At 44.4% G+C, this 57671-nt stretch carries 46 protein-coding genes and 5 tRNA genes (1 of these 51 running past the window's edge); 20 read left to right on the forward strand and 31 right to left on the reverse strand.

Annotation, left to right across the window (positions count from 1 at the left end):
• Window positions 1-235 precede the first annotated feature (235 nt).
• The 8 genes from VXQ11_RS12210 to secA all read right to left on the reverse strand — a co-directional run bounded on the left by VXQ11_RS12210 (window position 236) and on the right by secA (window position 6603).
• Window positions 236-312 (reverse strand) — tRNA-Pro (locus VXQ11_RS12210).
• 17 nt (window positions 313-329) lie between these two features.
• Window positions 330-405 (reverse strand) — tRNA-His (locus VXQ11_RS12215).
• A gap of 37 nt (window positions 406-442) precedes the next feature.
• Window positions 443-519 (reverse strand) — tRNA-Arg (locus VXQ11_RS12220).
• 34 nt (window positions 520-553) lie between these two features.
• Window positions 554-630, reverse strand: a tRNA-Pro gene (locus VXQ11_RS12225).
• A 154-nt stretch (window positions 631-784) separates the two neighbouring features.
• The gene (nadA, locus tag VXQ11_RS12230; RefSeq protein ID WP_416706144.1) at window positions 785-1852 is read right to left on the reverse strand and encodes a quinolinate synthase NadA; all 1068 of its coding nucleotides are present in this window, start codon (window positions 1850-1852) and stop codon (window positions 785-787) included.
• 153 nt (window positions 1853-2005) lie between these two features.
• A complete protein-coding gene (argJ, locus tag VXQ11_RS12235) occupies window positions 2006-3226 on the reverse strand; it encodes a bifunctional glutamate N-acetyltransferase/amino-acid acetyltransferase ArgJ (RefSeq protein WP_416681924.1) in 1221 nt (406 codons plus the stop codon).
• Window positions 3227-3384: 158 nt separating this feature from the next.
• Window positions 3385-3738, reverse strand: coding sequence for a hypothetical protein (locus tag VXQ11_RS12240; protein WP_416706145.1), 354 nt, complete (start codon window positions 3736-3738; stop codon window positions 3385-3387).
• Between the two features lie 138 nt (window positions 3739-3876).
• On the reverse strand, window positions 3877-6603 hold the full coding sequence (gene secA / locus VXQ11_RS12245; protein ID WP_416706146.1) for a preprotein translocase subunit SecA: 2727 nt from the start codon (window positions 6601-6603) through the stop codon (window positions 3877-3879).
• Window positions 6604-6934: 331 nt separating this feature from the next.
• Here secA and VXQ11_RS12250 point away from each other — a divergent pair, with 331 nt between their 5' ends.
• Together VXQ11_RS12250 and VXQ11_RS12255 are read left to right on the forward strand one after the other, a co-directional pair.
• Window positions 6935-7576, forward strand: a complete 642-nt coding sequence (locus VXQ11_RS12250; protein WP_064095187.1) for a peroxiredoxin — start codon at window positions 6935-6937, stop codon at window positions 7574-7576.
• 124 nt (window positions 7577-7700) lie between these two features.
• Entirely contained in the window at window positions 7701-8300 is a 600-nt protein-coding gene (locus VXQ11_RS12255; RefSeq protein ID WP_416706147.1) for a dual specificity protein phosphatase family protein, read from the forward strand.
• Between the two features lie 5 nt (window positions 8301-8305).
• On the opposite strand, the gene VXQ11_RS12260 is transcribed toward VXQ11_RS12255, so the two are convergent.
• The 4 genes from VXQ11_RS12260 to trpA are packed head-to-tail and all read right to left on the reverse strand — an operon-like array spanning window position 8306 to window position 12295.
• Window positions 8306-9322 carry an SPOR domain-containing protein gene (locus VXQ11_RS12260; protein ID WP_416706148.1) on the reverse strand — a complete coding sequence of 339 codons (1017 nt, stop codon included), beginning with the start codon at window positions 9320-9322 and terminating at the stop codon, window positions 8306-8308.
• Window positions 9319-10602, reverse strand: coding sequence for a bifunctional tetrahydrofolate synthase/dihydrofolate synthase (gene folC, locus VXQ11_RS12265; RefSeq protein ID WP_416681914.1), 1284 nt, complete (start codon window positions 10600-10602; stop codon window positions 9319-9321). The genes VXQ11_RS12260 and folC overlap by 4 nt, the downstream gene beginning before the upstream one ends.
• A complete protein-coding gene (gene accD / locus VXQ11_RS12270) occupies window positions 10599-11495 on the reverse strand; it encodes an acetyl-CoA carboxylase, carboxyltransferase subunit beta (RefSeq protein WP_064095191.1) in 897 nt (298 codons plus the stop codon). The genes folC and accD overlap by 4 nt, the downstream gene beginning before the upstream one ends.
• A complete protein-coding gene (gene trpA, locus VXQ11_RS12275; protein WP_064095192.1) occupies window positions 11492-12295 on the reverse strand; it encodes a tryptophan synthase subunit alpha in 804 nt (267 codons plus the stop codon). Before trpA ends, accD begins: the two co-directional genes overlap by 4 nt.
• A 365-nt stretch (window positions 12296-12660) precedes the next feature.
• On the opposite strand from trpA, the gene VXQ11_RS12280 reads away from it, so the two are divergent.
• Window positions 12661-13995 carry a Na+/H+ antiporter NhaC family protein gene (locus VXQ11_RS12280; protein ID WP_064095193.1) on the forward strand — a complete coding sequence of 445 codons (1335 nt, stop codon included), beginning with the start codon at window positions 12661-12663 and terminating at the stop codon, window positions 13993-13995.
• Window positions 13996-14044: 49 nt separating this feature from the next.
• On the opposite strand, the gene VXQ11_RS12285 is transcribed toward VXQ11_RS12280, so the two are convergent.
• Complete coding sequence (locus VXQ11_RS12285) at window positions 14045-15082, reverse strand: helix-turn-helix transcriptional regulator (protein ID WP_064095194.1); 1038 nt, start codon at window positions 15080-15082, stop codon at window positions 14045-14047.
• A gap of 142 nt (window positions 15083-15224) precedes the next feature.
• Between VXQ11_RS12285 and VXQ11_RS12290 the strand changes: the two genes are divergently transcribed.
• The gene (locus tag VXQ11_RS12290) at window positions 15225-16103 is read left to right on the forward strand and encodes a metal-dependent hydrolase (RefSeq protein WP_064095195.1); all 879 of its coding nucleotides are present in this window, start codon (window positions 15225-15227) and stop codon (window positions 16101-16103) included.
• A gap of 58 nt (window positions 16104-16161) precedes the next feature.
• On the opposite strand, the gene VXQ11_RS12295 is transcribed toward VXQ11_RS12290, so the two are convergent.
• Window positions 16162-17154 carry a DUF2804 domain-containing protein gene (locus VXQ11_RS12295; protein ID WP_416706149.1) on the reverse strand — a complete coding sequence of 331 codons (993 nt, stop codon included), beginning with the start codon at window positions 17152-17154 and terminating at the stop codon, window positions 16162-16164.
• A 136-nt stretch (window positions 17155-17290) separates the two neighbouring features.
• Window positions 17291-17800, reverse strand: coding sequence for a DUF1543 domain-containing protein (locus VXQ11_RS12300; protein WP_416706150.1), 510 nt, complete (start codon window positions 17798-17800; stop codon window positions 17291-17293).
• 483 nt (window positions 17801-18283) lie between these two features.
• Between VXQ11_RS12300 and VXQ11_RS12305 the strand changes: the two genes are divergently transcribed.
• The gene (locus VXQ11_RS12305) at window positions 18284-20521 is read left to right on the forward strand and encodes an NADP-dependent isocitrate dehydrogenase (protein WP_064095198.1); all 2238 of its coding nucleotides are present in this window, start codon (window positions 18284-18286) and stop codon (window positions 20519-20521) included.
• A gap of 233 nt (window positions 20522-20754) precedes the next feature.
• Here the strand turns inward: VXQ11_RS12305 and VXQ11_RS12310 are convergent.
• Window positions 20755-20841, reverse strand: a tRNA-Leu gene (locus tag VXQ11_RS12310).
• A 167-nt stretch (window positions 20842-21008) separates the two neighbouring features.
• Between VXQ11_RS12310 and queA the strand changes: the two genes are divergently transcribed.
• The 7 genes from queA (at window position 21009) to secF (ending at window position 28393) form a co-directional block, all read left to right on the forward strand.
• A complete protein-coding gene (gene queA, locus VXQ11_RS12315; RefSeq protein ID WP_064095199.1) occupies window positions 21009-22043 on the forward strand; it encodes a tRNA preQ1(34) S-adenosylmethionine ribosyltransferase-isomerase QueA in 1035 nt (344 codons plus the stop codon).
• A gap of 16 nt (window positions 22044-22059) precedes the next feature.
• On the forward strand, window positions 22060-23088 hold the full coding sequence (locus tag VXQ11_RS12320; protein WP_064095200.1) for a hypothetical protein: 1029 nt from the start codon (window positions 22060-22062) through the stop codon (window positions 23086-23088).
• A 23-nt stretch (window positions 23089-23111) separates the two neighbouring features.
• Window positions 23112-23681, forward strand: a complete 570-nt coding sequence (locus VXQ11_RS12325; RefSeq protein WP_064095201.1) for a LemA family protein — start codon at window positions 23112-23114, stop codon at window positions 23679-23681.
• Between the two features lie 217 nt (window positions 23682-23898).
• Entirely contained in the window at window positions 23899-25029 is a 1131-nt protein-coding gene (tgt, locus tag VXQ11_RS12330) for a tRNA guanosine(34) transglycosylase Tgt (RefSeq protein ID WP_064101890.1), read from the forward strand.
• Window positions 25030-25130: 101 nt separating this feature from the next.
• The gene (gene yajC, locus VXQ11_RS12335; protein ID WP_064095203.1) at window positions 25131-25460 is read left to right on the forward strand and encodes a preprotein translocase subunit YajC; all 330 of its coding nucleotides are present in this window, start codon (window positions 25131-25133) and stop codon (window positions 25458-25460) included.
• Between the two features lie 51 nt (window positions 25461-25511).
• Window positions 25512-27410 (forward strand): protein translocase subunit SecD, encoded by a 1899-nt coding sequence (gene secD, locus VXQ11_RS12340; RefSeq protein ID WP_064095204.1) that lies wholly within the window; start codon window positions 25512-25514, stop codon window positions 27408-27410.
• A gap of 8 nt (window positions 27411-27418) precedes the next feature.
• Complete coding sequence (gene secF, locus VXQ11_RS12345; RefSeq protein WP_171254909.1) at window positions 27419-28393, forward strand: protein translocase subunit SecF; 975 nt, start codon at window positions 27419-27421, stop codon at window positions 28391-28393.
• 59 nt (window positions 28394-28452) lie between these two features.
• Here secF and VXQ11_RS12350 read toward each other — a convergent pair whose 3' ends face one another.
• The 5 genes from VXQ11_RS12350 to cysM all read right to left on the reverse strand — a co-directional run bounded on the left by VXQ11_RS12350 (window position 28453) and on the right by cysM (window position 34696).
• Window positions 28453-29103, reverse strand: coding sequence for a hypothetical protein (locus VXQ11_RS12350; RefSeq protein ID WP_416706151.1), 651 nt, complete (start codon window positions 29101-29103; stop codon window positions 28453-28455).
• Between the two features lie 100 nt (window positions 29104-29203).
• Window positions 29204-31513: a RelA/SpoT family protein gene (locus VXQ11_RS12355; protein ID WP_064095207.1), complete on the reverse strand. Its 2310-nt coding sequence runs from the start codon at window positions 31511-31513 to the stop codon at window positions 29204-29206.
• Window positions 31514-31545: 32 nt separating this feature from the next.
• A complete protein-coding gene (gene rlmD, locus VXQ11_RS12360) occupies window positions 31546-32934 on the reverse strand; it encodes a 23S rRNA (uracil(1939)-C(5))-methyltransferase RlmD (protein WP_064095208.1) in 1389 nt (462 codons plus the stop codon).
• Window positions 32935-32940: 6 nt separating this feature from the next.
• A complete protein-coding gene (locus VXQ11_RS12365) occupies window positions 32941-33759 on the reverse strand; it encodes a 3'-5' exonuclease (RefSeq protein WP_144725082.1) in 819 nt (272 codons plus the stop codon).
• A 16-nt stretch (window positions 33760-33775) separates the two neighbouring features.
• A complete protein-coding gene (gene cysM / locus VXQ11_RS12370; RefSeq protein ID WP_064101887.1) occupies window positions 33776-34696 on the reverse strand; it encodes a cysteine synthase CysM in 921 nt (306 codons plus the stop codon).
• A gap of 359 nt (window positions 34697-35055) precedes the next feature.
• Between cysM and VXQ11_RS12375 the strand changes: the two genes are divergently transcribed.
• The 5 genes from VXQ11_RS12375 to rsfS all read left to right on the forward strand — a co-directional run bounded on the left by VXQ11_RS12375 (window position 35056) and on the right by rsfS (window position 40981).
• Complete coding sequence (locus VXQ11_RS12375) at window positions 35056-37863, forward strand: ATP-binding protein (RefSeq protein WP_416706152.1); 2808 nt, start codon at window positions 35056-35058, stop codon at window positions 37861-37863.
• Between the two features lie 106 nt (window positions 37864-37969).
• Entirely contained in the window at window positions 37970-38758 is a 789-nt protein-coding gene (locus tag VXQ11_RS12380) for a crotonase/enoyl-CoA hydratase family protein (RefSeq protein ID WP_416706153.1), read from the forward strand.
• 36 nt (window positions 38759-38794) lie between these two features.
• On the forward strand, window positions 38795-39664 hold the full coding sequence (locus VXQ11_RS12385) for an NAD(P)-dependent oxidoreductase (RefSeq protein ID WP_416706154.1): 870 nt from the start codon (window positions 38795-38797) through the stop codon (window positions 39662-39664).
• Window positions 39665-39703: 39 nt separating this feature from the next.
• A complete protein-coding gene (locus VXQ11_RS12390) occupies window positions 39704-40492 on the forward strand; it encodes a hydroxypyruvate isomerase family protein (protein ID WP_064095214.1) in 789 nt (262 codons plus the stop codon).
• Window positions 40493-40573: 81 nt separating this feature from the next.
• Window positions 40574-40981: a ribosome silencing factor gene (gene rsfS, locus VXQ11_RS12395; protein ID WP_064095215.1), complete on the forward strand. Its 408-nt coding sequence runs from the start codon at window positions 40574-40576 to the stop codon at window positions 40979-40981.
• 260 nt (window positions 40982-41241) lie between these two features.
• Here the strand turns inward: rsfS and VXQ11_RS12400 are convergent, their stop codons facing one another.
• The 3 genes from VXQ11_RS12400 to VXQ11_RS12410 are packed head-to-tail and all read right to left on the reverse strand — an operon-like array spanning window position 41242 to window position 44153.
• Window positions 41242-42687 (reverse strand): NAD(P)(+) transhydrogenase (Re/Si-specific) subunit beta, encoded by a 1446-nt coding sequence (locus tag VXQ11_RS12400; RefSeq protein ID WP_416706155.1) that lies wholly within the window; start codon window positions 42685-42687, stop codon window positions 41242-41244.
• Window positions 42688-42690: 3 nt separating this feature from the next.
• Window positions 42691-43014: a proton-translocating transhydrogenase family protein gene (locus tag VXQ11_RS12405; RefSeq protein ID WP_004281642.1), complete on the reverse strand. Its 324-nt coding sequence runs from the start codon at window positions 43012-43014 to the stop codon at window positions 42691-42693.
• Window positions 43015-43025: 11 nt separating this feature from the next.
• Window positions 43026-44153 (reverse strand): Re/Si-specific NAD(P)(+) transhydrogenase subunit alpha, encoded by a 1128-nt coding sequence (locus VXQ11_RS12410; protein ID WP_416681896.1) that lies wholly within the window; start codon window positions 44151-44153, stop codon window positions 43026-43028.
• A 984-nt stretch (window positions 44154-45137) separates the two neighbouring features.
• On the opposite strand from VXQ11_RS12410, the gene VXQ11_RS12415 reads away from it, so the two are divergent.
• Complete coding sequence (locus tag VXQ11_RS12415; protein WP_064095219.1) at window positions 45138-46325, forward strand: MFS transporter; 1188 nt, start codon at window positions 45138-45140, stop codon at window positions 46323-46325.
• A gap of 15 nt (window positions 46326-46340) precedes the next feature.
• Here the strand turns inward: VXQ11_RS12415 and VXQ11_RS12420 are convergent, their stop codons facing one another.
• Window positions 46341-46985 (reverse strand): hypothetical protein, encoded by a 645-nt coding sequence (locus VXQ11_RS12420; protein WP_416706204.1) that lies wholly within the window; start codon window positions 46983-46985, stop codon window positions 46341-46343.
• Between the two features lie 954 nt (window positions 46986-47939).
• Here VXQ11_RS12420 and aspT point away from each other — a divergent pair.
• Window positions 47940-49625, forward strand: coding sequence for an aspartate-alanine antiporter (gene aspT / locus VXQ11_RS12425; RefSeq protein WP_416706156.1), 1686 nt, complete (start codon window positions 47940-47942; stop codon window positions 49623-49625).
• A 54-nt stretch (window positions 49626-49679) separates the two neighbouring features.
• The gene (locus VXQ11_RS12430) at window positions 49680-51281 is read left to right on the forward strand and encodes a bifunctional aspartate transaminase/aspartate 4-decarboxylase (protein WP_416706157.1); all 1602 of its coding nucleotides are present in this window, start codon (window positions 49680-49682) and stop codon (window positions 51279-51281) included.
• A gap of 676 nt (window positions 51282-51957) precedes the next feature.
• Here the strand turns inward: VXQ11_RS12430 and VXQ11_RS12435 are convergent.
• From VXQ11_RS12435 to VXQ11_RS12460, 6 genes are all read right to left on the reverse strand, one after another.
• Window positions 51958-52218, reverse strand: coding sequence for a hypothetical protein (locus tag VXQ11_RS12435; protein WP_086044518.1), 261 nt, complete (start codon window positions 52216-52218; stop codon window positions 51958-51960).
• On the reverse strand, window positions 52218-52967 hold the full coding sequence (locus tag VXQ11_RS12440) for an N-acetylmuramoyl-L-alanine amidase (protein ID WP_416706158.1): 750 nt from the start codon (window positions 52965-52967) through the stop codon (window positions 52218-52220). Before VXQ11_RS12440 ends, VXQ11_RS12435 begins: the two co-directional genes overlap by 1 nt.
• Window positions 52964-53524: a hypothetical protein gene (locus tag VXQ11_RS12445; RefSeq protein ID WP_416656359.1), complete on the reverse strand. Its 561-nt coding sequence runs from the start codon at window positions 53522-53524 to the stop codon at window positions 52964-52966. Before VXQ11_RS12445 ends, VXQ11_RS12440 begins: the two co-directional genes overlap by 4 nt.
• 60 nt (window positions 53525-53584) lie before the next feature.
• A complete protein-coding gene (locus tag VXQ11_RS12450) occupies window positions 53585-54442 on the reverse strand; it encodes a leucine-rich repeat domain-containing protein (RefSeq protein ID WP_416706159.1) in 858 nt (285 codons plus the stop codon).
• A 1-nt stretch (window position 54443) separates the two neighbouring features.
• Complete coding sequence (locus tag VXQ11_RS12455) at window positions 54444-57335, reverse strand: hypothetical protein (protein ID WP_416706160.1); 2892 nt, start codon at window positions 57333-57335, stop codon at window positions 54444-54446.
• Between the two features lie 171 nt (window positions 57336-57506).
• On the reverse strand, window positions 57507-57671 hold the 3' portion of the coding sequence (locus VXQ11_RS12460; RefSeq protein ID WP_416706161.1) for a hypothetical protein. 141 nt of this gene lie beyond the right edge of the window; only the last 165 of its 306 coding nucleotides appear in the window; the start codon falls outside the window, past its right edge — the gene reads right to left on this strand; the stop codon is at window positions 57507-57509.

The following is a 57671-nucleotide window of genomic DNA, read 5'->3' on the forward strand; positions in this document are numbered from 1 at the left end:
TGAGGAATGAGGAATGAGGAATGAGGAATGAGGAATGAGGAATGAGGAATGAGGAATGAGGAATGAGGAATGAGGAATGAGGAAATATTATTTTAATAACTTTAATAACCAGATAATTGATTAGTTATTTTTAACCCCAAATACTTATCCTTACTCACTTTAAGCCAAACATAGATTTCAGGCATAAAAAAACCGCTTAACGCGGTATCTTTTATCTCGACCATCTTGAAGGAGATGGTCGGAGCAGTAGGATTCGAACCTACGACCCCCTGGTCCCAAACCAGGTGCACTACCAGGCTGTGCTATGCTCCGAATTCAACTTTAAAAGTTGGGGTGAATGACGGGATTCGAACCCGCGACAACTGGAATCACAATCCAGGGCTCTACCAACTGAGCTACATCCACCATTATCACATTTAGTTCTTAATATCAAGCCACCAAATGGCGCGCCTGACAGGATTCGAACCTGTGACCATCCGCTTAGAAGGCGGATGCTCTATCCAACTGAGCTACAAGCGCTTTACTGATGCTAACATCATTTGCCTTGAAGAATTGGTCGGAGCAGTAGGATTCGAACCTACGACCCCCTGGTCCCAAACCAGGTGCACTACCAGGCTGTGCTATGCTCCGATTCATCTCAGCTTTTGTATCGAACATCTCGTTCGGTACGGTGTGCATTCTAGGCGTGACGCCCTGAGACGTCAACACCTATATTTAAAAAAAATCGAAAAAACACTTCAAGCGTTTATTTATCAAGCATTTCAGACATTTTTTATACAAATTTCTAGCGTTTTAAGCTGGCGCTAAAATCTAACATTCGATCTAGGGGTAATTTGGCTCGCTGAGCTAAAGTGGGGTCCACATGAATCTCCTGATCACGATGCTGCAAAACCTGCAAAATTCCATCAAGTTCGTTCATTGCCATCCAAGGACAATGTGCACAGGAACGACATGTTGCTCCTTCTCCAGCGGTTGGAGCCTCAATCAGGATCTTATCCGGGACAGCTTGCTGCATTTTATAGAAGATGCCACGGTCTGTTGCCACAATTAATCGCTTGTGCGGTAAAGTTTGGGCTGCCTTGATCAGTTGCGAAGTACTCCCAACTGCATCTGCAATTTCTACCACGGACATGGGTGATTCCGGATGTACCAAAACTGCCGCATCTGGATATAAAGCTTTCATACTAGCAATACCGCGGGAGCGGAATTCTTCATGTACGATACAAGCCCCGTCCCAAAGCAGCATGTCAGCTCCGGTTTTGTTCTGAATATAACGTCCCAGATGCTGATCCGGTGCCCATATAATTTTTTCACCCAGACTGTCCAGATGCTCAATAATTTCCACTGCACAACTTGAGGTGACCACCCAATCGGCACGTGCTTTCACCGCAGCAGAAGTATTGGCATAGACCACTACAGTATGATCAGGATGAGCATCACAGAACTTGCTAAACTCATCTACAGGACAGCCCAGATCTAGCGAACAGGTGGCTTCCAGAGTAGGCATGAGTACCGTTTTTTCAGGTGAAAGGATTTTTGAAGTTTCACCCATAAATTTCACACCTGCTACCACAAGCGTCGATGCTGGGTGATCGCGACCAAAACGTGCCATTTCTAGTGAATCCGAAACACAACCACCTGTAAGTTCGGCCAGCTCCTGCACTTCAGGATCACAATAATAATGCGCGACTAAAACCGCATTCTGTTTTTCCAGCTCGGTCTGAATCTGGGCAAATTTTTCCTGTTTGGCTTGTGCACTGATCTGATGCTCTTTGGGATCTCCTAAACGATCTAAATGCGCCTGCACAATCGATTTAGCTTCATTCGCTATTAATTTAGTCGCATCATTCATAACAACTCTTACTCTACCCTCATGGTTCATTATTCAATGAACCTTTCACCCTACATCCCGGTCATCTCTGGCGATATGCTATTTTTGACCAGTCATTAAAAATCATTAAGTATAAAAAAAGCCCCGCAATGGAGGCTTTCAAAACAATCTGGATTATGAACGATAATCTGCATTGATTTTTACATAATCATAAGATAAGTCACAGGTATAGACCGTATCTTTTGCTTCACCCCGTCCAAGATCAACACGAATCGTCATTTCAGCTTGTGCCATGACACGTGCACCTGCCGCTTCGGTATAATCTGCTGCTGCACCACCATCTTTGCAGATTTGTACATCATCTAACCAAACCTGAATTTTTGCAACGTCTAAATTTACTACACTGGCATAACCAATCGCAGCCAGAATACGCCCCCAGTTTGGATCAGAAGCAAAGATCGCAGTTTTAACTAGAGGTGAATGGGCAATGCTATAGGCTACATCACAGCATTCCTGGGTATTGGCACCCCCCTCGACTGTGACGGTAATAAATTTGGTTGCACCTTCACCATCACGCACGATCAGTTGTGCAAGGCGTTTCATGATACGCATCAGTACTTCTCGCACCGCTGCATAACGCGAATCTTCAATCGAATTAATTTCGACACCACCTGCCTGACCTGTAGCGATCAAGATACAGGAGTCATTGGTTGAAGTATCACCGTCAATCGTAATACGGTTAAATGACTGGTTTACTGTCTCAGACAAAAGCTGCTGTACCAGTTCACGGCTGATCGGCGCATCTGTGGCCACATAGCCCAACATGGTCGCCATATTTGGACGAATCATGCCGGCACCCTTGGAAATACCTGTCATGGTATAAGTAATACCATCCAGTTCGAACTGTTCGGATGCACCTTTCGGTGTGGTATCCGTGGTCATAATTCCTGTCGCTGCATCCATCCAGGCATCATCACGCAATGAATCCAGGGCTGGCTGTAATCCACTGAGCAAACGTTCCATTGGCAACTGCTCGCCAATCACACCTGTTGAAAACGGTAATACTTCTTCAGGTTTTACTCCGGCCAGCTCGGCCAGTTTGGCACAGGTCGCTTCTGCATTTACCATACCTGTCGGGCCAGTACCCGCATTGGCATTACCGGTATTAATGACGAGATACCGTGGATTGCCTATCTTTAAATGTGCTTTTGACACATGCACCGGGGCCGCGCAGAAGGCATTCTGGGTAAATACCCCTGCAACATTGGAGCCGGCAGCCAGTTCAAATATCACCAGGTCACGTCGGTTCTGATAGCGTACATAGGCTTCAGCCGAACCAATTTTAACCCCTTTCACCACATGCATCTGTGGCATAGATACGTCACCAACTGCCATTTTAAAATCCAATCTTGAAGTTTCAGAAAAATACAGCTTAGTTGATCTGCAATAAAAAATCGAGCCAAAGCCAGAGCCCGCCTAAGATTTATTATAGATTTTCACAATAAAAAACCAGTCATCAAGACTGGTTTTTTATATTTTTTAATGAGATGTTCTTAGTTTTGTGCAATTTGTCCAGCTTGATTCAATAAAGCCTGTTTGGCCTGTTGCTGACTTACGCTTGAAAGGGCCGGATTTGTGGCAACAATCCGGTCTGCATTTGCTGCATTGGCCGCTACAATTGCAGCAGTCTGCAATACAATCGGACGATTCTGATTGGCAAAGGTATAACTGATCCCCGTACGTGGACTGACTACCGTCACTTGTGTATCCGTGCGTTGCACTTGGGCAGTGGTCGTACCCACCGCTTGCTCAACTTTATCCAGTGTTGTCGTAGATGGAGTCTGTGCAAAACTTAATACAGGCATTGCCAAAGCAGCAATCATGAGCGTTTTTAATACTTTTTTCATTCAGGTTCTTCCACTTTGAGGTGTTGAATCAGCCATTAAATAGCATTTAATTCCTAAGACTGCAAACAGTATTCAATTTCTGAAAAATCTTCATACATAAAAAAATCAGAGCCATGCGGCTCTGATTTCTAATCCAGTTTAGATCTTGCCATGACACTGTTTGTATTTCAGGCCTGAACCACACGGGCAAGGTGCATTACGACTTGCCGGCGCTTCAAAGACTGGCGCTACAGGATTCGCCTGAGCATTCTGTTCGGTATCCATCTCATGTTCACCTGCAAGCAAGCCGTCAAATTCCTGATGAGATAGCTGCAAACGCATTGCCTCAGCCTGTGCCTGTTGCTGTGCTTCCATTTGGGCCAGTTCTTCAGGGGTCGGTACGTGGATACGCGACAGATCTGTCACTACATCGGACTTAATCGTACCGAGCATGTTCACAAACAGGTTATAAGCTTCTTTTTTGTATTCCTGCTCTGGATTCTTCTGTGCATAACCACGTAAATGAATCCCCTGACGCAAGTAGTCCATAGCCGCCAGATGTTCTTTCCAGTGACGGTCCAGAGAATTCAGCATAAAGTGACGTTCTAGGGATGCTGCAGATTCTTCACCCATTTGCTCACGACGTGAACGGTAGCGATTCAGCACTTCATCTGTAATACGCTCGACCAAAGCTTCTTCATCCAGACGACGGTCCTGTTCCAGCCATTGTCCGACAGGAATATCTATTGACAGGTCTTCACGCAACGCCAGTTCCAGCCCTTCAATATCCCACTGGTCATGAATCGATTCAGGTGGAATATAATTGGCGATCACACCCTGCATCACTTCACGGATCATTTCTTCAATATAATCCTGCAATGAGCTTTCCGCCAGGATGTCATCACGTTGGCTATAAATAATCTTACGCTGTTCGTTATTGACGTCATCGTATTTCAACAGGTTCTTACGAATGTCAAAGTTACGTGCTTCCACTTTACGCTGGGCATTTTCAATCGACCGAGATACCATCTTGTGCTCAATGGCTTCATCTTCCTGTAAGCCCATGGCACGCATCATACCGACTACGCGATCACCGGCAAAGATACGCATCAGGTCGTCTTCCAGTGACAGGTAGAAGCGCGATACACCAGGGTCACCCTGACGGCCGGCACGGCCACGCAACTGGTTATCGATACGGCGTGATTCATGACGTTCGGAACCGATAATATGCAAACCGCCCGAATCCAGCACTGCCTGATGATTGACCTCCCATTCTGCTTTCAGACGCGCTTCATCTTCAGGAGTCGGGTTTTCAATTTTCGCCAGTAATGCTTTCCAGTTACCACCGAGCAAAATGTCGGTACCACGACCGGCCATGTTGGTAGCAATGGTTACAGCACGTGGTGCACCCGCCTGGGCAATAATATCGGCTTCACGCTCATGCTGCTTGGCATTTAGCACTTCATGTTCAATGCCAGCTGCTTTTAGCTTGTCCGAAAGGATTTCAGACGCTTCAATGGTGGCTGTACCAATCAGAATTGGCGCAACACCTGCTTCATGCACACGCTGAATTTCTTGAATAATGGCGTTATATTTTCCTTCACGATTTAGATAAATCAAATCGTTCTGGTCATCCCGGATCATTGGACGGTGCGTCGGAATCAGCACCACATCCAGACCATAAATTTCTTTCATTTCCGCTGCTTCAGTATCAGCAGTACCGGTCATACCGGACAGTTTTTTATACAGACGGAAATAGTTCTGGAAGGTTGTGGTTGCCAGAGTCTGGTTTTCCGGCTGGATTTCCAGTCCTTCTTTGGCTTCTACGGCTTGATGCAAACCTTCAGACCAACGACGTCCCGGCATGGTACGACCGGTATTTTCATCGACAATAATCACTTCACCATCGTTAATGATGTATTGCACATTGCGTTGATAAAGATAATGGGCGCGAATCGCTGCAGTGACATGATGTAACAGGTTCAGGTTCGCCGCTGAATACAGGCTCTCACCTTCAGCCAGCAGGCCCATTTCAATCAGTTCACTTTCAATGGTTTCAAAGCCTACTTCAGTAATTTCAACTGAACGCTGTTTTTCATCAATCCAGAAGTGACCACCGTCCGGCACTTTTTCTTCTGTCTGTGGTTTTAACTTTGGTGGAATATTATTAATGGCTGCATAAAGCTGCGAAGAGTCTTCACTTTGACCAGAAATAATCAGCGGGGTACGTGCTTCATCAATCAGGATCGAATCGACCTCATCGATAATGGCATAGATCAGACCACGCTGCTTTTTCTCGGCCAGCGAGAACACCATATTGTCACGCAGGTAGTCAAAACCGAATTCGTTATTGGTACCGTAAGTAATATCGGCACGATAAGCTTCAGCTTTTTCCATCGGATTTTGCATGGAATAAATGATACCGATGCTTAAACCCAAAAATTCAAATAATGGACGGTTTAACTCGGCATCACGCTGTGCCAGATAATCGTTCACGGTAATGACATGCACACCTTGACCACTGATGGCATTCAGATAGCAGGCCAAAGTACCCATCAGGGTTTTACCCTCACCGGTACGCATCTCTGCGATTTTGCCTTCATGCAAGGTAATACCGCCGATCAGCTGCACGTCATAATGACGCATACCCATCACTCGCTTAGCGGCTTCACGACAGACTGCAAATGCTTCAGGAAGTAATTTATCAAGGGTTTCACCCTTATTATATCGTTGTTTGAATTCTTCAGTTTTTGCAGATAAGTCTGCATCGCTCAGGGATGATATCGTCGGCTCGAGCGCATTAATCTTGTCTACGATTTTACGCATGCGTTTGAGTTCGCGCTCATTTTTGGTACCGAAGATTCCTCCGATCAGACTTGCCAACATGAATAGACTCTCTAAATCTTGCTTGTCAAATGAATATGTTCTTAGTCGTTATTATGGTGCTAGAAATTTGAACTACAAGGGTTTTGCTGTAAAACCGCTAAAAAAATCTGATCCTTAGTTCTAGCCCTAAGATCTAAGGCAAAGTAATGTAGCAAATTTTCCCTGTGCAACATAGTCAATTAATTGACTGATTTTTGCACTTCTGGATAGATGGATATCTTGCTTATGCAGTTTATTCATAAAGAAAGATAAAAACACTATTTTTAATTATATAAATATTGGGTCATATTAAATCTTATCTCTCCATTAAAAAACCAATTGAGGCAAAAAGATGAGTTTACGTCTAGGCGATACCGCACCGAATTTTGAACAGCAATCCAGTGAAGGCCTGATTAATTTTTATGATTTTCTGGGCGATAGCTGGGGCATTTTATTTTCACACCCTGCCGACTATACACCAGTATGTACGACTGAACTTGGCTATACCGCAAAACTGAAAGACGAGTTCGCAAAACGTGGCGTGAAAGCGATTGCCCTGTCGGTCGATGATGTTGAATCACATCATGGCTGGATTAAAGACATCAATGAAACCCAGAATACCACAGTCAATTTCCCAATTATTGCCGATCAGGATCGTAAAGTCTCCGAGCTGTATGACTTCATCCATCCGAATGCCAGCGAAACGCTAACAGTTCGTTCTTTAGTGGTCATCGATCCCAACAAAAAAGTCCGTTTAATTATTACCTACCCTGCATCGACAGGGCGTAATTTCCATGAAATCTTGCGTGTCATAGACTCCCTGCAACTCACCGATAAACATAAAGTGGCCACGCCAGCAAACTGGCAGCAGGGTGAGGATGTCGTGATCGTTCCTTCATTAAAAGATGAGGACGAGATTAAGCAACGCTTCCCTAAAGGTTATACTGCGGTAACGCCTTATTTAAGGCTTACGCCGCAGCCTGAGCAAAATTAAAAGCGCTATCATAAAAAATAAGAGAACTATCACTATAAAGCCTGTCTTCGAATAGGCTTTTTTATATTCAAAATCTCGTATTCACTTTAAACTTTAAGGGACAAAAACAACAATCAGGGTTTGTATGAAAATCTGTATATTTCCAATCATGATGAGTGGCTACCTCCTGACCACAGGTTGTGTGACCACGCCCGCCCTGCCTGCGCATGAACGTCCTCAGCATTGGGGAAAGGCAATTCATCAGGAATATAATTTTCATCAAATCAGTAATTTTGTCTATCGTAGTGAACAGCCTTCATCCGAACTTATTTCTTTATTAAAACAGCATCACATCGATGTGGTTATTAATTTACGTTCACGGGATCAAGACAGCATCATTTTAAGCAATGAAAAATTTCAGCTGCATCATGTACCCATCCATACTTGGGCACTTGATCGGGAAGATTTATTGAAAGTTATGTTACTGATCCAGCAAGCACAACAAAACAACCAAAAAGTTTTACTGCATTGTTATCACGGTTCAGACCGTACCGGTGCCAGTGTGGCCATGTACCGGATTATTTTCCAGAACTGGCGCATTGAAGACGCAGTACGGGAAATGAAGCATGGCGGTTATGGCTTTCATTCCATTTGGCGCAATATTGAAAAATTATTTATCCCTGAAAATGTAAGATGGATTCGCGAGCAACTCACGAATCCATCTACAGAAACTTCGGTTAAGTAAGAGAATTAACGCTTATCTAGCGGCACCCAGTCATTCACCCAGGCTGATTTCATGTTCAGGCTGGCATCAGACGCGATTTTCTTGCGGAGTGCGTCTGCAGTATCACGGTCTTTAGAGGGTCCAACCATGATACGTATGCCTTTAGAAGTAGGACTTTTGGTGACCTTGTAACCTTTGGCACGCAGCTTGGCTGCCACCGCATCTGCATTGGCTTCATTCGCAGCCAGTGCCACCTGCACCATCCATTGCTTGTCCTCTTCTCCTTCCAGAAGTTTACGTGCCTGTTCAGCTTCTGCTTTCTTCTTGGCTTCTTCAGCTTTACGCTTTTCGTCGGCTTTACGTTTTTCCTCGGCAGCTTTACGTTCAGCTTCTTTCTTTTCAGTCGCTTTACGCTCTTCCTCGGCTTTACGTTTTGTTTCAGCCACCTTACGTTCTGCTTCGGCTTTTTGCTGCTGCTCTAACTTGCGTTTTTCTTCTACAGCTTTGCTTTCAGCCACTTTACGCTCTGCTTCTTTCTTGGCTGCATCAGTAGAACTATTGGCTTTTTGTTGGTCCAGCTGCTGCTGGGCTAACTTTTTTTCTTGCAGTGCTTTTTCTTCAGCCAGACGTTTCTGCTTGGCCTGTTCGTCTTCCACCAGTTCTGGCGGAATATTATCGGAACTTTGTTGTCCCATACGGTGTGCATTCAGGGCAGCATATTCTTCAGCCGCTTTACGCGCAGCATCTGCTTCAGCCTGCTGTTGCATCGCTAAAAATTCGGCTGCACGTGCTTCCTGCTCTGCAACCGATTTTTCCCGGTCACGACGTTGCTGTTCAAGTAAACGCTTTTCTGTTTCCACATCGACCGTCAAAGAACCGAGCGAATGATTGCCTGTCTCTTTATTTTCAACTTCCGCAGCCTGTGCCGGATTTTGCTGACGGTCATGATTGATTTCATCTTGGCCTTTCAGGAGTAATGCTGCCAATAAAACACCACCACCGAGTAAAACAACACCGCCCATCCAGCGCTGTTTGTTATTCATTGACATTCTTCCAAATACTCCCATACCGCTTCTAAGGTATGAAATGATCCACATACCAAAATCAGCTGATTATTATCTGTTTGATCCAGTGCTGATTTAAAAGCTAATTTTACATTGTCAAATTGTTCTACCGCCTCACCGCTTAAAGCATCAGCCAAAACTGTGACCTCTGCCGCACGCGGAACGGATAATGGTGCAATTTTCCACAATTGAACTGTGTCTTTCAATAACTTGGCGACAGAATTTATATCTTTATCTGCCAGCATTGAAAATACGCAAATAACTTCATTATATTTTTGATTATAATTTAAATAACTTCGCAACTGTTTCAGCAGAAATTCGACCCCATGCGGGTTATGCCCGGCATCAAAAATCACGGTTTTATTCTGGATTTGACGGATTTCAAACCGTCCCGGCAATTTTGCCGTTTGAATGCCTTGTGCAATTGCCTGCTGGCTGACGTTTAATCCGCTCAGCAGGATGGCGGCCACGGCGGTAGAAATATTATCCAGCGCCAGCGATCCTGTTGGGAATTTTAAGGTTGTACCCGAAGAAGCAAAAGCCCAGCTTTGGCCATCTTCAAACGCTTCATAAAAATAATCCCGGTTGATTGCATACAAGGGCGCATTGCATTCTTGGGATGTATCCAGAATGGCTTGCGGGATCTGTTGCTGTCCACCAAATACCACGGGAATATCCGGGCGGATAATTCCGGCCTTTTCAAAAGCAATTTTCTCGATGGTGTCACCAAGCCAGTCGGTATGATCCAGACCAATATTGGTAATTACCGCAACATCGGGATTGACCACATTGACCACATCCAGACGGCCGCCCAGGCCGACTTCCAGTACCCAGACATCACAGCACTGATCTTTAAAAATCACAAAGGCGGCCAGTGTGGTGGCTTCAAAGAAAGACAGGCTCAAACCGCATTCGCGACGAGCCTGATCGACCTGAACAAAAGCATCAATCAGCAACTGATCTTCCACCTCAATGCCGCGTAATTTCACGCGTTCATTAAAGCGATACACATGTGGAGATTGATACAGCCCGACCTTGAAGCCTTGCGCATTCAGAATCGCGGCCAGTGTGGTAGTGGTTGAACCCTTACCATTGGTTCCTGCCACCGTCAGCACTTTGGCCTCTGGAGATGTCACGCCCAGCTTTTCAGCCACCGGAATGACACGTTCCAGACCTAAATCAATACCCGTAACGTGAACATGGCTCCAATAATCGAGCCATGTATTTAAAGAATCTGTTGCTAAGGGTGCTGTGTTCAATGCAAATTCATCAACTTCGTAACGATACGATAAACTGTATCACGTAATGCGTGACGGTGAACAATCTGATCGATTACCCCATGATCAAGCAAATATTCCGCGCGCTGGAACGGTTCTTCCAGTTTTTCACGTACGGTCTGTTCGATCACACGTTTACCGGCAAAGCCAATCATCGCTTTCGGTTCGGCAAGATGTACATCACCCAACATTGCCAATGAGGCAGTTACACCACCGTATACCGGATGAGTCAGTACGACCACATAAGGCAGACCTGCTTCTTTTAAACGCTGGATCGCAGCCGAAGTACGCGCCATTTGCATCAGGGACAACATGCCTTCCTGCATACGTGCACCACCAGAAGCAGCAAAACAGATCAGGGGCTGACGGGTTTCAATCGCACGTTCTGCCGCCTGAACAAAGCGGTCACCCACTACTGTACCCATCGAACCGCCCATGAAGTCGAATTCAAACGCACAGGCAATCATCGGTACGCCTTTCAGCAAACCTTGAATCACGACCAGTGCTTCAGTTTCACCGGTTTTCTTTTGCGCTTCAGCCATACGGTCTGGATAGGCTTTGCTATCGACAAATTTCAGTGGATCTTTGGCTACAAATTCCTGACCCAGCTCTGTTTGTACCTGGTCAAAGAACCAGTTCAGACGCTCACGGGCTTTCATACGCAAATGTTCATCACATTGCGGACAGACATAGGCATTGAATGACATGGCAGTACGGGTCACCAATGCATGACATTCAGGGCACTCAATCGTAGGCTCGGTAAATGTCGCTTTATATGCCGTTTGCTCATCGGGTACCTGAATGCCCGGAACAGTGCGCTCCGTCCATGGGGTCGATGGGCTCAGAATTTTGCCTGATTTCAGTTGTTGACTCATACTAACTCATCGAGCGCTGCTCGAAGCTCCTTGACTTTATTCACCGTTGCAATAACGGCTTGTTCTGGTGCGAGCGTTGCAAACTGCTTTACAAACGCACTACCCACAATAACTGCATCGGCAGCAACACCCATCGCTTTCGCAGATGCAGCATCACTGATACCGAAACCTACGCCTACAGGAACATCAGTCACAGCTTTAATCTTTTGAATGCGTGCAGCAGCTTCAGAAACATCTAAAGTTGCTGCACCGGTCACGCCTTTCAGTGACACATAGTAAATAAAGCCGCTGGCCTGTTTTGCTACATGTTGAATACGTGCATCGGTTGAAGTTGGTGCCAGCAGGAAAATCTGATCCATGTCATATTTTTCCAGTACTTCACCCAGACTTTTTGCTTCTTCTGGCGGTAAGTCCACCAGTAGTACGCCGTCTACTCCACATTCATAGGCATAAGCCACAAACTTTTCATAGCCAATTACTTCAACCGGATTCAGATAACCCATCAGCACCACTGGTGTTTCGCGGTCTTTCAAGCGAAATTCTTTCACCATATGCAGTGCATCCAGTGTATTGGTCCCACCAGCCAGAGCACGTTCAGCCGCCAGCGCAATCACCGGTCCATCTGCCATCGGGTCTGAGAAAGGAAGTCCCAGCTCAATCACGTCGACACCCGCATCCACCATCTCATGCAACAAAGGCACCGTAATTTCTGGATGCGGATCACCAGCCATTACATAAGAAACTAAAGCTTTACGCTGTTGAGATTTAAGTTGTGCAAATCGGGCGGCTAAACGTGACATAGGGTGATATTTTCCTTAACGTGTTTCAAACTTGAGGCATTGACTATGTAGAAATACAAGACATCGCATTGTAACGCTATTTTTTGTCCAATGAACAGTCTGCGATACCGACCTCGAGTACTTCATTTCCTGTGCGAAGATTTCAAAACAATTCGGAAGGGTCTATTTACGATTATTTTGATTTTTTTCACAATGATCAAAGATGCCTAATTTTGCTATTACCTAAAATCTTGAATATTTAGATAAACTTATTTTTATCATATAAAAATTAATAAAAATGCAGATGTTAGCGCATTCATATAAAGTTTTCTGAAATTGCAAAACCTGCTTTATACTAGTCCTATTCTCTTACTTTTTTATCTCCTATGCAGACTGATTCTGAGGCGACAGTGCAGGCACGCGCCATTGCACTGCTGCCGCTTATTGTATTTTTAACCATATTTTTGGGTAGCGGAATCTATCATTCCCTGATCGGAACCGAGTTCGCGTTCTATCAGGTGAAAGCGCCTGTGGCTGCCCTGCCTGCGATTATCTTGGCTGCATTAGTGTATCGCGGTAAACTTAACCAAGGCATTGAGGAATTCATCAGAGGTGCCAGTCATCCGAACTTAATCCTGATGTTTATGGTGTTTATGCTGGCCGGTGCCTTTGCCAGCGTCAGTAGTGCCATTGGCAGTGTGGATGCCACTGTGCAGATGGGCTTGTCGGTGATTCCACCCACATTTATTCTGCCGATGCTGTTTGTGATCTCGGCCTTTATTGCCACGGCTATGGGTACCTCCATGGGCACCATTGCAGCCTGTGCGCCGATCGCTTTTGGATTTGCCGAGGTCACCGAGATCAATGTAGTTTATGCGGTTGGTGCGGTCGTTGGTGGTGCCATGTTCGGTGACAATCTTTCAATGATCTCGGATACCACCATTGCTGCAACGACCAGTCAGGGCGTACAACTGCGTGACAAATTCAGAGTCAATGTCTGGATTGCGGTTCCTGCCTCAATCGTGACTATTTTGATTTACGTGTTGAGTAGCGGTAGTAGCAATGCAGTGGAATACAAGGACTTCAACTGGCTTCTGGTCTTACCTTATATCGCCGTATTTATTTTAGCCTTTAGCCGTTTACACGTTCTGGCTGTGCTGACCATTGGGGTACTACTTTCCGGCTTGTTTGGCCTGTTTGCCACAGCTGAATTTGATCTGCTCAAACTGAATACTTCAATTTATGATGGCTTTGTCGGCATGTTTGAAGTGGCATTATTGTCCATGTTCCTGGGTGGCCTGTCGGCGATCATGCAACGTGAAGGCGGTTTACGCTGGCTGATCGAGCGTATTTATAGCCTGACCCGTCTGTTTAAAGTCGGTCAGCAACGTGCTGGCGAAATCGGGATCAGCTTCTTGGTAGTATTTTCGAATATTTTTGTGGCCAATAATACCGTGGCGATTATTCTGTCTGGAGATATGGCACGTGAAGTTGCCAAAGAATACGGTGTAGATCCCAAGCGTTCTGCGGCACTGATGGATATTTTCTCCTGTGTGGTGCAAGGGTTGATTCCCTATGGCGCACAGTTACTACTGGCCTGTTCTATTGCAAAAATCTCACCGGTTGAACTGATTGGTGGTGTGTACTATTGCTGGATTCTGGCCATTTTTGCGATTGCGGCGATTGCATTTAGATTCCCCAAGATCAAAGCCAGCGCTTAACCTCACCATTTTCTTCAAATAAAAAAGCGACCTGTTTGGGTCGCTTTTTTTAGCTGCGCTGTTGGTGTAACTGCCTTTTGCGCTCTAACAATGTCTGTCCGGTGGCTGCCTTGTAGGCCCGTGCCAATGCCGACTGGTCAGAATAATCCAGCTGCTCAGCGATCTCGCTCAACCCCATTCCCTGTTGCAACAGCAGCTCGCAACGTTTAATCCGCTGCTGTTCCAGCAGTTTTTTAAATGAGGTGCCATGTGTGCTGAATAAGCGTTGCAAACTCCGTGTCGACATCAGCAACTGCCGGGCAAGCTGTTCAACTTTAATGGCCTGATGCCGGGTACGGAGCTGTTCGGCAATCATTTGCTGGGCCTGTTCCAGATGATTCTCAACTAGTGGCTTGGCTGCAATGGCCTGTTCTGCCTGATGCACCAGCAACTGTAACAGCATAGGATCTGCCTGCTCAGACCGATGTGCCAGTCCTTGTAAATCCAGTTCTATGCCGTAGTAGGCTTGGGAAAATTTCACCTCGCTGGCGAAAAACTTTTGATAATGCATTTGTCCCCTATCGGGCGCATGGACAAAGCGTACACAACGGACTAACAGTTGATGATCCTGTAAAATGACACGTCCCAACTGCACCATCGCGGCCATGGTCAGTTCATTTAGCAGATTATATTTTTCGTCCAGATAGGCCCAGTATAATTCAATACTGCATTCATGCTGCTTCAACTGCAAAGGTACAAACTCACCGCCATCAACCACCAGTCGTTGAAAACGCATGATATGGCAAATCATTTCCGCAACGCTGCTGCTCCGCGAAGCCATATAACCGAGCACACCAAAATGTTCTGGGCGAATGACTTGTACAATCTCGAAAATCAGCTGCGGACAGTTTAAATACTGCCGGGTTGTTAAAAGAAGCTGATTCAATAATTCTAGAGGCACTTGTGTGGCAAAAGGCTGATCAATCAGGGGGACAAGCACTTCATGTAGTTCTTGCAGAAAGTCAGCTTCCAAAGGCTCAATTTGCAGACCGCGCAGATAGGTCGCCCAGAGTTGAATATAACCATTGGATATTTTAATTTCTTGCATGCGCACTTCTCGCTGCCTGCTTTAGTCTGAGCAGTTTTATTTTCATTTGGCATAAAATGTATAAAAATTGGCAAGCTATGTCAAAACAATTACAGGATTCCCCGACATACTGTTCGCATCATCATAAAAAAGAACGTACAAGATGAATGCAGTATTAAAATCTTTGATAAAGCCCGTAGTACGGACCCAGCTTGATTTTAAACTGGATGAAATTCCACGCTACTGGTTGGGCGGCGATCCCTTTCTGACCCGCATGTTCGATGCCCTGAGCCTGACCTTTCCTGATGGTGAGCGCTATTTTATTCAGAGTGTACGCCTGTTCCGCGATCAGATCACAGACCCGGAACTGCAGCAGCGTGTTGCAGATTTTATTCGTCAGGAAGCGCAGCATGGCATGACCCATGAAAAAATGAATCAGCTGATGCGCGAGCAAGGCATGCCCGTAGATCAGTTCATTCAGCGCCTGAATTACATGATGAATTACGACTTGAAAAACCGCTCACCTGAATACAATATCGCGGTAACTGCTGCCGCAGAGCATCTGACTGCGCTAATGGCCGAGACTTTTTTTGGACAGAAAGATACGTTAAGAGATGCCCATCCTTTTGTTCGTGCCATGTTTGCATGGCATGCCATTGAAGAAATGGAACATCGTGATGTGGCTTTTGATGTGATGAAAGATGTAGCAAAAACTCCAGAGCTTCTGCGAAAATATAGCTTGGTGATTACTACCCTGCTCATGTTCAGCTTTACCATATACCGCGCCAACATCATGCTTAAACATGATGGATTCACGCCATTACAACGTTTGCAAATGAACTTAAAAGGACTGCCCTGGTTTTTTGGCCGTAACGGGAAATTGACCCGTATGGGTACACAATATCGGGACTGGTTTAAAAAAGACTTCCATCCTTCCCAGCATCCGGTCATTGCCCAATATGATGTCTGGGTAAAAACTCTAGCCGAAACCAATGATCCTATTCAGGCCGGTGAAGCCTTCTGGCAGGCTGCCAAAGATTAAGTTCAAATCAAAAAGCCTTCAAAATTGAAGGCTTTTTTTATGTCTTATGCCTGTACATTTACCACTTGGCATAATGCTGTTCAAGCAAGGCATATTCATTTAGTAAAATAATTTCCTGATCATCTTGCTGAATCGTTCCGGAAACCTTGGCTTGCCACTGACTAAACTGGCTCCCGACCAGACGCAGGTTTAGATTTTCATAACGGCGCCAGCCTGTGCTGACCATCAGATTCAATCTTTCATCCAGCGACTGAATCGTCCATTGGTTTTCCGATTCCTGCTGGAACAGCACATCGGCCAGTGGATAAATTTTTCCATTGACCCACAGACAGTTCTCGTTGCCAAAACTTTCATTCACGCCCGAAGCCAGATTAAGCCCAATCCGGTTATGGTTCACATCCCAGAAATTACAGGACAGCCAGAACCAGGCGGTTTCCGGGCGTAAAAAGCCACACGTATCATCTAATGAGGCAAAGCTGCGTTCATTAAACTGGATGGTTTGTCCCTGCTTGTTAATGAAAAAGCCTTCACAGCCCAAAGTGGTCAGTTTCTGGGTATAGGTCCAGCCGTTGATGCCAGTCGGACTGCACATACTCAGTGGATCGGTTCCAGCACAGAAAATCCGGGCACTGAGTTTAATTTCACCATATTTGCTGACGTTGATATAACGCACGCCGTTGGCATGCTGGATATCGATCTGAAAAGGTGACTTGTGAAAATAACTATGATTAAACAGCGGCTGTTCATCCAGCACAGTGTTACGGGACAGGAAATTAATCGCATTCCATTCCAGCACTTCATTGTTCATATGGTTATAGACATAAACAAAGCCATGCCCTGCCCATGCAATATCGGCAATCGCCAGTCCAATGGTATAATGCTCGTGCTGAATACTACAGAATTTGAATTTCTTATATTTTAGATGCTTACGCCAGCCTGACAGCACATGGCCATAAGGATTCTTGTATTGATATGCCTGATAGTCAATACTTTTTGGAAGCTCCTTGAAACGTCCATAACGCGGTTGTCCATTTGCCTGAATTAAATCCATTTAAGACATTCCATCTCAGTCAAAACTGTTTTTTCCTTGACAGTATTATGCCAATTATTAAATTTTGATAAAGTTATTTTTTAAACCGCTTATCGAATCCTTCAGCCGGAAGAAACTTTCTCTTTTATAGACAACTTTAAATGGTGAGATAGGTATTTTCCCAGTGATTGTCACTAAAGCTGCCTTCTACCAGTTGGACATAGCGGCCATAGACCTGATCAATTGCAAGACAGTCATCTACATCCAGTACACTGTCGGTATGCTGTTTTTGCCAGTGCCGGGCGAAGTAGGCTTTACCGCGCTGTTTAGCCACCATGGCATTCTGTGCAACCACCAGCACATAACGATGCAGCTCGCCAAACTCGCGTGGATCATAACCACCCAGATTAATCAGCCAAAGTTTTTCATCGGCCTGGTTCGGAGCAGCATCAGTAAATTGCAGCGCATAGGATTTCCCCTCGAACTCCAGCCCGTTAATTTTTGCCCAGGCATCAATATGCAGACCTTTCTGCTCCGCAAACCAGGCATTTTTCAATTGCGGATAGGTATCTTCCAGACTCTCTCCTACTGCCAGAACCACATCATGAACTTCTGTATTGGCACGGGCATGACGGCCACCAAGCATCACAATAAACAGGCTGGGCATAGTATTTCCTTATTCGTGTCGATCTTTCAAAATGAATGGATGTATGTCGACCAGTATAGCGCAAAGCCATTTTGTAATTATGGTGTCATCTTCCAGAGCTAGATTGACAGACTGAGGTATGAATTTATGCAAAACAGGTTCTGGAATCGTTATCTATGCAAGATCAGCTTTATTCCTTCTCAATTCACTCTCAGGCTAGAAAAGTCTTTTTTAGGGGATACATTTCGCTAGTGGCTCATTTCCAAGCATTTACATCGGGATTTGCAGCCACAGAAGGATTGTTTTTTGTACAAAACATAAACACGGCTAAACTGCACAAATCTGTACGAATTTTCGCCCGAATTTCAATATGAAAGCATATTTCGTTGACTGAAAAGCGCTGAAGGACGATACTCTCAATGTTTTTATTTAAGCAAATCGGTTCAACGAGGCTGAGCCAAAAGTTCGGGCCTCAGAAACTCAATCCAACGCAAGGGGCTATATATGGCTGGTGGAAAGTCACAAATCATTTACACACTGACTGATGAGGCGCCACTACTGGCGACTTACTCACTGCTGCCGATCATTGAGACCTTTACTAAGCCTGCTGGTGTAGAGATTGTTAAAACTGACATCTCTGTAGCTGCACGTGTGCTCGCAGAATTCTCTGACTATCTCAGCGATGAGCAAAAGGTAACTGACAACCTCGCAGAACTAGGTCGTCTTACACAAGATCCAGACACGAACATTATCAAACTCCCGAATATCAGTGCGTCAGTTGCGCAGCTGACTGCTTGTATCAAAGAACTTCAATCGAAAGGCTATGCGATTCCTGACTATCCTGAGAATCCGGCAACTGAAGAAGAACAGGCACTTAAAGTACGTTACAGCAAATGTTTAGGTTCAGCAGTTAACCCTGTTCTACGTGAAGGTAACTCTGACCGTCGTGCACCAGCTGCAGTTAAAAACTACGCGAAAAAACACCCACATTCTATGGGTGAATGGAAGCCTTGGTCACAAACTCACGTTTCTCACATGCAAGAAGGCGACTTCTACCATGGTGAAAAGTCAATGACTTTAGACCGTGCACGCAATGTGAAAATGGAATTGATCACTACCTCTGGTGAAACCATCGTTCTTAAGCCAAAAGTTGCGCTTCTAGACGGCGAAATCATCGATTCAATGTTCATGAGCAAAAAAGCACTTTGCGACTTCTATGAAAAAGAATTAGAAGATTGTAAAGAAGCTGGCATCTTGTTCTCTTTACACGTTAAAGCGACCATGATGAAAGTTTCACACCCGATCGTATTCGGTCACTGTGTGAAGATTTACTACAAAGACGCGTTTGAAAAGCATGCGAAACTATTCGACGAACTCGGCATTAACGTGAACAACGGTATGGCGGGTCTTTACGAAAAAATCGAAACGCTTCCGACTTCTTTACGTGAAGAAATCATCGAAGATTTACATGCGTGTCAAGAACACCGTCCTGCTCTTGCGATGGTTGACTCAGCAAAAGGCATCACCAACTTCCATTCTCCAAACGACGTTATTGTAGATGCATCTATGCCTGCAATGATCCGTACTGGCGGTAAAATGTGGGGTGCCGATGGCAAGCCTTATGACTGTAAAGCGGTAATGCCTGAATCTACATTCGCGCGTATTTACCAGGAAATGATCAACTTCTGTAAGTGGAACGGCAATTTCGACCCACGTACGATGGGTACTGTGCCTAACGTTGGTTTGATGGCTCAAAAAGCTGAAGAATACGGTTCACACGACAAGACTTTCGAAATTCCAGCAGCAGGTGTTGCAAACATCACTGACCTTGAAACTGGCGAAGTGTTGATGTCTCAAAACGTGGAGCAAGGCGACATCTGGCGTATGTGTCAGGTGAAAGACGCACCGATCCGCGACTGGGTGAAACTTGCTGTAACGCGTGCACGTAACTCTGGCATGCCAGCAATCTTCTGGTTAGACCCGTACCGTCCACACGAAAACGAATTGATCAAGAAAGTTCAAACTTACTTGAAAGATCACGACACTGACGGTCTAGACATCCAGATTATGTCTCAAGTACGTGCGATGCGCTACACACTTGAGCGTGTTGCGCGTGGCTTAGATACCATTTCTGTAACCGGTAACATCCTGCGTGACTACCTGACAGACCTGTTCCCAATTATGGAACTGGGCACTTCTGCGAAAATGCTTTCTATCGTGCCTTTGATGGCTGGTGGCGGCATGTACGAAACAGGTGCAGGCGGTTCTGCGCCTAAACACGTACAACAGCTTGTAGAAGAAAACCACTTACGTTGGGATTCTTTAGGTGAGTTCTTGGCTCTTGCTGTATCTCTTGAAGAGCTTGGCATCAAAGAAGACAACGCACGTGCGAAACTTCTTGCGAAGACACTTGACCAGGCAACAGGTCAACTTCTTGACAACGACAAGTCTCCTTCACGCCGTACTGGTGAACTAGACAACCGTGGCAGCCATTTCTACCTTGCTAAATTCTGGGCTGAAGCACTGGCTGCTCAAGACGAAGATGCTGAACTTAAAGCGAAATTTGCGCCGATTGCACAAGCACTTGCTGACAACGAAGCGAAGATTATTGCTGAGCTGAACGAAGTTCAAGGTAAATCTGTAGACATCGGTGGTTACTACGCAGTAGATCCAGCGAAAGTGGGTGCAGTAATGCGTCCAAGCGCTACATTAAACTCAATCCTTGAGTCTTTTGCTGCGTAATCGCATGAAAGCTTAAAGATGATTTAAAAAACCGGTCCTTGGGGCCGGTTTTTTTATATCTTGAGTTTTTCACCTAGGGATTTATGCAGGTACTTATTTGCCAAAGTAATCGGATATTCCAAAACACAAACAATTTAAAAGGTACAGTTGAAATGATGCATCATTTTAATTTTTATAAATTTCAGGCAATAAAAAACCCCAAGACTGAATATGCTTGGGGTTTTTTAGAATTTTGGTCCCGAGGGTCGGACTCGAACCGACACGTCATCTCTGACAGCGGATTTTGAGTCCGCCGCGTCTACCAATTTCACCACCTCGGGAGTGGATGAAAGGTATAATACGCGATTTCTCAGCACTGTCAACGCAGAATATTTACATTTGTTTAATTTTAAAACAAATGGCATTTTTTCGTATTAAAATCGAGCAATTCCCGCCATAAAAAAGAAAAAAGTTTATACTAGCCGCAGTTTTTTTAGCGTAAATCATCATGCAACTTTCTGATTTTAATTTTGATCTCCCCGATGAGCTGATTGCTCGTTATCCACTGGAAACCCGTAGTGCCTCCCGTCTGCTTCACCTCGATGCCCAAGGCCAATATCATGACCATCAGTTTACTGACATTCTCGATTTACTGAATGAAGGCGACTTATTGGTACTAAACGATACTAAAGTGATGAAAGCCCGCCTCAAAGGTAAACGTGCCTCAGGGGGTGCAGTCGAAGTTCTTGTTGAACGTATGATGGATCAGTTCATTGCACACTGTCATATCAAAGCTAGCAACTCACCTAAAGCAGGTGCAGAACTATTTATCGGACCCGATGCAGTGACAGTAACCGTACAAGGCCGTCATGAAAACCTGTTTATTGTTGAATTTTCTCAACCGATTCTAGATGTGCTGGATCAATACGGCGCCCTGCCTATTCCACCTTACTTTAACCGTGAAGCAGAGGCAATTGATACAGAACGCTATCAAACTGTCTTTAACGACCCGACTAAAATTGCCAGTGTTGCCGCCCCGACCGCATCATTGCACTTTGACGAAGATTTATTGAAAAAGCTGGGAGAAAAAGGCATTCAAAAAACTTTCGTAACCTTGCATGTTGGCGCAGGTACATTTTTACCGGTGCGCACCAGCGATATTGAAAATCACATCATGCACAGCGAATGGTGCCAAGTGTCTGATGCATCTATGGAGCTGATTAAAGCCACCAAAGAACGTGGCAATAAAGTGATTGCTGTAGGTACCACAGCCACACGCGCAACTGAAAGTGCAGCTCAGGCCAATGGCGGTGAACTCAAAGGCTGGACCGGTGATACCCAGATTTTCATCTATCCGGGTTATCAGTTCAAAGTCGTCGATCGTTTGATTACCAACTTCCATCTTCCAGAATCAACCCTGTTAATGCTGGTATCTGCCTTATCTAACCGTGACAATATTCTGGATGCTTACAAGCATGCGGTAGACAGCAAGTATCGCTTCTTCAGTTATGGCGATGCCATGCTGATTGATCAGGTGAAATAACTGAGAGCTATTGCCCATGCCGATCGAGTCTGTACAGCAGTCCATTCATATTCGCCGCAAGAAAAATGCAGTGGTGTTTAAAAATATCGATCGGCTGTGGCACTTATCGAGTGATGCCAAAAGCCATCAGGACATTCTTAATGGCTTGCATCCATGGCAAGGCTCAATTTCTCTAAAATTTGAAAACACCCTACCGTGGTTCTTGGCACTCTTTGGTTTGATGCAAGTATTCAGCCTTATCATTGCACCGCACAATTTCTGGCTGCAATGCAATTTTGCCTTGGGTTTTGGCATGTTGTTTTGGGCCTATCTGATTTATGAGCAAGAGTGCTACATCAATGATGTAATTGATTATTTAGAAGAACGTGTGCTGACACATAAATATCACCTCCACTTTCAACAACAGCCACAACATATTTCAATGCCACTTAATCCTCGGCAATTTATTGGCAATTTAAAACGCCTTTTTCCTGTTTTTGAACGTGGCTCATTACGCAATGACATCTCACGTTATGCCAGTACCACATGGTTAGATGAAAATGAACAAGAACACCAAGTCTTGTTGTTTGAATACCACTATGTAGATGAAATTAAAACCATTGATAAAAATGGCAATACCGTCAAACTCATTGAACAACATAAAAATTTGTGGGGTGCATTTGTCTTTGATGTCTCTGTGCAAGGGCTTGCCATTAGCACATCAAGACGTCCCTTCCCCTCACCTTATCGCCATCCTTGGCATAGCAGTGATATACGCACCAATCAGCGTTTAAAATTTTATGGCACAGATCCCATGCAAATGGCAAAACAGCTTAGTCCAGGTTTTGTGCTCCGATTAAGTCAATTTTTCCAATACCGTGAAGGCGATCTTATTTTTCATCCCCAACAACGTGTGCTGTGCTATTTAGGGCCACATGACATTTTTAATGCGCCTGAACGCAAGCAAAATATCCAAGATATTTCTGCATTGCGTGGACACCTGAGAACGTTTAAATTAGTAGAATTGGAAAAACTACAAACTGACTTGGTTCAGTTTTTAAAATAATTATTTTTCTGGGGACTGCTTTTATGGGATTTATTGTTTTTGTCATTATCCCGATTCTGGTGATTGTTGCCATTATCATGATCCGCAACAGTATTGTCCGTCATCATAACGCCACGATTCGGGCCTGGTCAGATGTTGCCAGTTATGAACGGCAAAAACTGAAAATTCTGGACGGGCTGCAACCACTGGTTGAACAATACTCGAGTTTCGAAAAAGGCACGCTAGAAAAAGTGACCGAGCTGCGTCAAAACATCATGAACCTGAATATCAAGGATGCTGACATTGGACAGTTACAGCGCATTGAAAGCCTGAATAAACAGCTGATGCATAGCCTGAATGTGGTGATTGAAAATTATCCGGAGCTGAAAGCCAATGATATTTATCTGAAAATGATGGCTGAAATTGAAGAACAGAATGAAAATGTCGGTGCTGCGATTACCATTTATAACCGTAATGTCGAGCTGTTTAATAACCAGATCCAGATTTTTCCGCACAACATCATTAACAATATGCTGCTCAGAAAAAAAGTGGTACGCCCTTTCCGCGATCAAAGTGTGACCCAGAATTTTGATTACCGTCCGAACTTTCACTGAATGAGCAGCACCTTGATCCGGGAAGAGATTATTTGCTCTTTATCGCAGCTTTCTGTGAACTTACGCATTTCACCTGATCTTTCATTTATTAATCGATAAATAAAATTACAGAGCGAATGCTCTACAATGCTGGCGTTTAGCATAAGAATCAAGGAAAATAGCGCCCTTTACATTGAACAATCAGCGAACTGTTTTTTCGCCTTGATGTGGAACTCCTATGAAGTTTGAAAAGTTAGCGCAATCCGGTCGTGCCCGTCGTGGTCGTTTGACGCTTGAACATGGTGTGGTAGAAACTCCAATGTTCATGCCTGTCGGTACTTATGGTACGGTCAAAGGCATGTTGCCGCGTGATGTCAAAGAGATCAAGTCTCAGGTCATTCTGGGCAACACTTTCCATTTGTATTTACGTCCAGGCCTTGATGTGATTCGTGAACATGGCGGCCTGCATGAATTCATGAAGTGGAACAATCCTATTCTGACCGATTCAGGCGGCTTCCAGGTTTTCAGTCTGGGCGCAATGCGTAAAATCAAAGAAGAAGGCGTAACCTTCCGTTCACCAATCGACGGTTCAAAAGTATTTTTATCTCCTGAAATTTCAATGGATATTCAGCACACGCTGAACTCTGACATTGTGATGATTTTTGATGAATGCACACCCTATCCGGCCACACATGAAGAAGCGCAAAAATCGTTGCAGCTGTCTTTGCGCTGGGCGAAACGCTGTAAAACCCAGCATCATGACGTACTGAAAAACCGGAATGCTTTATTCGGTATTATTCAGGGCGGCATGTATGAAGATTTACGTGATGAATCTTTAAAAGGCCTGCTAGAAATCGACTTTGATGGTTATGCGATTGGCGGTCTGTCCGTGGGCGAGCCAAAAGAGGAAATGATCAAGGTACTGGATTATCTTCCAGAAAAAATGCCGGCAGATAAACCGCGTTATCTAATGGGTGTCGGTAAGCCAGAAGACATTGTGGAAGCGGTGCGTCGCGGTGTCGATATGTTTGACTGCGTGATGCCAACCCGAAATGCACGTAACGGTCACTATTTTGTGACAGACGGCTTGGTGCGGATCCGTAACAGCAAATATCGTCATGACCAGAGTCCACTCGATCCGCATTGCGACTGTTATACCTGCCAGAATTTTACCCGTGCCTATTTATTCCATCTTGAGAAATGTGGGGAAATGCTCGGCTCGATGCTCGGTACGATTCATAATCTGCGCTATTACCTGCGTTTGACTGAAGCCATGCGTGATGCATTAGACAACGGTACATTTGACGAATTTGTCCATGACTTTTATACCCGCCGTGGTCTGGAAGTGCCACCTTGTCCGCAAGATTAATCCATCAGCATTTGCGCTGAGGAAAAAGACAATGTAAATTGCAGGAATATGTCAATTTATTATCCAGTTGATCACCAGTTTTTTTATTTTAGGAAAATGTAATGAGCCTTTTTATTTCGACTGCTCACGCTGCAGGTGAAGCTGCACAACAACCAAGCATGATAGCGAACCTTTTGATGATTGCTGTTTTTATTGCAATCTTCTATTTCTTGATCTGGCGTCCTCAATCTAAACGTGCCAAAGAACACCGTGCTTTGGTTGAAAGTCTGGGCGTTGGCAGTGAAGTAGTATTTGCAGGCGGATTAATGGGCAAGATCACCAAGATTGAAGGTGACTTCGCAGTGGTTGAATTGAGCCGCGGTGTAGAAGTCAAAGTTCAACGTGCAAGTGTAATCTCAGTTCTACCTGAAGGCACTTTAAATAACCTTTAATCAAAAATAGTCGTGCCCTCGCACGACTTTTTCATTTTAAGAAGAAAACGAATGCGTTACCCAGCATGGAAATATGTACTGATCCTGGTTGTTCTGGTGATCAGTACTTTATATGCCCTGCCAAGTTTGTATCCAGATGAACCTGCTGTACAGATTTCGGGTGCCAAAGCCGGTACTCAAATTGATGCAAGCATCGTACAAAAAGCAGAGCAAATTTTAAAAACTGAAAATATTGCCACTCATGACAATAGCTTTAGCAACAATGCGGCCCTATTACGTGTAGATTCAAGTGAAGCGCAACTTAAAGCCAAAGAAGCTTTACGTCGTGGTTTAGGTGATGAGTACGTGGTTGCACTTAACCTCGCCCCAACCACCCCAGAATGGCTGCAAAAAATTGGTGCCAAGCCAATGAAGCTTGGTCTGGATTTACGTGGTGGTGTTCACTTCTTGCTTGAAGTGGATATGGACAAGGCCATTGCCCAGCGTATGGAAACCTCTGCGACGGATCTCCGTCGTCAGTTACGTGATAACAACCTGAAATTTAATAGCCTGACTTTAAGCAACAACACCATTGTGATGCAGTTTGCCAACAATGATGATCGTGCTGCAGTGATGGACTTCTTGCGCCGTAACGGCAATGAGTTTACCCAGCAGGCTGTTGCAACCAGTACCGGTTCGACCTTACGTCTGAACTATACCGATGTGCGTAAGCAAGAAATTGAATCTTATGCAGTCAACCAGAACTTAACCACCTTACGTAACCGTATTAACGAGTTAGGGGTGGCTGAAGCACTGGTTCAAACCCAAGGCAGTAACCGTATTGTGGTTGAGCTTCCGGGTGTGCAGGATACAGCTGAAGCGAAACGTGTCCTGGGCCGTACCGCGAATCTCGAGTTCCGTCTGGTATCTGACCTAAATGATCAATACATCGATCCATATACCGGTCAGGCTACAGGTGCATTACCACCGGGCACAGAAGTCTTTGCCTATGAATCACTGGACAGTGGTCGTCAGCTCCTTCTGAACCGTAACCGTATTTTAACTGGTGAACGTGTTCAAAATGCATCCAGTGGTTTTAGCCAGGACACTGGCGGTGCAGAAGTGAACATTACGCTGGACAGCGCAGGCGGCAAGCTGATGTCGGATGCGACCCGTAATGCGGTTGGTAAACGTATGGCAGTGCTGTTCATCGAAAACAAACAGCGCATTAACTATGTGGAAGACCCGGCAACTGGCACTCAAACTGAAGTCCGTACGCCATATACTGAAGCTGTCGTGATTAATGCTGCGACCATTCAGGCGGTATTAGGCTCTCAGTTCCGTATTACCGGTCTGGACTCGCCACAGGAAGCGGCTGAACTTGCATTAATGCTTCGTGCAGGTGCGTTGGCTGCGCCAATGTACTTTGTTGAAGAACGTGTGATTGGTCCAAGTCTGGGTCAAGAGAATATCGACAAAGGGGTGCTTTCAACTCAAATCGGTTTCCTCTTGGTTGCCATCTGGATGGTGGTGTTCTTCCGCGTGTTTGGCCTGATTGCCAACTTTGCCCTGATATTCAACCTGGCCATGATTCTGACTGTCATGTCCTGGATTGGTGCTTCCCTGACCTTGCCGGGTATTGCCGGTATTGTGATTACCATTGGTATGGCGGTCGATGCCAACGTACTGATCTGTGAGCGAATACGCGAAGAAATGAAATGGGGAGCTTCGCCAAAACAGGCGATTGTGGCCGGTTATGACCGGGCCTATAACACCATTTTTGACTCGAACTTGACCACCTTCCTGGTAGCATTCATTCTGTTCGCGATTGGTACAGGTCCGATCAAAGGCTTTGCCGTGACCTTAATGATTGGTATTGTCTGCTCGATGTTTACTGCCATTACAGTAACACGTGCAATCGTACAGATCATTTATGGCAAAAAACGTAACTTGAAAAAGTTGAGCATTTAAGGAGATCAATGATGACTGAAAATACTCAACTGGATCAAAAACAGTATGGTCGCCCGGAAGACGAACGCATTATCCCGTTTATGAAGATTGCAATGCCTGCGGCATTGTTTTCAATCCTCTTAACGGTTGCGAGTATCTTCTTTATTGCCACCAAAGGTCTAAACCTCGGTCTGGACTTTACCGGTGGTGTGGCAGCTGAACTGAATTATGCCAATCCGGTCAAACCGGAACAGGTTTCCCAAGCACTCAGCAAAGCCGGTTTTAATGATGCCGTGGTTCAAACCCTCGGTTCAGAACGTGATCTGATGGTGCGTATGCCCGTACAAGACGATATCGAAGCTGAAGACTTGACTCTAGCGGTTACAGCAGCGGCTCAATTGCCAAATAATCCGGCAGAAGTACCAAAGGTCGATGTCGTCGGTGGTCAGGTAGGTAACGAGCTTTATGTGCGTTCTGCTGGTGCTGTAGCACTGGCGCTCCTGCTGATGCTGGTCTATGTCACCATCCGCTTTGAGTTCAAACTGGCCATGGGTGCAGTATTGTCGCTATTCCATGACATTATCGTCACCCTTGGGATTTTTGCGATGATGCAGTGGCCATTTGACCTGACTGTACTTGCAGCACTCCTAGCGATCATCGGTTTCTCGCTCAACGATAATATCGTGGTCTCTGACCGTATCCGTGAGAACTTCCGTAAAATTCGTGGTGCAGAACCGGTCGAAATTGTCAACATCGCCCTGACTGAAACCTTGCGTCGTACCATTCATACTTCTATGACCTTATTGCTGGTGGTGCTTGCCATGATGCTGATAGGCGGTGATGGTCTGAAATGGTTCTCGATCGCGATGTTTGTCGGTGTCTTTGTCGGGACCTATTCGTCCATCTATATCGGTACGGCCTTTGCCTTGTGGCGTGGTCTAAACCGTCAGGACTTTATTGTTCAGGTGAAGCCAGAATTTGAAGACGAGAACCCGATTCCATAATCAGTTCTATTTGCATGTTCATCGTTCAGCCCGTCTTATGATGGGCTGAATTATTTCTGCTATTTGAACATACTGGCCGTGGGAAGAATCGCAATGACGGGATGAATTTTCTCAATATCAGTTTTTTGGAAAATCACCTGTCGGTGTTCATCCAGACTTTGAAATTCATAATAATCCTGAGCATCACTGACCAGTTGCAAAACAAGTTGCAAGCCATTGAGCAGATACACACAAAGAATATCCGATCCGGACACCTCTACCTGTTTGTCACAGATCAGCCACCAGCCCGGTTTTAAGCTGGGGACATAATACGGTCCTGCTACCTGAATCGCGTAATGCTGTACTTGCAGATGAAAAATATCCAGATTGAATGAGAGCGCTGAATCTATAGGAATAAGTGCGAATGCCTGCTGTTGCACCACCTGCATCTGAAATAGTCTGCCGTGCTCTGAAAGTGGAGATAACTCTACTTTGGGTTCAGCTGACTGGTCCAGGATTAAAGCATTGAGACCCAGTTGTTGCTCCAACTCTCTTGCTGCTTTCTCGCCGATCTGGCGTTTGCTATTCAGTAATTGTGCGATATATGACGCAGACAAGCCGAAATGCTCACAGATCTCTTTGCCAGTTTTAAATTGCTGCGTCTCGATCAACAGATCAATGACCTTGGCCAAGTTATTCCGTCTACGTTCAAATATTTCAGTCACACTCATCTCGGTCTGCTGGTCTATTTTTTATGCATATGATTTAGTTAGATTACAATAAAAAAGCCCGCAATTGAATTGCAGGCTTTTTAAACTTACATAATGGAAATTAAGTACCTTGCACCAGACGACGTGCACTGATAATTCCCGGTTGTTGTTCAAGACGGGCCAAAAGTTTGGAAAGTTGTGCCAGACCTTTGACTTCAATCAACAGCTTCATATTGGCAATACCGTCCGCCTCCGAAATGGTATTGACCTGACGGATGTTGATCTGATCCGAGAAAATGACTTGGGTCAGATCCTTCAGCAAGCCGCGTCGATCATAAGCTTCCACCACAATCTGTACGCTCTGACCACGGGTTGGCTGCATTTCCCAGTCTGCTTCTACCGCACGTTCAGGCTCTTGAGAAATCATACGCACATAGTCCGGACAAGCGACCTTATGGATGCTAACCCCCCGATTCAAAGTGATATAGCCGGCAATCGATTCGCCATGCACGGGTTGGCAACATTGGGCAATATGCAATTCCACGTTATCCAGACCATCAATCAGAATACCGTGCGCTGACAGCGTATGACTGGCACGCGGGTTCAGGGCAGGTTTCAGCACCAGCTCAGGCTCATCCTGATCCAGATGCATGTGACGGTTCACCTGATTAATCAGGGCATGCAGGCTGATATCACCATTGACCAGATTGACCAGAATGTCATCGCCAGTTTTGACATTGAAGTGACTACAATAATCATTCAGATCAATCGATTTCGGGTGAATTGCCAGACGTGATAGTTCCTTGTTCAGTACTTCACGGCCAACTTCCAGATTCTTGCTGCGATCTTGCTGGCGGAACCAGTGGCGCAGCTTGTCCCGCGCACGGGCAGTTTTGATATAACCCAGCGAATTAACCAGCCAGTCTCGGTTCGGTTCCCGGTCTTTTTTGGTCAGAATCTCGACCTGTTCACCAGTTTTCAAAGTATAGGTCAGCGGCACATAGCGCTGATTTACCCGTGCGGCATAGCACTTGTTCCCGACTTCGGTATGCACATGATAAGCAAAGTCCAGCACCGTCGAATCACGCGGCAGCTCTTTGATATCACCATCACGGCTAAACACATAGATCTTTTCAAAACCTTCGAAATCTTGAATATGTTCAAAATTCTCTATTTCATCTTCAGATTCTTTATGTGCACTGCTTTCATTACGTTCTTGATAATGCTCAAGCACCGCACGCAAGGAATGCAGACGATGGTTAAAGGAGCGATCTGTGGTTTTTGCACCTTCTTTATAATTAAAGTGTGAACATACTCCAAGTTCAGCTTCCTCATGCATTGCATGGGTACGAATCTGCACTTCAAGTGACTTGTTCTCGGCAATGACCGCAGTATGCAGGGAGCGATAGCCATTGGCTTTCGGATTGGTAATATAGTCGTCAAACTGATGCGGAATGTGGCGCCAGATCTGATGCACAATACCTAAAGTGTGGTAACACTCCGGCACACTTTTCACCAGTACCCGTAAAGCACGAATATCATAGAGCTGGTCAAAGCTCAGGTTCTTGCTTTTCATTTTCCGATAAATCGAATAAATGTGCTTCACCCGGCCGTTAATTTCGGCTTCAATGCCATGCTCGGACAATTCATTGCGTAATTTTTCAATCACAAACTGAATATACTGTTCACGCTCGAGACGCTTTTCATTCAGTAAGGAAGCAATTTCTTTATAACGTTCCGGCGCAAGATAACGGAAAGCCAGATCTTCCAGCTCCCATTTTAGCTGGGCAATACCTAAACGGTGTGCCAGTGGCGAGTAAATGGTCAGAATTTCTCGGGCAACCCGTTCCTGACGCTCACGCGAGGAATTGGCCAGTTCACGCAACGCATAGGTACGTTCGGCCAGCTTGACCAGAACGACACGCACATCTTCGGTGACAGAGATCAGCATTTTGTAAATGCCAGACAGATGCTCGCGCTGGTTATTGTTAAAATGATCTTCCAGACGCTTATTTTTTTCGATCAGCTCGGACAGCTTACCCATGGCAAGCGTACCTTTGACCAGACTATGCACCTGTTCGCCGAACTTTTCCAGTACTTCACCGAGTGGCATGACGCCTTCACGAACAGCACGATACAGCATGGCTGCGGACAAAGTATCTTCATCTACATGCAGATGAGCTAGAATATCCGCCATCTCAATACCGGTATAAAAGGTATTGGAGCGGTGCTGGACCGTACTTTGCAGCTCTCTTTCTAATGTTAAGTGGGCGACTTCTTCGAGCTGCGTTAAAGGTGCGCCATCTAATATGCCACGAACCCGATCCAACCATTCAGTCAGATCCTGGTGTGCTTGTTCGGCATGTTCTACAGTCGTCTCCTGCGACAACTCATTAAGTCGTCCAGGGAGTTGCTCACGTACTGTGACCATACCCTTCTCCTACTTTTAAAAACATCATTTCTTTAATCGTTTATTTGATTTTCTTTTTCGAACAATGCGATTGATTCCACATGTCCAGTATGTGTAAACATATCCATCACTCCCGCCCGGGTGAGACGATAGCCCTGTTGTGCCAATAGTCCTGCATCTCTGGCGAGTGTCGCAGGATTACATGACACATAAACGATTCTTTTTGCTCCAAACTTAGGAATATAGTGCATTACTTCTTCTGCGCCGGCACGTGGCGGGTCGATTAATAATGCATCAAAACCTTGATTTGCCCAAGCATGGTGCGAGAAATCTTTGGTTAAATCTTGTGAATAGAACGATATTTGTGCAATACCATTGTTTTTGGCATTTTCCGCACCACGTCGAACCATTTCCTCACTTCCCTCTACTGCAATCACTTGACCCGATGCACCAACACAGCGCGCAAGCGGCAACGAAAAGTTTCCTAATCCACAGAACAGATCTAAAACCCGCTCTCCCTGTTGCAGTTGTAGCAAATCACATGCCAATCGCACCATTTGCGGATTGATACTTGAGTTCACCTGAGTAAAGTCCAGTGGATTAAAACCGAATTTTACATCAAAGTCATCAAGACCATAGTGTAAGCGTGCAGCGTCCTCTGGCTGATCTATACGCAACAGCCCATCTTTAGCGGCAGGCTGAACATACAGTTGCCAACCTTTCTGTAACGTAAATTCTCGCAATTGGTTGACATCTTCTGCAGATAATTTTGCAGTTTCGCGCACCAGCAGTGCGATCTCTTGATCTCCCATCGCCAATTCTATATGACCGATGTCCGCCTTACCGTTAAGACCTTGCAGTAATTGTTTAAGACGCGTAACCGAACCAAACTCTCGATCCAGAATCATGCAGCGATCAATTGGGATCAGTTTGTTGGACTGGTTCTCACGAAAGCCCACCACTAGCTGTTTTTTGGAAGGCAGATAACGCACACCGATTCGGGCCTTGCGACGATAATCTTCACGTTGTGAACGTAAGGGGAGCAGCCATTGCTTAGGCTGGATTCCAGCAAAATGCTGTAAATGTGACTTTAAGACATTCTGTTTCAACTCAATCTGGGCATCTGGCGCGATATGCTGCATATTGCAACCGCCACAAGACCCAAAATGCGGGCAGATGGGTTCCACGCGAATTTCAGAAGCATCGCCCAGCAATTCAAGGCTGTCAGCTTCTTCAAGTTTTTTGACTTCACGGGTAATGCGGGCACGCACGGTTTCACCTGGCAAGGCATAGCGTATAAAGACTTTCTTGCCATGTTTTTCCAGCGGATGATCCGGATGCGAACCATAGTGAGCAATGCCACGTCCTTCATGTGAAAGTGCTTCAACCTGAAAAATGTACTCGGGTTGCTGGGTAGGACGTGCTTGTGCTCGATATTTCATGAAAACCTAGGGTGTGGAGATGGGAAAATCAAATTGGGTAAATTCAGTGCGTTGTGAAGTTTCACGCCAGACTGATAAAAACTCTGCATGTTGCGGCTGGGTGTGCAAATACTGGATGGTACTTTGGACCAGATGCTGATAATCAGGCAGCAACAGCTGTCCCTTTAGTAACAGCCAGCGGATATACACCAGCCAGGTATTCAGAACGTCCCCTTCACAATAAGAGGTCAGTTCGGTCCATTGCTGATTGCGGACATATTCGGGTATACGGTAAACGCCGTCACCGCGTTTGCCTGGATAACCCAGCAAATGTGCCACATCATCCAGCTTCTGGAAATGACGGGCATGAAACATGGCCATCACATCCATCAAATCAACATGACGATGATGGTAACGATTCTGGTAGTTATTATAACGCTTTTGCGTATCAATTTCGCCCTGATCGAACAGACTCGGTGCAGAGAGCCCATGATACATGGCACGGTATAAAATTACTGGTAAATCAAACTGTGAGCCATTCCAACTCACTAGAGTCGGATGGCGCTTGTCAAAAATTGACAAGAATTTTTTCAAAATTTCTGCTTCAGAATGCTGTTCCCGGCTAAACGAAAACAGCTTCATGCCCTGCTCATCGATCCATAAACCGGAAATACAGACAATTTCATGCAGCGGCAAACGCTGAAAATCCGAACCTGAATCCTGACGGCGTAATTTGGTCAGCGCCTGATCCAGATCTGCCTCAGGCAAGTCCAGACCAAACAGATGCGCCCCTGATTTGAGATCGGTTTGGGTTTCAATATCGAAAGTTAAAACAGGCAAGCGCATATATAGGTCTCAGAAATTATTCAGTATCTTCTACAGAGAATAACCCTGTAGACAAGTAACGGTCACCGCGGTCACACACAATGCATACAATCACTGCATCCGGGTGTTGTTCAGCAATTCTGAGAGATGCCCATACTGCCCCTCCAGAAGATACGCCTGCACTGATTCCTTCCAGACGTGCCAGTTGACGTGCAGTTTTCTCTGCTTCAATCTGCGGAATATCCATGATCTCATCAACACGGCTGGCATCAAAAATCGTAGGTAGATACTCTTTCGGCCAACGGCGGATACCCGGAATATTTGAACCTTCTGAAGGTTGTAAACCGACAATTTGCACATTCGGGTTTTGTTCTTTGAGGTATTTAGAAATACCCATAATGGTACCTGTCGTGCCCATCGAACTCACAAAGTGCGTAATCTTGCCACCGGTTTGCTCCCAAATTTCAGGACCCGTAGTCAAATAGTGCGCTTCCAGATTATCCGGGTTACCAAACTGGTTCAACACCAGACCGATGCCGTCTTTTCCCATTTGCTGTGCCAAATCACGGGCATGTTCCATACTTTCAGATTCAATCAGCTCTGCACCATAGGCACGCATGGCATCTTTACGTTCCTGGCTTGAGCTTGCAGGCATAATGAGCTTCATTTTATAGCCACGCATTGCAGCCACCATGGCCAATGCAATCCCTGTATTCCCACTCGTTGCCTCAATCAGGGTATCACCCGGTTTGATCTGACCGCGTTTTTCCGCCTGCATGATCATATTATAGGCCGGGCGGTCTTTCACCGAACCTGCCGGATTATTGCCTTCGAGTTTCGCGAGTACTGTAGCTTGAGTGTGACTTGCCAGACGCTGCAAACGCACCAGTGGCGTTTTGCCTACATAATGGTCCAACAAAAATTCATCTGCTTGAAAATCAGGGGTGGTATTACTCATTATTTGCACCTATATCGAGGTGCGGCTATTGTATGAAAAAATGCTTTTCCCTGCACTCATTTAGCAGGGCTTTTTCAGAAAACTCGCCAAAACTCGTCAAGTATCAAGTCATCCACGACATTTCCCTGTGATCTGCTCAGATGAAGTGGTCAGCTTATATGATAAAAGTACTATTCCGCCCTGCACTATTCACCCTGAAAGTTCCGGGTTCTTGCCCTAGGCCTGCTTGAGCAAAACTGACTCAAATCTTTTATATTTTTAGCCTCTAATCCGAACATTTATAAAAATAGTGCTTAAATTTTAACTGTGGATTTAAAGCATGTTAATATGCCAGGCATAAAGAAAATACTGCTTAAATCATGTCAACTATCAACAAAAAGCTGTTTAAACGCTTACACTTAAATCATGCCTATGGACAGCTGATTGCGCTGATTTTTGTGCCGATTACCATTTTGGCCTGTGTTGGCGCCATGCTGGTGTTGACTGAAACTTCAAATGCTGCACGTGCGCAGCAGAAGCAGATGGCCATCGCGATTCTGACCCGCTTCCAAGGGACTGCAGAATATGCACTGGATATCTTGAATCTGTATCCATGGCAATATGACCAGGCTCACAATGCCATGCAGAACATGCTGAATGAAAAGCATCTGTTACGGGCAGCGGTTCTGGACGAAAATGGCAAAAAACGTTTAGGGATCGGCTTTCAGGAAAAGGCTGCCTGGCCCGATTTTGAGAAAAGCGGCAATTTTGTCGGTCCGATCCTGTATCAGAACAATCATGTCTATGCCCTTAAAATAAATGAAAACACTTTTTCTCCCGGCTGGCTGGCGATTGAACTGGATAATCAGCCTCTGGAAATTGCCCGTTATCGGGTAATGATTGTCTTGATTGCAACCGGATTACTGACCTTATTATTATTGCTTCTCTGTCTGAATTTTTATTCACGGCGCTGGATTGCGCCAATGTATGAAATTCGCATGCAGTTGCAACGCCTGAATGCCGATACCCTCGGCCAGCATATGGTGATTAATAGCACCGGAGAGTTGCGTTTATTGCAACGTGATATTGCCAATGTGGTGAAACGTCTGCATTTTAGCTTTCTGGAATTGCGTGAACATACCGAGCAGACCGAAGATGATTTGCGCCGCACCCTTGATACTTTAGAAGTCCAGAATATTACCTATCGTCAGGCACGTGACCAGGCGATCTCGGCCAACCAGGCCAAGTCTGTGTTTCTGGCCAATATCTCCCATGAACTGCGTACTCCACTGAACAGTATTGATGGTTTTATTCATCTGTTATTACGTCAGGGCAATCTCAGCAACGAGCAAAGCCTGTATTTGCAGACCATCCGTAAATCTTCTGCGCATTTACTGGCACTAATTAATGATGTCCTGGATTTTTCCAAAATTGACGCCGGCAAACTGGAACTGGAAACGGCACCTTTTGACCTGGAAGAAGCGATCTTTGATGTGATGGACATGTTGTCGCCTCTGGCAGCACAAAAACATATTGATATGGCTTTTTATTATGCTGACGGCGTGCCAAAACACATCATTGGTGATGCGCTGCGGTTTAAGCAGATTCTGACCAACCTGATTTCCAATGCGATCAAATTCACCCCGGATGGAGAAATCATTGTCCGGGCTCGCATGGAACATGATGGCAAGGATCAGTGTTTGCTGCATTTCAGTGTGCAGGACAGCGGTATTGGCCTGAGTGGTACAGACCGTAAAAAACTGTTTGAATCCTTCTCTCAGGGCGATACCTCGGTGACCCGCCAGTTTGGCGGTACCGGTCTCGGGCTGGCAATTTCCAAACAGCTGGTGAACCTGATGCATGGCCAGATCGGGTTTGAAGACAATCAGGAACGTGCCCCGACTGAAAAAGGCTCGACGTTCTGGTTTACTGCCCAGTTCCTGGTTGATGAAAATAACGTGATTGAGCATCCAAATTTCAGCGAATTGACTGTCATTTCTTATCTTGCACATCCGGCAACTGCGAACGTGCTACGGCAGTATCTCGAGAATTATCAGGTCAAACACATTGAATGCGCATCAATTCTGGATCTGTTCAGCCGTCTGAACCATTTGCAGGATAGCGAAAATACTTGGCTGATTGTCGATCATAGTGGTGACAGTGAAGTTCTGTTACGTGAAATCCGTTCACGTTATCAGGGACATCTGGCGGTATATGGTTATCAGATGCAGCTGGATCCGAGCATGCTTAATAACTATCGTGCCCGTGCCCTGCATCAGCCTCTCAGCCGCAGCGCGCTGATTCAGCTGCTCGGTAATCAGCCGATCTTTGATCAGGAACAGCATGAAGAATTTAATGGCCAAGGTCTGCATATTCTGGCCGTGGATGATCATTTGCCCAACCTGATTGTTCTGGAAGCCTTGCTGGGCGAACTGAATGTCACTACGACCAAAGCGCTTAGCGGACAGGAAGCGATTGATATTATCCAGCGCCGTTATGAGCAGAAACAGCCAGCTTTTGATCTGGTCTTTATGGATATCCAGATGCCGGTGATGTCGGGAATTGATACCACCCGTGCCATTCGCTCGCTGGAATCGACCTTTGAAAATCATAACCGCCTGCCGATTATTGCTTTGACGGCGCATGCGCTTTCTGATGAAAAACATAAACTGCTGCAAAATGGCATGGATGACTATGTTACCAAGCCGATCCAGATCGAGCAGATTATCCAAATTTTGACACACTGGACCACCGAGCATTTTAAACGCATTCCGGTACTGGAACGTGCCAATGTGATTGATGCCTTGGATCCGAATATTCTGGACTGGCAGCAAAGCCTGCAACTGGCAGCCAATAAGGAAGACCTGGCGGTAGACCTGTTACGCATGCTGGTGGACAGCTTTGCGGATGAACTTGATGAAATGCAGCAACTGATTGAATTGGAAGATTTTCCGCAACTTGAACATGTGCTGCATCGTCTTTATGGCGCGACCCGCTATGTCGGAGCACCGACTTTGCAGAAGGTTACGGGTGGTTTTGAGCAGTTCGTTTCGACCCTGCGCAAAGAACGCCGTAAGGCCGATGAAAGTTTTGTGCAAGATGTACTGAAATATTTTGATGAACTTAAAGCTGTGGTTGAGCAGGTCGAACAGGCTGCCCAACAAATTTTAAGACAACATTTAAATTAAATATCTGAAGCTGCTCAGCTCATGATTTGAGAAGTGTGACTGAGCTGTCATGCAAGCCCAAAGGCTGCATGCTATGCTCAAGCCAGGAAAAATAAGGAAGAATGCCATGTCACTTGTACGCTTGGAAAAAAATAACGGCATTGCCACGGTTACATTGAATCGCCCAGATAAACGCAATGCCATGAGCTTTGCCCTGCTGCGCGAACTGGTCGCGACTGCACAGAAAATCAAAAAAGATAAAAGTATCCGTTGTGTGATTTTAAACGGTGAAGCCCAGGTCTTTAGTGCCGGTATTGATCTGGCCGATTTAAATAATCCTAAAAATCGTGCTTATGCCGCATGGGAACTGATCCGCCCCGGTCAAAGCCTGTTTCAAAAAGCATTTCTGGTCTGGCAGGAATTGCCAGTTCCGGTGATCGCTTCGATGGAGGGCTTCTGTTTTGGTGCCGGCATGCAGCTTGCTCTGGCCGCAGACATACGTATTGCTCATCCTGACACCAAAATGTCGATTATGGAAACCCGTTGGGGACTGGTGCCAGACATGGGACTCAGCCGTTCACTGAAAGGCCTGATTGGGATTGATCTGGCAAAAGAGCTCACTTTGACTGCCCGGATTTTTGAGGGCAAATATGCCAAAGAAATCGGTCTGATCACCCATGTCGATCAACAGCCATTGGCGAGAGCACAGGCTTTGGCTGAGGAAATGCTGCAGCGTTCTCCAGATGCGCTGATGGCCTCTAAATTTGTACTGGATGCCATGCAGCATCGTCCGAATAAATCCCTGCGTATGGAAAAAATCTGGCAGTTGAAATTATTACTGGGTAAAAACAGTCAATTGGCCCGTAAAAAAGACAAGAACCCAGAGGTTCAATTTGTGCCACGCCAATACAAATAAGTCGAGTCTGAGTCAAAGCAAGGAATAAAGGAAAGTATGCAGTTGAATCTTGATACTAAAATTGCCTTCTTAGGGATGGGATTAATGGGCACTCGCATGGCTATGCGTCTGCTTCAGGCAGGTTTTCAGGTGGCGGTCTGGAACCGTACACCTGCGGCCTGTAATCCCTTGCTGGATCAGGGTGCGACTGCGCTGTCTCTAGACCAGATTTCCAATTATCCGGTGATTCTTACCTGCCTGGCAGATGATCAGGCGATGCAATCTGTCTTTGAGCAAATTGAGCCATATTTGGTCGCTGATCAAGTCATTGTAGATTTCTCCAGCCTTTCGGTACAGCAAACTCAAGCACTTGCCGCAGAAGCACAGGCCAAAAAAGTAACCTGGATTGATTCTCCAGTGTCAGGGGGTACCGCCGGGGCCGAACAAGGCAGTCTGGTGATTTTTGCTGGTGGTGATGCCGCTACAATTAGATCACTTGACCCGATTTATAAAGCACTTTCCCAGCGTGTCACCCGTATGAGGGATACGGGCACCGGTCAGGCAACCAAAATCTGTAATCAGCTGATTGTCGCGGCCAATAGTACCCTGATTGCAGAAGCCGTAGCCTTGGCTGGCCTTGCCGGGGTAGATACACGCTTACTGGCGCCAGCGTTGGCAGGTGGTTTTGCCGACTCCAAGCCTTTCCAGATTCTGGCGCCGCGTATGGCCACGCAGACTTTTGTACCAGTGCAATGGAAAGTCCAGACCTTGTCCAAGGATCTGAATAATGCCGTACAACTGGCCCAAAGCTTTGAGCTGGATGTTCCGGTCGCAACTCAGGCACTTTCACAGTTACAGGCCCATCAGGCTCAAGGCTTTGCCGAAGCAGATCTGGCCACTGTAATCCAGCAACTAAAACATTCATAACGCTTGATTTATGCAGCCTCGAATATTGAAGAGAAAGACATGATTAAACTTGCCGTCAACCTGTCGATGATTTTTACTGAAGTACCACTCATCGAACGCTTCGCGCTGGCTCGTGCGCAGGGTTTTAATCATGTGGAAATCCAGTTTCCTTATGAACTCAGTATTGGTCAGATTCAAAACCAGCTCAGCACCCATCAGCTGAACTTGTGCCTGATTAATGTACCGGCAGGTGATTTAATGCAGGGTGGTCATGGCCTGGCTGGCATTCCGGGAAGGGAAATCGAGTTTCGTCATGCGGTTGAGCAGGCCATCCAGTATGCTACCGCACTGAATGTACCCCGGGTGAACATTCTGGCAGGAAAACAGCCTGTGGATTGTGACCTGTTGCCCTGCCTAAGTACGCTAGCAAGTAATCTGAAAATGGCTTGCTCAATGCTGCTTGACCATCAAATTGAACCGGTCTTTGAAATGATCAATGGCATCGATATGCCACGCTTCTTGATTCAAAATGTTGCTCAGGCCCAGGAAATGCTCGAAGCAGTTCAACATCCGGCCTTAAAAATGCAGTATGACTGCTACCACATGGCGATGATGGGCGAAGATGTATTGGAAACTTTGCAAGAAAATATTGCGTCGATTGGCCATATCCAGTTTGCGGATTGTCCGGGACGACATCAACCCAATACGGCCTCAATTCAATATCATGATATATTTCAGTGGTTAAAACACAACCATTATCAAGGGTACGTGGCTGCCGAGTATAAACCCAGCGGACACTCCTGTGATTCCTTTGCCTGGAAAGACGAATTCTTTGCGGAGCATGACTGAGTAGAATGTGGTCTGATTTGAAATTTTGGACTAAAACCGCTATATTAGATCATGCATAATTGTTAGGAAATTACACCCCCCATGAATTTAGAACCATCGCCCAGCGCTTCTAATTCTCACGATCTTACTATGAATTCAAATTCTCAAGCTGTACAGGATTGTTTAAAAGTCGTACATGCTGCACTTGAAGATGTAAAAGCAAAAGAAATTGTTGAGCTTGATGTTCGCGGTATCAGTAATGTAGCTGATGCTATGGTCATTGCAAGTGGTACATCGACTCGTCATATCAAATCACTGGCCAATAATGTTGCTGAAGAAGCACGTAAAGCTGGCTTTCGCCCTCTAGGTATAGAAGGCGAACGTGATGCTGAATGGATCCTGCTCGACCTCGGTTATGTGGTTGTTCACTGCATGCTTCCAACAGCACGTAAATTCTATGACCTAGAAAGCTTATGGCGCAATCCTACAGATACTGATTCTGTAGCGTAAAAACCGAATATTCAAGAAAGCGACCTGTGTAGGTCGCTTTTTTATTGCCTGTTCATCCAACTTTATAAGCATTAATACAACTCAATCAGCTATTTTTCTTTAATTTTCATCTTGTCCTATGCACCGATTTGATTGGTATTTTAGGATCAATTCATCATAAACATAGAAGTTTGATGACCACAGAATAATGCTTTTTCAAGATATAAAAAAATCCCCCTTTATTAAAGGGGGACTCAGGGGGATTCTAATGATTTAAATGATTAGTGACCGGTACCATTAATCGCTTTGGTCATGTCTTCCACAACTTTCTTGGCATCACCGAAGATCATCATGGTTTTGTCATTATAGAACAAGTCATTGTCCAGACCTGCATAACCGGTTGCCATAGAGCGCTTGATCACCATGATGGTACGCGCCTTATGTGCTTCCAGAATTGGCATGCCATAAATTGGAGAACTTGGATCATCTTTCGCAGCAGGGTTAACCACGTCGTTTGCGCCAATGACAAGAACCACATCAGTTGCCGGAAAGTCCGAGTTGATCTCGTCCATTTCCAGGATGTCTTCATAAGGAACATCTGCTTCAGCAAGAAGTACGTTCATATGACCAGGCATACGGCCTGCAACTGGATGAATCGCGAAGCGAACCGTTACGCCCTGCTCTTTCAGCAAGTTTGCCAGTTCTTTTACCGCATTCTGTGCACGACCTTGTGCCATCCCATAACCCGGTACAATGACTACGCTGTCCGCATTCGACATCAGGAAGCCCGCATCATCTGCTGAACCTGAACGGTAATTACGCTGCACCTGTTCGCCAGCTGCTGCTGTCGGTGCGGCACCACCACCCATCGCACCACCAAACAGTACGTTAATGATGGAACGGTTCATTGCTTTACACATGATGTAAGACAGAATTGCACCTGAAGAACCGACCAGTGAACCGGCAACGATCAGCATGTTATTTTCTAAAGTGAAACCAATACCGGCTGCAGCCCAACCTGAGAAGGAGTTTAACAGTGAAACCACAACTGGCATATCGCCGCCGCCTACCGGGGCAATCCACACCCAGCCAAATGCCAGTGCAAGACCTGTCATCGCCCAGAAAGAAGTCATGCTACCCGTCAGGAAGAAATGAATCCCAAAGCCCAGCATCGCAACAAAAATCAGTGCCTGAACCGGTTTTACCCACGCGCCAGAAATAGTTTTTGCCCATTTCTTTGCAGCCAGCTTGCCATAAGCAAAGACGGATGCGGTAAAGGTAATTGCACCCACGAAACAGCCCACAAACAGTTCAAACAAGTGAACCTTGCTCATTGCATGGAATGCAACGCCATTCGCTGCCAACAGGTCTGGACCTAATTCAATCAGCTTGTTGTTATGGATAATCGCCGCTACTGCAATCAGGACTGCAGCCAGACCGACCAGTGAGTGCATAAGTGCCACAGTTTCCGGCATCTGGGTCATTGGAACGGTACGTGCACGTGCAATTCCCACCACCGCACCGGCTGCCATTGCAGCAAGAATCATCCAGACCACTGGATTGTCTGCAACAAAGAATGTGGTCACTACAGCGATCGCCATCGCGATCATACCGTAACGGTTACCTGCAATCGCAGTTTTAGGACCAGACAAACCACGTAGCGTTAAGATAAAAAGAACGGCGCCAATCAGGTAGAACCAATCCGCATAATCTCGAATAAATTCCATGTATTAACCCTCTTTTTTCTTTTGCTTAGGTTTGAACATTTCCAGCATACGTGCAGTTACAGCAAAGCCACCGAAAATATTAATGCTAGCCAGGAATACTGCAATCGCACCCAGTACGCTCACCACGTTAATAGTCTGAAAATCCACGCTACCTTCAACGCCGATTACAGGCAAACCAACAGTCTGGATCATCGCACCGACAATAATGATCGATGACAAGGCATTGGTGACCGCCATCAACGGCGTATGTAGTGCTGGTGTCACTCCCCAAACCACGTAGTAACCCACGAAGATGGCCAGGACGAAAATCGTAATTGTTTCAACCATGAGTCTGCTCCTTAACCACGTTTTAACAGCACTTGGCCGCCGTGAGTGACAAGTAGGGCTTTTTGAATTTCATCTTCCTGATTCAGGACAAAGTTCTTGTCTGCATCAAAAAGTGTTTCAACAAAGTTATAGACGTTACGTGCATAGAGCGCTGATGCTTCAGTCGATACCGTCGATGGAATATTTGGAACACCCAGAATCTTCACACCATTTTCAGTAACAACGGTTTCACCGCATTTCGAACCTTCAACATTGCCACCTGATTCCACCGCCATATCCAGGATCACTGAACCCGGTTTCATCTTGGCTACAGTTTCAGCTCGGATCAAACGCGGTGCATCACGACCTGGTAAAAGCGCAGTGGTAATCACGATGTCGGCATTCGATACCGCTTTATCAACAATTGCAGCCTGATCGCGGATGTATTCTTCACCCGGCATCCAGCCATAACCATTTTTGGCAGCATCTGCAGCTTTTTGCTGTTCTTCCGGTGACATAGGTACATCCAACCATTTACCGCCCAAAGACTCGACCTGATCCTTTGCAGTTGGACGCAGGTCTGTGGCTTCAACGATGGCACCTAAACGTTTTGCAGTGGCAATCGCTTGCAAACCTGCTACACCGACTCCCATGATCACCACACGGGCCGGTTTGACGGTCCCCGCAGCAGTCATCAGCATTGGGAACATACGCTGGTATTCAGCAGCAGCCAAAAGCACTGATTTATATCCAGCCAGGTTGGCTTGCGAAGACAATACGTCCATGTTTTGCGCACGTGACAGGGTCCGTGGCAACAACTCAAGAGCAAATGCAGTCACATTCTGCGCCGCGAACTGGTCAAGCTCGGTATTGCGGTATGGGTCAAACATCGCCACCACCGTGGTATTGGCAGACAGCTTCTGAATTTCTTCACCCTTGGGTGCACGAACTTTCAAAACCATCTGGCTACCGGTATAGGCATCATCCGTAATTTTGGCACCAACTTGCTCATAGGCACTGTCGATGTAGGCAGCTTTAACACCGGCACCACGTTCGATCACCACACTATGACCAGCGCTGATCAATTTCTTTACTGTCTCAGGCGTCGCAGCGACGCGATTTTCACCGACGACAGTTTCGGCTGGAATTCCAATCTGCATGAGCGTCCCTCAAGCTAATTTTTCTTAAGTAAACATCGTGATTTACGATGTTTCCCCTCAGGATGTGTTTTTGTTGAATTTTTGGATTCTAATCAAACTGTTTGAAATTACTACCCACTATTTATTTAATAAATACCTATATTTTGAACTGATGATTCATAAAAAAATTCGCTGTGATAGCACATTTATTTCATTTGCTAGAGATTCATAGGTGATGAATTTATAAACGATATTCATTCCAGTGAGTAATCAACCCAGATTTTGCTGGATGGTAGACAGACACATTTCTGATTTATTTTGTTACATTGATCATTCTGACAATTATCGTTGCATCTTTTGGTACAAGTACAGATTTTTGATTTATCTGCTGACTACTCATAGCAGGACCTGAGCTGAACCACTTTTTTAGTTTTGACTTTTCTGACAGATTTAATATTTAAGCAGAAACAATAATTTTTTAGATATTCAAAACATATTTTATAAAATGATAGTGTTTGTTGAGAAGATCTTTAGCTGACCAAATTGGGCTATGTTCTGGAAACAGATCTTTAAACACTTATAAGATTCAAGTCTCAAACCGTCAGATAAAGGGTCAAAAAAAACCTTAAGGACCATTTATTATATTAATGTATGGATCTGACTTACTCATTGAAAAATCAGGTTTTGCACCATATTTGCGCAACAAAATAGAGTAAATATTCAACTATTTTCACCCTCATGCCCCTTTTTTACCCTTATCTGCACCGAGGTGCGTCTTAATGAAGCAGCTCTCTTATTAAAAGCTAAAAAACTCCATAACTATTCACTCATATTTTCGAGGTGAGCTTGTTCCCCTTTACTTAATCTGCCTGAACTCTGGCAATTTTTCATAATGACAATATTTCTTTACTTTTAAAGTAATAACTTCTGACCTATAGTGCCTTCAATTTCTACATTATTCTTTTTTCATTTAAATTCTTCCAGCTTAAATACAAGGTTAACCCTATGAACACGCCTCTCGATATCAGTCAAAACAAGCCCTTATTATGGCTGATGGCGATTGCATGCGGTTTATGTGCCGGCGCTAACTATTATTCCCAGCCCCTGATTTCATCGATTCAGCAGTATTATCAGGTACCTGAATCACAAGTGGCACTCACTGTGACCTTTGCTCAAATTTCTTATGCCTTGGGGTTACTGTTTATTGTGCCTTTGGGCGACATGTTAAATAAAACCAAACTGATCCCCTTTCTCATGCTGGGTGCGGCAGCAGGATTATTTATTTGTGCCAGTGCAGTGAATCTGCCAATGCTCTGGATCGGTACCATCATTGCAGGGCTGTTTTCTGTCGCGGCGCAGATTCTAATCCCCTTGGCTACGATGGCGGTCAAACCGGAAAAAACTGGAGAAGTGGTCGGCTTTCTGATGAGTGGCTTGCTGGTAGGCATTCTGCTCTCGACCAGTATTGCCGGGTTACTTTCCGACCTGTTTCACTGGAAAACGATTTATATCCTCAGTGGTATAATTATGCTTGCCTTAAGCTTTTACCTAAAAGGAAAGTTACCGAGCTTGCCACGTCTGAGAATCAGCTATGCCGCAATTTTTAAATCCATGGCAGCATTACTCAAGCAGGAGCCGCGTCTGGTTTTGCGTTCACTTACAGGTGCGTGTGCATTTGCTGCCATGAGCATGTTGTTCTCGACCATCGCCCTGCTATTGACCCAGGAACCTTTTCAGCTTTCTGATGTTATGGTCGGACTGGTCACTCTGGTGGGTGTATTTGGCGCGCTTTCTACGCAGTTTATTGGCAAATGGGCTGATCGTGGCCATATCAAAATACTCAGCTGGACCGGCTGCTTTATCCTGATTGGAAGCTGGCTCTTCCTGTATTTTGGTGCAGTGTCCTTGCTGAGTTATATCTTGGGTTATGGGCTGATAAATCTGGGACTTGCAATTACGCATAGCTGTAACCAGAACGTGATTTTTCGCCTGCGCCCAGATGCCAAATCACGGGTGAACTCACTCTACATGACTTTGTACTTTATTGGGGGAGCTTGTGGTTCGGCCTTAGGCGTATATGCCTGGCATCATGGTGGATGGAGCATGACCTGTATGGCAGGGCTCGGGCTGGCTCTATGTGCTGCCTTATTCACTCTGTTGGATCAATGGCATCATGCACGGAAGTTGGCATGATGCCATTGATCCTATTTAGCTGACTTGCGCTGCCGGATAATAGGGCTTATTCAAATCTAGTGTTTTTGAGTTTTCCAATAAAATACAGATAAAAACTGGCAATAATGCTGCCAGAATTCGGCAACTTTCCTCGAATGACTTATGGTTCAATGAACTTTGGTAGGTCATGCCGCCATGCATGAGCTGATGATGTAAAGTATATAAACGATGAAATAACAGCTTTAGAACTTCAACTGAATTTTTTTCCTGCAGGGCATTCTGTATTTGTTGCTTCTGATTCTCAAGTACTGCCTGACAGTTTTCCAGACTAATTTTTTGATTGCGATACTCCCAAAAGCTTTGATTTAGATATGAGCTATCTAATAGTGAATGAATCGGCTGGCTATATTTTTCCCAGACAATATGGCCGATTTTCTGTTCTGTATCATTTTGGCAAAGTATTTCTAAAAATTGATATAGCTTGTCTTGTCCCTGAATCAGATCGCCTTCCTCTGCATAAATAGACTGAAAGCTGATCCACAGACTGATAAATTTAAAATCCAGATCTCGATCCAGCTCCAGTGATTTTTTAAACCAGCCCACTCCACGATGAATTCTTAAATTAAAATGTGCCGAATTTTGTGCTTTATAGCTTTTGTAAATTTCCTCCAGTAACAGCATCATTGTTCTCCTTATTTATAGCGTTTTTTTAATTCCTCTCTCACTATAAAAATATACCACTGAGAAATGACTGGGAATTCCATTTTCATTTTTAGCTGACATTGTCAGAGCTCAACAGGAAGCTCGCTCTACTGGGCTTGTTTTTTAATTTTATTTTTCCTCCCCCCTCTTTTTTTAATATCTGCAATTCGGTACGAGTACATCAGCCGTACCTACCAGCTACCAAGGTATTAGTTTTTTCCTTTCTGTCGAAAAAGAGTGAATGGAAAGTGTATTGAAAATGAACAATAAATAAGGCTGTAAACTGATTTATGAGCATGAGATCCCTATAGGCTTATTCAGATAATATTCCCAAGGTTCCTTATCTAAAACAAATAGTTCGGGAATTAATCTAACTTAACCCCTCATTATATTATTTTCGTCGCAATAAAATGAACGTTCATAATATAAAAAAACATATATCAAAATTTAATATAAAAATTAAAATCCAATACAAGAAAATCACCTCACACCAAGAATTAAAATTAATGAATATTTAAGTTAATTTTCATTAAAAATAAATTATTTTTAAATTCTGAATAAATTCAGGATTAAATATATAGTAACAATTACCTTTTAATATGTGAAAACTAACATATTGACCCTAAAACGCCTTCCAAAAAAGATTATTAATTACAATGTCTTAAGACAATCAAATAAAACCAAGTTTAAATAAAATAATATTTTCATTAAATAAAATATAGACTTAAATAAAAATCATATTTTGTTCCAAAATGTAATTCAATATAAAAAACGGATTTTAAATACATATATAAAATACTAAGCATTTGATTAATATAAAATCTAGAAAAAATACACTTATTTGCATTATTTAAATCCAACATAGTATTTTTATAAAGTGAAAATCAAAACTCAATTTAAAAATAGATTAAATAATAACAGTGAGTCTATAAAATGATTGAATGGATACAAGGTGAATTAAAACATAGCCCTGAAATTCTATTGTTTTTATCTTTGGCAATAGGCTTTTGGATTGGAAAATTTCAATTTGGCAAATTCCAGCTCGGCGGTGTTGCTGGCTCATTGTTAGCCGCTGTTGTGCTTAGTCTTATTGGTGTACCCGTCGACAATGGCGTTAAGGCCATCCTCTTTGCACTGTTTATTTATGCAGTAGGTTTCGAAAGTGGTCCCCAATTTTTCAAATCGCTGGGCCCCAAATCACTTAAAGAAATTATATTAGCGGTATTTATGGCAGTTTGCGGACTGGCTACCGTGCTCATCATGGCAAAAATATTCCAGCTGGACAAAGGAATGGCAGCAGGACTGGCAGCAGGCGGAATGACCCAATCGGCAATTATTGGTACAGCAGGCGATGCGATTTCCCGCCTAGACTTACCTGCCGCGGAGATCCAGAGGCTTCAAGCCAATGTCGCGATTGGATATGCAGTAACCTATATTTTCGGTTCACTCGGTGCCATTATTATCTGCGCGAGTATCGTACCAAAATTTATGGGTCGGGGCATTCGTGATGATGCGCTCAAGGCACAAGCTGAACAACTAAAAGGCGCCTTTCAACTGGCACCTGGGCAAGAACTTGCTATGCCTGAAATTGTTGGGCGTATTTATAGAGTTCAGCAAGCCTCAGGACAAACAATTTCAGAGCTTCAGTCAAAAATACCCAACATTACAATTGAACGGGTTAAACGCGGCACTCAATTTATTGATTCCTCTCTAGAAACCAAGCTCGAGACAGATGATATTATTCTGGTGATTGGTCGTAGAAGCAGTGTGGTTTCAATTGCTCAACATATCGGAACTGAGCTCGAGTCCTCTGAAGGCATGGAAATAGTCATGTCTACCACGGATATGATTCTCAGAAACTCCAAATACATTAATCGTACCCTAGGAGATGTGAGGGCCAACACCCCAGAATATCTAAAACATGGTATTTATGTACTTGGAATTAAAAGAAATAATGAATCAGTACCCATGGATGATAATACTGTTCTTCATAAAGGAGATGTCATTACTGTCTATGGTACAAAAAATGATCTTGATCGGATGGTCAAAGAAGGCGGTCGAGCCATATCCCAAAGTATAAAAACAGATTGGGTCTTCCATGGCATAGGTTTGGTTGTTGGTCTGTTAATTGGCTTAATCGTCATTCGTATTAGCAATATGCCATTAACACTGGGCGCTGGCGGGGGAGCACTTTTATCAGGGTTATTCTTTGGCTGGCTGCATAGCCGCAATCAGGTACGTGGCAACATGCCTCTGGCTGCATCTCAACTCCTCAAAGATTTAGGTCTGGCCGGTTTCGTGGCAGCCGTAGGTCTGCAATCCGGCTTACAAGCCTTTCAGACGATTAAACAAAGTGGCCTATCCCTCTTTCTGATTGGCGTAGTGGTAACAGTCGTCCCACTCATTCTCTCCATGCTTTTTGCACGCTATGTCCTGCGTTATGACAACGTTGCAGTGATGGCCGGAGCATTATCAGGTGCCCGAAGTGCCAACCCCGCTTTTGGTGTTGTCTTGGACAAAGCCGGAAACTCGATTCCAACAGTTCCATTTGCCATTACTTATGCCTTAGCCAATGTGTTTTTAACCTTGCTTGGTCCACTCATTGTGGGCCTGGCTTAACGACATCCACAAATTTCAATTTTGTCTGATTCATCATAATTTTGGAGATTCCTCATGGGAAACACTGATTACTCTAAATACTCAAAACTCAGTCCATTTGAGCTTAAAGATGAACTGATTGCGCTGGCAACAAGCCGCACGGATCGCATGATGCTGAATGCAGGCCGCGGTAATCCGAATTTCCTTGCTACTGTTCCACGGCGCGCCTTTTTCCAACTCGGTTTATTTTCTGCCACTGAATCAGAATTTTCATTTTCATATATGCCTGAAGGTCTAGGCGGATTTCCACGTTCACAAGGATTACAATCACGTTTTGAGCAATTTATTTTAGGAAATCGTGATAAACCTGGCGTTGTTTTTCTAGGTAAAGCAATTTCATATGTACGTGACCAGCTGGGACTGGATCCAGATGCTTTTTTACTGGAAATGGTTGAAGGCATTCTAGGCTGTAATTATCCTGTTCCTGACCGAATGCTCAGAGTCAGTGAAAAAATTATTAAAGAATATGTCCTTCGTGAAATGGGTGTCCAGAGTATGCCTAAAGAAGGACTGGATCTTTTTGCAGTAGAGGGTGGTACTGCTGCAATGGCCTACATCTTTAATTCATTAAAAGAAAATAAGATAATTTCGAATGGTGACCGTATTGCCCTGGGAGCGCCTATTTTTACTCCCTATATTGAAATTCCTAAGCTAAATGACTATGAACTTGAAGAAGTCATGATCCAGGCTGATCCTGAGCTTAACTGGCAATATCCGGAATCTGAATTACGTAAATTAGAAGATCCATCCATTAAAGCATTTTTTCTGGTCAATCCAAGTAATCCACCTTCAGTGAAAATAAATGATGAAGGACTGGCCATCATCGCAGATATTGTCAAGAAACGTCCTGACCTGATTATTCTGACTGATGATGTGTATGGAACATTTGCCGATAATTTCACTTCATTATTTGCCATATGCCCTGATAACACCATTCTGGTCTATTCTTTCTCTAAATATTTTGGAGCTACAGGATGGCGTCTTGGCGTCATTGCACTCACCAAAAATAATATTCTGGATCAAAAAATTGCAGCACTGTCCGCCAAGGATAAAAAGGAACTTGCAGAACGTTATTCCTCACTGACCACCGATCCTTCAAGTATCAAATTTATCGATCGGATGGTTGCCGACAGTCGAAATGTAGCTTTGAATCATACTGCCGGATTATCCACACCCCAGCAGGTACAGATGGTCCTTTTTGCCTTGTTTAATATGATGGATTCGCGTCAAAGCTATAAAAAAGCTGTCCAATCAGTCGTACGTGAACGGGATGCGGCTCTGTATCGGCAACTCGGGGTAGAAGTTCCTCAAGATCCGAACAGTGTGGATTACTACACTCTTGTAAGTCTGGAGAATACCGCACGTACTTTATATGGAGATGACTTTGCAGACTGGATCATGAAAAACAAAAATCCGACTGAACTGTTGTTCCGGGTCGCGGATGAAACCGGTGTAGTGCTTCTGCCTGGTTCCGGCTTTGGTGTTCAACATCCTTCAGCCCGTGCATCCTTAGCAAACCTGAATGAATATCAATATGCTGCGATAGGTATGTCTTTAAGCAATCTGGCTGCTGAAGCTTATGAGGAATACAAAAAAGAAAGTAAAAAGAAAAAATAATATTCAAATGAAGGAACTGAAGCCATATCTGGGTTTATTCCCCTACCCTTGGCAGATTCCTTTTTTAATGAATAACTGATCATTCCTGTTAAGTACGAACAGTATGAATATCAATTAGCAAAGTAAATATTCCACCTCAGCCCTAAAAGATATCACTGATCTTTTAGGGCTTCATCATGATACTGGCTTTTCCTATTTTTCTATTTTTATAGACTGAGCAGGCCAAATCTGTTTACTTTCTTGTTTTTCTCTAAAAAAGACTTCGTTTCCAATTCATTCCAATATTGTCATGGTAGTAAACCCGTACCTTTCAATGCTCTTTTTTAGCCGCAACCTTCTTGATCAATTTATAACATGAATTATTTTTTCATTATGGTGTAAAATTTGGCGCTAAATGCAAATTGCGTACTCTGGCTAAATATAGATTTTTCGCAGATTGCACCACCATGATTAAAGGCATGATTTTTTAATGACTCTCACCCACCCCATTGAAACTGCTCAATCTCCACGAATCAGTGTCGCACCTATGATGGATTGGCAATAACTATACATTTACCAATATAAATTCAATAACTTATAAGTTTAATAAAATCAATAGTTGCAATATGGTTGCATATAAACAAAAAATAGCCCTCAGTCCGAAGACCAAGGGCATAAAAAATAAGTGGACCACCTGTTAATAACGCTTGCTGTTAAATACAGATTTGGCGAAGTCAATAAAAGTAATAATTACCTTTGCCCAACGCTCCCAGTTCTGGCCAAGATCCGTGATAAATGACTTCAAGAAAGCCAGAACCCAAGCTTTTTTATCCGCTCCAGAATCACGTTCTTTTTCTGCTGCATCCATCGCATTTGCAGCCGTTTCATAGATTTCACGGCCAATTTTAGCTGCTTCAACAAACTCAGAAACAGCACTCGCAATTGTCAAAGCTGCCATTATTTATGCCCCTTTTCATATTCAATTAGAACCTTGGCCACAGCTTTTGCAGCCAGCCAGTAACGCGCATTAAATCGGGCAAGTTCGTCTTCATTGGAAATAAAACCAAGCTCTACAATCAAGCCACCAGCATTCACATACGCTAGACGGCCACGTGCTGATTTAGACTGATCAATCCAGCCATTATCACCACGTAAACGACTACCAAGCGCATCGGCTACAGCTTTGGATAAGTCCTGTGCAAGTTTTTTATCTTTAGGCAGTGCAATGGTTTCAATGCCATTTGCCTGTTTTGAAGCTGCTGCATTCATGTGGAATTCAACCGCCACGCTTGAGCCTTGAATTAATTTTACCGCAGCTGAGAGCGGGTCGTTCTTGGTGCCAGTACCATCCGTTTTGACCTGTATCCCCGCTTCACGTAAATAGTGAGTCACTGCATTGCGGAAATTGACGACCAGATCTGCTTCTTTCACTTTGCCATTTACGGCACCGGGATCTGTGTTGCTATGGCCGGCTGTAATGGTGGCGAAGCCTAAAGACTGATTGTATAATTGTGGTTGTGCAATCTTGCGACCTACCCAACTCAGTGCTGGCAATACAGTACCAATAATGAAAGGTGCATATTGTTCAGGGATAAAGTTGAAGTCTAATGCCCACTGTAGTGCTAAAACTGCAAGCATTAAAAAAGCCCCCAGTAGTGGGAGCTTTACGGATAAGTACTGTAATGCACTTTCTTGGATTAATTTCATTTTGTCTCACTCATATAGTTACGTTCGTAAAGTTTGTTGCGGATTTCTTCTAAGGTGCGAAGGGTCTGATCAGATTGTTTTTCGAGGACCTGAATTTTTTGACTATTCGCCATTGCTTGTGCATTCACTGTGTCAGTTTTGGCAGTTTGATTGTTCCAGGCGGCAGCAAAGACACCTATGATTGCAATCCCACCCCAACGAACCAGATTGGTCACACTATCTATTTTGGTTTTACTTTCATGCAGCACCCGGATCTGCATATCGACTTCTTTGTGCTTGACCTCAGCATCCATTCGCAGCTGCTTTATATCAGCTCGAATACTTGATTTTGTTCGGTCTAGATCTGCTTCAAAATCCCCTTTTGCCTGTTGCAGGTTGTTATCCAGGTGTTTTTGCTTTTCCTGAAGTTGATCAAACTGCATGCTCATTCGGTCGATCTTTTGAGGCACATCAGCCAATTTTTCCATACTTTGCCGCAACTGATTGATGTTGTCTGAAATTGCGTAAAGTTGACTTGGTGTTATTGGTGGCGGATCAGTTGAATAATCGTTGGACATTGCGCCCCCTAAATTTTGGTAATAAAAAAGCACCTATTGGTGCTGTATTAATTTTTTAAATTAAATTGCTTGTATTTGTGAAGCAAAAGCTGACCAGTTTGGCGCTGCTTGGTATGCTGCGACTGATGCTGCGGGGACCTTGATAATGCATCCTACAGGTATTCCTGCATTAGTGTCAGGGTTTCCAGTTGTCCCAAAAGTGAAAGTATTGCTTGCGATTGTTGGTGGATTTTCCGACAGCATTGTGATTACTTTTAAATTCGGGCATCGCATAAATGCTCCCGAAGGAATATTGGTTAAACTGGCGCTTAACGTTAAATACTCAAGAGATGACCAAGTACTAGCATTTTGCTTAAAAGCATTACTAGGAATTGTTGCGACTTGCGCTAAAAAATTAAAAGTCTTAACATTGTTAAACGCATTACTACTCCCTGACACATTATTTAAAATAAGTGACGCACTATATACATTTACACTGCTTGAAATAGTCAGCTCGTCAATATTGCACCCTGAAAAACAAGCTGAACCTGATATTGATGTTATTGAATTCGGAAGCAAAACATTTCTTAAACTTGACCAGCCTTGAAAATTTCCAGCCGTTAAACCTGTTACTTCTTTTATCTCCAGTGTTTTAACTTTTGTAAAAACAGCAGTGGACTCAGAAACGTAAAATGCATACGCAGGTAAATTACCTGGAAACTTTATTTTACAGTCCTCAAACCCACCAGCTACAGGGTTTTGTAGTTGAAAAGGAGCATCACCACCAACAGCGCCCGAAGGAGCATACAATTCGATTGATTTTGTTGCACTGTCTTTTTCTGCTGTGACAGTGATTTTTTCACCGCTTGTGTAACTCGCAGAGTCAAAAGACACTGTAAAATCACCATTTGCATCCGCAATGCCTGTATATGTCGTCATTTTATTCCTCAACCTCGATAGTAATAACTGAATTTGCTGAGGCTTTCCCCGTGATTTTTGAGCCATCAAACTGCATGTTTGCTTTCAGTGATGTATCAACATTCACACTAATATTAGCTGTTGGCACTGTGTTTCCTTCAACTTTTTCGCCATTGGTCGTCGCAGTTAAAATCAAACTCGCAGACTCAGCAAAAAAACTATGCTCATAAATTTGGTATGAATCATAATCATCACGAACTGACCATAATTTTAATTTGTGTGCTTTGTTCGGTAAAATTGTAGCCTCTGGAATCACATAATTATCAGCGTTGATATTATCAGCTGATAACAATACTCCATCTTGCAGTGTTGAAAGTTCAAGCGAATATGTCACACCCAACTCAGCAGCAATACCAGCATCATAGAAACCTAGAGATACACCACCTGTTTGCTGTATCCGATTCCGATGTACCCAAGACACAACCAAATCAGATGATACAAGCAAGGTTTCCGGCCATAACACGTTGTTAATTTTCACATTCGCTGGTGGATAAGGGCGAATGGCGCGAGATTTAATTTCAACCGGGACACCTGTTCCCGAAAGGCTCTGAATACCGCTTGGTGTCGTTGTTAAAACCTGAGCTTCAACAACCTCACTTTGTGCATATTGCGTAGAATCAAAAGCCACATCAGGCAAATCAAATACAAATAAAGACCCGCTACTATGCTTTTTCGGCACAGTATCAAGCACACCGCGCTTCACAGTTAAAACTTTCGTTTCATCATCAAAACTCACAAACCCCATTAGTTCATCATTTAATAAAATTAAATTATTTGAGTTTGCTACTTGGGTTAATGATCCAGTGACTGTAAATGATGAACTTGTTTCCGCAATCGGCTGATCAAGCTGCAAAATGTCACAATAATCAAGACGAGAAACCTGCTCAAACTCACCCACCCCACCATCGGTATAGAGCAGTGCGTTCAGTGAGTTGCTTTGCGGTTTTGCTGCGATTGCAGCCACATAGCCAATATCAGGATTATTAGACAACTCCAGATCAGCATTTGTTTGACCTGCGCGAAGCACAGTTAGATAATACGGGGCTTCAAATATTGCATTGTCGCTTGATTGCGGTGGCTGTGGCGTTGAATCAATCGGAGCATCAACTACAATCGAAGTATTCATTTCGCCTGAATACGGGATCACTTCTTCAAAATCAATGGTCACAGTGTTGTCAGTGCCATTACCTAAATTGATTTTCATGATTCGAGCAAGGATTGTGCCATTCCATTTTTTAGACCACGGCAAGCGAATCAAATCGTACCGATTCCATTTACGCGCTTCTTTCCAGCCAGTGCTAAAACTGCCCGACCACGCTGGAGTAGAAAACTGTTTTAACTTCCAGTTCGCCACAACCTCGGCATTTCGCATATTCATGAAATATGGGAACTCAGCAGACTCGGCATTCGCATGACCCATTGTTAAAATAGAGCCGTTTTCATAAACCGAAAAAGTAGAATTTTTAATACGTTCACGGTCGTAATATGTAACATTGAGTTGATTTACAATGTCATCACTATTCATGACTTCAAGTGACAAATCCTTGATTTTATTTTCTGCAATATCATGAATTTCATCTTCAGAAAACCAGTCATCGCGAAATAAAACCATTTCATACAAACCGGTCTGTCGGTTTACACGAATACCAGCCTCTATGTGATAGCAAAGTTCCTCGATGGCTTCGATGCATGATTTCTCATCAATCGCCCATGAAATACCCAATCCTTCATCGTAAATTCTGTCTGCTGCTTTAATAAAATTCTCATCATTCACATCGGACTCAGGCTTGCCCATTGCTGTGTCGCCTGTAAGAATTTCACGGATTTTGTGGATTGGGTTTATATCTCCTGCGCCGAAATCAACATATTGCTCAAATACATAACACTCAAACATACGTGCTGAAATATTTGCGCCAATCCGAGGTGATCCATTTTCAAAGACTATGCCATTAGAACGGGCTTTAATCCCTACCGCTACATACCCTCGACCCTTTGGAATGATAAAATATGCAGAAATCAAGGTCTGTGGATATTGCTGTGAAATTACAAGTGGCTTAGCTAAAGTCCCAATCACCTCATATTCAACTTCTTCTGCTAAGGTACTCGTATTGATAGAAAATTCTATGTGGGCGACTACCCCTATTTGTGGAATCAGATAAAACAAATGCGAATCAACTGGATCATTCGACTCCACGCTTTCTAGCGTACCACCTATGCTCCAAGCAAGACCTCTCCTATCAGCAGCGGCATAACTACCTGTGTATTCGAAAGGGGTTGTTTCTGTAGATTTCTCACCACCCGGTGTTACAACCTTGCCATCCAAGAGCGAAGTAAATTTTTGTGTATAAAGAAATTTATTCGCTTCGGTAAATTTGAAGTAATAACCTATTTCTGCTTTTTCATCATACCACTGCTCACGCCCGTCATTCCGCACATGAATTCGCTGCACCCATAGCAGCATCTCTTTCATGTAGCCTGAGTTTCCGAGGTAGAAACCGGGTGCTGTAGTTTGCTTTCCAGTAAGTGGATTGGTTGAAGTAAGCCCACGAAATACCAAATACGACTGATATGGATAGCCTGAAACTAGCGGTAAATATTGCTGGTAGACTTCGTTTGGTTCTTGATCTGGTGTGCCGAAGTGAATGTCAATATTCCCAGATACACCACCCTCATTTTCACCGTAGAGTGATAGCTTGCTGATTTCCAAGTGCGGGCTTGCATCACCCTTATCTTTTACAAGCCAGCCACGATTATCAAAATTAATCGCTAAAAGTTTCTCAATCCGATTGCCGATGAATGCTGCAAACTTTGCGTAATAACGATAGCCAACAACTTGTGAACTACTTCCGCCCATTTCTAGCCACCTCCACTACCTGCAAAGCCATTGCATCTTTTGTGTTTATGAAATCCTGAGCATCACGCCCATTCTTCAAGAAATCTTGCCAATCCCAACCTTGACGCAAAAAAAACGACCGGGTTCCACTAGAACACATTTTTGCTTTTCGAATATCAGACATATAAATTTTCATTTCTTACCCGACTTGGATTTAATCGCTTGAGTGGATTTATCCCAAATATCCGTAATATTGGCATGCACATGTGGACTGCCAGCAATGTCGTGAAATGAAATACCTTCATCCGCAATCGTGCCATCTAGCTGATTTGGTTTTGGTCGATTCTTTTTTTGCAT

It is taken from the genome of Acinetobacter sp. 197, from assembly GCF_048148385.1.
GTDB lineage: Bacteria > Pseudomonadota > Gammaproteobacteria > Pseudomonadales > Moraxellaceae > Acinetobacter > Acinetobacter pecorum.

Excerpts from the sequence above, each read along its gene's own strand:
- nadA (WP_416706144.1), bottom strand. The coding sequence starts at position 1,852 with ATGAATGATGCGACTAAATTAATAGCGAATGAAGCTAAATCGATTGTG.
- argJ (WP_416681924.1), bottom strand. The coding sequence starts at position 3,226 with ATGGCAGTTGGTGACGTATCTATGCCACAGATGCATGTGGTGAAAGGG.
- VXQ11_RS12240 (WP_416706145.1), bottom strand. The coding sequence starts at position 3,738 with ATGAAAAAAGTATTAAAAACGCTCATGATTGCTGCTTTGGCAATGCCT.
- secA (WP_416706146.1), bottom strand. The coding sequence starts at position 6,603 with ATGTTGGCAAGTCTGATCGGAGGAATCTTCGGTACCAAAAATGAGCGC.
- VXQ11_RS12250 (WP_064095187.1), top strand. The coding sequence starts at position 6,935 with ATGAGTTTACGTCTAGGCGATACCGCACCGAATTTTGAACAGCAATCC.
- VXQ11_RS12255 (WP_416706147.1), top strand. The coding sequence starts at position 7,701 with ATGAAAATCTGTATATTTCCAATCATGATGAGTGGCTACCTCCTGACC.
- VXQ11_RS12260 (WP_416706148.1), bottom strand. The coding sequence starts at position 9,322 with ATGAATAACAAACAGCGCTGGATGGGCGGTGTTGTTTTACTCGGTGGT.
- accD (WP_064095191.1), bottom strand. The coding sequence starts at position 11,495 with ATGAGTCAACAACTGAAATCAGGCAAAATTCTGAGCCCATCGACCCCA.
- trpA (WP_064095192.1), bottom strand. The coding sequence starts at position 12,295 with ATGTCACGTTTAGCCGCCCGATTTGCACAACTTAAATCTCAACAGCGT.
- VXQ11_RS12280 (WP_064095193.1), top strand. The coding sequence starts at position 12,661 with ATGCAGACTGATTCTGAGGCGACAGTGCAGGCACGCGCCATTGCACTG.
- VXQ11_RS12285 (WP_064095194.1), bottom strand. The coding sequence starts at position 15,082 with ATGCAAGAAATTAAAATATCCAATGGTTATATTCAACTCTGGGCGACC.
- VXQ11_RS12290 (WP_064095195.1), top strand. The coding sequence starts at position 15,225 with ATGAATGCAGTATTAAAATCTTTGATAAAGCCCGTAGTACGGACCCAG.
- VXQ11_RS12295 (WP_416706149.1), bottom strand. The coding sequence starts at position 17,154 with ATGGATTTAATTCAGGCAAATGGACAACCGCGTTATGGACGTTTCAAG.
- VXQ11_RS12300 (WP_416706150.1), bottom strand. The coding sequence starts at position 17,800 with ATGCCCAGCCTGTTTATTGTGATGCTTGGTGGCCGTCATGCCCGTGCC.
- VXQ11_RS12305 (WP_064095198.1), top strand. The coding sequence starts at position 18,284 with ATGGCTGGTGGAAAGTCACAAATCATTTACACACTGACTGATGAGGCG.
- queA (WP_064095199.1), top strand. The coding sequence starts at position 21,009 with ATGCAACTTTCTGATTTTAATTTTGATCTCCCCGATGAGCTGATTGCT.
- VXQ11_RS12320 (WP_064095200.1), top strand. The coding sequence starts at position 22,060 with ATGCCGATCGAGTCTGTACAGCAGTCCATTCATATTCGCCGCAAGAAA.
- VXQ11_RS12325 (WP_064095201.1), top strand. The coding sequence starts at position 23,112 with ATGGGATTTATTGTTTTTGTCATTATCCCGATTCTGGTGATTGTTGCC.
- tgt (WP_064101890.1), top strand. The coding sequence starts at position 23,899 with ATGAAGTTTGAAAAGTTAGCGCAATCCGGTCGTGCCCGTCGTGGTCGT.
- yajC (WP_064095203.1), top strand. The coding sequence starts at position 25,131 with ATGAGCCTTTTTATTTCGACTGCTCACGCTGCAGGTGAAGCTGCACAA.
- secD (WP_064095204.1), top strand. The coding sequence starts at position 25,512 with ATGCGTTACCCAGCATGGAAATATGTACTGATCCTGGTTGTTCTGGTG.
- secF (WP_171254909.1), top strand. The coding sequence starts at position 27,419 with ATGATGACTGAAAATACTCAACTGGATCAAAAACAGTATGGTCGCCCG.
- VXQ11_RS12350 (WP_416706151.1), bottom strand. The coding sequence starts at position 29,103 with ATGAGTGTGACTGAAATATTTGAACGTAGACGGAATAACTTGGCCAAG.
- VXQ11_RS12355 (WP_064095207.1), bottom strand. The coding sequence starts at position 31,513 with ATGGTCACAGTACGTGAGCAACTCCCTGGACGACTTAATGAGTTGTCG.
- rlmD (WP_064095208.1), bottom strand. The coding sequence starts at position 32,934 with ATGAAATATCGAGCACAAGCACGTCCTACCCAGCAACCCGAGTACATT.
- VXQ11_RS12365 (WP_144725082.1), bottom strand. The coding sequence starts at position 33,759 with ATGCGCTTGCCTGTTTTAACTTTCGATATTGAAACCCAAACCGATCTC.
- cysM (WP_064101887.1), bottom strand. The coding sequence starts at position 34,696 with ATGAGTAATACCACCCCTGATTTTCAAGCAGATGAATTTTTGTTGGAC.
- VXQ11_RS12375 (WP_416706152.1), top strand. The coding sequence starts at position 35,056 with ATGTCAACTATCAACAAAAAGCTGTTTAAACGCTTACACTTAAATCAT.
- VXQ11_RS12380 (WP_416706153.1), top strand. The coding sequence starts at position 37,970 with ATGTCACTTGTACGCTTGGAAAAAAATAACGGCATTGCCACGGTTACA.
- VXQ11_RS12385 (WP_416706154.1), top strand. The coding sequence starts at position 38,795 with ATGCAGTTGAATCTTGATACTAAAATTGCCTTCTTAGGGATGGGATTA.
- VXQ11_RS12390 (WP_064095214.1), top strand. The coding sequence starts at position 39,704 with ATGATTAAACTTGCCGTCAACCTGTCGATGATTTTTACTGAAGTACCA.
- rsfS (WP_064095215.1), top strand. The coding sequence starts at position 40,574 with ATGAATTTAGAACCATCGCCCAGCGCTTCTAATTCTCACGATCTTACT.
- VXQ11_RS12400 (WP_416706155.1), bottom strand. The coding sequence starts at position 42,687 with ATGGAATTTATTCGAGATTATGCGGATTGGTTCTACCTGATTGGCGCC.
- VXQ11_RS12405 (WP_004281642.1), bottom strand. The coding sequence starts at position 43,014 with ATGGTTGAAACAATTACGATTTTCGTCCTGGCCATCTTCGTGGGTTAC.
- VXQ11_RS12410 (WP_416681896.1), bottom strand. The coding sequence starts at position 44,153 with ATGCAGATTGGAATTCCAGCCGAAACTGTCGTCGGTGAAAATCGCGTC.
- VXQ11_RS12415 (WP_064095219.1), top strand. The coding sequence starts at position 45,138 with ATGAACACGCCTCTCGATATCAGTCAAAACAAGCCCTTATTATGGCTG.
- VXQ11_RS12420 (WP_416706204.1), bottom strand. The coding sequence starts at position 46,985 with ATGCTGTTACTGGAGGAAATTTACAAAAGCTATAAAGCACAAAATTCG.
- aspT (WP_416706156.1), top strand. The coding sequence starts at position 47,940 with ATGATTGAATGGATACAAGGTGAATTAAAACATAGCCCTGAAATTCTA.
- VXQ11_RS12430 (WP_416706157.1), top strand. The coding sequence starts at position 49,680 with ATGGGAAACACTGATTACTCTAAATACTCAAAACTCAGTCCATTTGAG.
- VXQ11_RS12435 (WP_086044518.1), bottom strand. The coding sequence starts at position 52,218 with ATGGCAGCTTTGACAATTGCGAGTGCTGTTTCTGAGTTTGTTGAAGCA.
- VXQ11_RS12440 (WP_416706158.1), bottom strand. The coding sequence starts at position 52,967 with ATGAAATTAATCCAAGAAAGTGCATTACAGTACTTATCCGTAAAGCTC.
- VXQ11_RS12445 (WP_416656359.1), bottom strand. The coding sequence starts at position 53,524 with ATGTCCAACGATTATTCAACTGATCCGCCACCAATAACACCAAGTCAA.
- VXQ11_RS12450 (WP_416706159.1), bottom strand. The coding sequence starts at position 54,442 with ATGACGACATATACAGGCATTGCGGATGCAAATGGTGATTTTACAGTG.
- VXQ11_RS12455 (WP_416706160.1), bottom strand. The coding sequence starts at position 57,335 with ATGGGCGGAAGTAGTTCACAAGTTGTTGGCTATCGTTATTACGCAAAG.